The organism is Clostridium sp. OM05-5BH (genome assembly GCF_003481505.1).
Lineage (GTDB): Bacteria > Bacillota > Clostridia > Lachnospirales > Lachnospiraceae > Otoolea > Otoolea fessa.
On sequence record NZ_QULJ01000012.1, the window covers coordinates 1,780 to 59,450 of the forward strand.

Here is a 57,671-nt window from a genome sequence, read left to right on the forward strand (position 1 = left end):
CTGGTAACTTAGTTACCGAGTAGTTCACAGTCTTAGTATCGGGTGTGTGTTCTGTTTGTGAGTGAAAAATGCCTGAATAAAAGACAGAAAAATAAAAAATTATACATATGATGACAGATTTTATCTTGTGAAACACCACATTTTCTAGTATAATAAGGGTATCAATCCATGGACGGATGTGACTGTGAACATGGAACTTTTTGGTGCAGTTACAAACATTTATGAACACCTATTTAGATGGAGAAGGGGGCGTTTTTATGGAGAAAAGTTATACAAAGATCTACACAACTGGAGCGACAGTACCGTTAAAGATTCGTCCAGGACATTTCGCAACAAACCATGCACATATCAATTATTACATTGATGTGACGACCCTGAAAGCGAGAACGAAAGAGGCGGAGGAAGTTGCACAGGCGCTGGTTGGCATGTATCTGTATGACACTGTGATCGACACGATTGTCTGCATGGAGGGCACGGAAGTTATCGGTGCTTTTCTGGCGGAGGAGCTGGCAAAGGGCGGTTTTCTCTCGACGAACGCGCACAAATCTATCTATGTAATCAGCCCGGAGTTCAACAACAACAGCCAGATCATTTTCCGTGACAACCTGATTCCGATGATCCGCGATAAACACGTGATGATCCTGATGGCATCCGTGACGACGGGACGCACCTTAAATAAGGCAGTTGAGAGCATCCAGTATTACGGTGGTATCTTACAGGGCGCATCGGCGATTTTCAGTGCGATGGATTCGCTGGATGGTGTGCCGATCAAGTCAGTCTTTGGCAAGAAGGATTTACCGGATTATACGTATTCAGATTACCGTGACTGCCCGCTCTGCAAGGCAGGAAAGAAGATTGATGCGCTGGTAAATACGTTTGGATATTCGCCGATGGGGTGATGCAGCGATCGGAAGCTGCTTCGTTTGATGAATACAGGATTTGTAAAAGCCGGATCGTTGAAATGAAACGCGATCCGAATGCGGGTGCTGCATGGCAGCAGAGAAACCATTGTTGATAAAGAGATAGATTTAGAGGGTTTGAGAACAGATAGTGGATACCGCAAAACCACAGAATCCGTGCACTGACCTGTCAGAAATAAGAAGATGGGGAGCAGAGGGATGGGAAAAAGGTTTTGCGGTATCTCTTTTTGTGTCAAAGGTGCCAAGGCACATTAATGAAAAAAATAACAGAAACAAGAATAAAGAAGGGAAAGAAAGAGGGATAAAAATGGATACACAGCAGATGTTTCAGGAACTGGATCGCCTTTATGCACAGGGAAAACTGGACGAAGCGGAAGAGAAAATGATGGGCTGGATGAAGGAAGGGCTGGATTCAGGGAACAAAAGCCTCTGCCTGATGATGTGCAATGAGATGGAAGGACTCTACCGGAATACCGGACGGGTTGCACAGGCAGTCGATATGGCGGATATGGCGCTGTCCCTGATTGCGGGGATGGGACTGGATGGTTCGATCCACCATGGAACGACACTTTTAAATGCGGCAACCGCGCGCCGGATGGCAGGAGATGTGGAGAAAGCGCTTTCCCAGTACCGGGAGGCGGAAGCGATTTTTAAGAATCTTGGAAAAACGGATGGCTATGAGATGGCAAGTCTCTACAATAATATCAGCCAGATTTATCAGGAACAGGAGGAACATGAAAAGGCGCTGGAATCGCTGGATAAGGCGCTGGAACTGATTAAAAAGATGGAGAACAGCGAGGCGGAGGTGGCAACGACCCATGTCAACCGGGCGCTATCCTTGATGGCGCTGGGACGGCTGGATGAGGCAGACGAGGAGTTAAAGGAAAGCCTGACCTTTTATGCGTCCCCGGAGGGCGTGCAGTCGGGACACTTTGGTTCGGCGCTGGCAGCAGCCGGGGAGCTGGCATGGCGGCGCGGCAATTATGATCAGGCGATCGGGCTGCTGGAAAAAGCGCTGATGGTAACGCAGTCCCGGTTTGGCGAGAGCGATGCGTGCGCGGTGATCCGCCAGAATCTGGAGATGATCAAAAAAGAAAAGGAAGAAAAAGGCATTACCGGAGCTGCAGACAAGAAGGAAGACAAGGGCGGAAACCCGAGCCACTGTGCGAGCTGTCAGTTCAAGGATGCGAAATTCTGAGATGGAAATTTTCTGGTTACTGTTCACGGGTAGGCACTTTTGGAACCGAAAGTGCCGTAAGAAAACGTGGTGGCAGCAGGAATTTGCCGTATTTAAATGCGAAGCCACGGCAAATTCCGTTACTGGGCATGTATGCGTGAACAGTAACATTTTCTGAAATAGATTCAGAAAGCGGAGAAAGGACAAGAAAAAGCCATAAAATCAGGTAGGAGGATCAGATGCAGGGACTGGAACTGGCAAAACGATATTATGAAGAAGTTGGGCGTCCGATGCTGGAGCGGGAATTTCCAGAGCTTCTGCCGCGGCTGGCGGCGGGGCTGGTGGGCGAAGGTTCGGAATGCCTGGGATTTGACGATGCGATATCGCAGGATCACGATTTCGGGGCGGGTTTCTGTCTGTGGTTTTCGGCGGAAGATTATAACCAGTACGGAAATGCGCTTCAGGATGCTTATGACCGTTTGTCAGGGGAGTTTGCAGGTGTTCCGGCACGCCTCACAAGTGCGCGGGGCGGTGGACGTGTCGGTGTGTTTGAGATAGAGGCATTTTACAGCCGTTTTATCGGGATGGAACAGCCGCCAAAGAGCCTGATGCGCTGGCTGCATCTGCCGGAAGATAAGTTGGCGGCAGTCGTGGGCGGGGCAGTATTTGAGGATGGACTGGGAGAATTTTCTGCGATCCGCGAGGCGCTCCGGAAGTATTATCCGGAGGATGTCCGGATCAAGAAGATCGCGGCGCGGGCAGCGAAAATGGCGCAGTCGGGACAGTATAATTATGGCCGCTGTATGCGGCGGGGCGATACGGTTGCGGCGATGCTGGCGCTCGATGAATTTGTGCGGCAGGCGATTTCGATGGTCTATTTACTAAACCGGACGTATATGCCTTACTATAAGTGGATGTTCCGGGGAATGGAAAAATTTCAGATATTGCCGGAGGTGGCGGAAAAAATCCGGGAGCTTTCGGTGATGGGAGATACGAGCGAGATGTGGAAGCCGCCGTTTCCCCCGGGATGGAATCCTTATGTAAACCAGTTGGATCCGCGTGTGGGTCGGATTGAGGAAATCTGTCAGGCGGTAGTTGGGGAACTGCGAAAACAGGGACTGACTGACAGCCGGGATGCATTTCTGGAAGCGCATACGTGGGAGATCATGAAACGGATTCAGGATCCGGAGCTGAAAAAATGTCATGTGATGGAAGGATAAGACGCGGATAGACACATCAAAATGGGAACGCGCATGGACTGTAAATGAAAGAAAAGATGCAGGAAATTGATTTGGAAGGGATCTGGCAAGCGAAAGGGAGGACAGCGTATGACGAAACAGGAGAAAATAGAGAAACTGATTCAGATGGAGTGGGAAGATTTTCAGAAAGTCAATAACGAGGGCGGACGTGCTTCTTGTCAGGACGATCCGGAGACATTTTTTATCATGCGACGAAGCCATTTTGCACCATGGACAGAGGAACTCATCGACTGCGTGCAGGCGGATATGGATCGCGCCCATGAGCAAGGGCGCAATCTGGTAATGGAGAAATATGCGTGGATGATGGCGAGCACCGCACCGGAGCAGTTTAAGAAACTGTATCATTTTCTGATTGATCCGACGCTGGCGGGCGAACAGTGGAGTGATGCGATCGTGAAACAGCAGCTTGCCTGGATGGAAGAGTACCAGGCGAAATATCCGGTGCTGGCGTCTGGAAACAGGCTTCTCTACAGTTCTGAAGATACGCCGTATGATACTTCCTTCCAGACGTACCTGCTTGGAGAACTGCGGACTTACTCGGACAGCACTCTGCATACGTACTGGCAGTTTATCAATGAACTGAAAAAGGAAGGAAAGAGTCTGGCACTTCTGACGATGGAGGAGGAAGTGAAGGCATATGGATATGAGGGGCTGGATGCGGCGGAGAAGGCGCTCTCTAAATAAAAATTAGAAGGATGTATATTCGAAAATTTATGGCAATGATTTCGAAAAAGTGAATGTATAATAGCTAATATACAAGGTAAGTTGAAAAAAATCGGAGAGAATGAATGATCAAAGTTCCTCTCCGATTTTCTTATATCAGCACATTCTTTGTTTCCAATTTTTACGAAAATCGCCGAACCACCCGCATCACCTGTTCCACCGTATCGCTCAGATTCTTCCGGGCGGATGCCGGTTCCATTGCTTCTTCCAGCGAGCAGATGGAGCGGAGAATTGGGAAAAAGGCGTCGATTCCGGCATCGTTACACTGGATGGCATCTGGGGTGACGCAGCCGGAGAAGGCGAAGACGGGCTTGCCGTATTTTTTAGCCAGTCTGGCGACGGCGATGGGGGCTTTTCCCATAGCAGTCTGTCCGTCGAGACGACCCTCACCGGTGATGACGATATCGCTGTCCTGGATGAACGATTCCAGAGAAGTTTCTTCCAGCACGATCGAGGCGCCCGGTTCCAGGACAGCGTTCATATAGCTTAAAAAGGCAAATCCGAGACCTCCGGCGGCACCCGTGCCGGGAACCATTGGATCGGCGTGTGGAAATTGCCGGGCAGTAAGGACGGCGTATGCCTGCATCCAGCGATCCATATTTACGATATCTTCCCTGGAAGCACCCTTTTGCGGACCATAGACGGCACTGCAGCCATTTGGACCGCAGAGCGGATTGGTGACATCGCAGGCGATCCGGAAGCTGCACGCGGACAGTTCGGGAAGAACGGAGCCGGTACGGATGGAAGAAAGCTCTGACAGTCCGGCGGCACCCGGGGAGACGGGCGTTCCGTCTTCTTTGAGAAATTGATATCCCAGCGCGGAGAGCATGCCGAGTCCGCCATCGTTGGTGGCGCTGCCGCCGATGCCAATCAGGAAACGCCGGCAGCCTTGGCGGATGGCGTCAAGGATCAGTTCTCCGACACCGTAGGTGGTAGTGCGGAGTGGATTGCGTTCCGCAGCAGCCAGGAGCGGAAGTCCGGAGGCAGCAGCCATCTCGATCACCGCAAGCGGTTCGCCCTGTCCCGGTGAGGTGAGAATCCCGTAGTCGGCTTGAAGGGGGCGTCCGAGCGGATCGGAGACGGAGATGGTGCGGATCCTGCCGCCCAGTCCTTCCGTCAGGGCATCCACGGTTCCCTCGCCGCCATCTGCCAGAGGGCTCACGAAGACCTCTGCCTCGGGATAGACGCGGAGAATGCCGCCTTTGGCGGCGTTTCCGGCTTCCATCGAGGCCAGACTTCCTTTCAGGGAATCGATTGCAACCGTAATTTTCATATGAGGTTCCTCCTTTTTGGTGTTTTGGATCCGATTCATTGTTACTTTCAGATGGAAATTGAAACTTTTCTTGACAGCTATGCTTCTTTTTATTATAATACTATTGGACACTGGATACAATATTGGATGCTCCATTTTAAGAAACAAATTTGGCATTTATCTCATGTTTGAGATAGCCAGACGAGCGACAGGAGGTACCGATATGAGTAACTTAACAATCAGACCAATCAACACTGGTTTCGTGACGATGATTCCGAAACAGTATCTTTACCACCATTCTACGGTGGCATATTATCCCGATGCTTCCGATCGGGAGGAAGAATACCCAGTTTTTACGTATCTGGTAGAGGGCGGAGACAAACTGCTGCTTGTGGATACAGGCATGGCATACACAGAGCGCGCCGATAAATACCACCATCATGGATCATATCAGCCGGAGGGCATGGCGATCGCGGATCAGCTTGCAAAGATCGGATATAAACCGGAGGATATTGATATTGTAGTGTTTACCCATCTGCACTGGGATCATTGCTTCTATATGGATAAATTCACGAATGCGAAATTTTATGTAAACAAGAAGGAATACGAATTTGCGATGGATCCAATCCCGCTCTATTACAAATCATACGAGGCGCCGCAGCTTGGCATTACCCGCCCATTTGAGGGAATCAAGATGGAACTGCTAGAAGGCGAGGCAGAGGTCATGCCGGGAGTGCGCGTATTTGAGACGCCGGGACATTCCATCGGGCATCAGTCGGTTGAGATCGACACGGCAGCGGGCAGATATATTTGCTGCGGTGATGCAATTTTCATTATGGATAATACGAAACCGATCGAAGAGATTCATTATGATATTACGCCTCCGAACCGGTTTTCAGATATTGTCTCCGCCTGGAAGAGCATCGAGCTTATCAAAGCCCGGGCAGAGAGTCTGGATAAGATTCTGACCTGTCATGACCGCGAGATGTTAGATCGGGTTTCGAAAACACCGATCCTTGGTCTTTAAGACGAAAGGCAGGTGAAAGAAGAAGTTCGTGAGACTTCGAGAAAATGGCAGTGGTTGGGGTAATTGCAAGCTGTGACACGAAATATCATGAAGTACAGTTTGTACAGAAAAAAATAAAAATGAGCGGAAACAGTCCGCTGATACTCGATGTCAGCACGGGACCGCATATTCCGATGCGCGCAGATGTCAGCCGGGAGGAGATTCTGGCAATGGGTGGTTATACCTGGGAGCAGGTGCACGCGATGGACAAGAGCGGTGCGATCGCAGCGATGACGGAGAGTATTTCCAAGATGCTGTTAAAACTCGTCGGGGAGAAAAAGATTGACGGCGTGATGGGAATGGGCGGACTGCAGAATACGGTTATGTGTTCTGCGGCGCTGCGCCTGCTTCCGATCGGATTTCCGAAGATTATCTGTTCCACGATCGCCAGCGGATACCGGTATTTTGACACGGTTGTGGGCGACAAAGATATCATGGTGGTTCCGTCGATCGTTGATTTTGCCGGTATGAACCCCGTTAATGAGGCTGTGTTGGGAAATACAGTCAGCGCCCTGATTGGCATGGTGACATATGGGGGAAAACGGATCGATACACATGGGGAAAAATATATCGCGACAACGCTTATGGGGATTACGAATGATACCGTGATGCGGGCATCCGACGAGCTGACGGCGCTCGGCAGGAAGATGATCAGCTTCCATTCGACCGGAATCGGCGGCCGGGTGATGGAGTCGATGATCCGCGAGGGCGTTATTTCAGCCGTTATGGATCTCTCACTGCATGAGATGACAGCGGAATATTTGGGTGATTACGGATACAGCAAGGGTGCGGATAACCGCCTGTGTGCAGCAGCGGAGATGGGGATCCCGGCGCTGATCTGCCCGGGTGGCATTGATTTTGCGTGTCTGAGGAAAGAGGAACTTTTAAAAGATGAGGAAGATCGGGGGTACGTATGGCATAATCAGGATTTAACACATACGCGCCTGTATGAGAGCGAAATTCTGGATATTACACACACGATCGTGGAACGACTGAATCGTTCCAAGGGAAAAACGGAGGTCATTCTCCCGATGGGAGGACTGCGGACAATGAGTTATCCGGGTGAATTTTTCTATAAACCGGAGACAATTCAGAAGATGCGTCAGATTTTCGAGGCGGATCTGAAGCCGGAGATTGTGTTTAAAGCGTATGATCTGAATTTCTGTGATCCTGAATTTGCGGATATCTGCGCACAGGAGATGGAAGTGCTGCTGAATGAAGCAGAGGGCAGCAGAAAGGAGAGCGCATGAAATATCAGGAATACAAAGAGCTGAGCGATGCGATGGAACAGGCGGCGCACAAATTTTATCAGCTCCGCTATCAGATGAGCAACGGCGGAAATCTGAGTATGCGTGCGCCAGGGCATGACTGGATGCTTGTGAAGGCGACGGATGTGGCGTTTGACGAGGTGTGCGCGGACACAATTGTTGTGACGGATTTTGACGGAAACTTGATTGAGGGCAATCGGAAACCATCCAAAGAAGCTCTTTTGCACGGTGCGATCTACCGGGAGCTCCCGGAGGTGTGCGCGATCATGCACTGCCATTCCCCATATGCGACTGCATGGGCGGATAAGCATGAGACGCTTGATTTTTCGACGCACCATTCGGAAATGAAGCTGGGCGGAAATGTGCCGGTGTTTGACACCCATTCGTACGCCGTTCCGAAGGAATATTTCCCGATGATTCTGGAAGAGTTCCGGAAAAATAAAGAGATGAATGCATTCCTTCTGCGCGGTCACGGTCAGGTGACGGTGGCAGGGACGATGCGCGAGGCAGCTTATCTGGCGGAACTTGTCGAGGAGACGGCGCAGATTTCGCTGTTGGCGGGTAGATAAGAAAAGCAGAAAAAAGTAATAGGCGGTGAACGCAGAGAGACAGGAACTGCGCTCATCGCCTTTTGTAATTATACGGCTGTCGATGCTTGGTAGGTGTTTTGTCTTTAAGAAAAATTGGCTTGGCGTCCAACACATTCGACAACATCTTTCAGATGACCGTAGATCGCCTGTTTGGTGGCGTCGATATCGCGGTTTTTCAGTCCCTGGATGATCTTTGCATGCTCGGACAGAGTATCGTTGATGCGTCCCTCCAGAGAGTAGTAGATGGATTTGAAGGAATCACATTTATTCCAGAGTCCCTGCAGGATCTCAACGGTGTCGTCGCAGCCGGAGAGCTCACAGAACCGGGTGTGAAACTGGCGGTCCAGCTGCATAAATTCCTTCGAATTATTGGAAAAATCGAGCATTTTTAAACTAATCTCTTCCAATTGGCGGATATCGTCATCACTTGCCCTGATACAGGTTCTGGCGGCGCAGTACTGCTCCATCAGGATACGGATGTCGTAGATTTCCGTCAGACGTTCCTTGGAGAGCTGGAATACGACTGCCCCACAGTGCGGTTTCGTGATCAAAAGTCCCTCTGCTTCCAGACGTTTGATTGCGTCGCGGACCGGGGTGCGGCTGACTCCAAGTGTTTTGGTGAGGCGTTCCTGGGCGATATGTTCGCCTGGCTTAAACTCACCTTGAATAATTGCATTTTTAACCCAGAGATAGACTGAGTCGGAAACGGTTGTATATTGAATAATTGGTTGTGTCTGATCCATAAACCATGGCTCCTTTTAAATTTCTTTATGATTATTATAACCGAAAAGAAAAGGAATAGCAATAAAATTGGATAATGTATCCAATCTGAAACTAAAATATTGTTTAAACTGTACAGAATGATGTTTATATAAGAAAGTTTATTGACAAAACAGACAGGTGGTGTTAGAGTAATAGTATCAAATTGTATCCAATATCCGGTGTCCAACGGAGAGGCGAAACAAAAAAGAAACGCAGAACGTGAAAAAGAGAAAAAGAAAGGAAGAAGGAACATGAGGAGAAGACGATTTGTGGCATTAGGTTTAGCAGCGATAATGGCAATGACGGCAATGACGGGATGCGGTGGAAGTTCATCCGCGAAAACAGACAGTACAACAGGCGGCGATAAAAAACAGGCAGAAGCAACCAGCGGAAAAGAAAAGATTACACTTCGAATTGGATCCGGACATTCGGAATCCAACCCATGGATCACAGCGCTGGAAGATTATTTTGTGAAAAATGTATCGGAGAGAGTCAGTGAAGAGACAAATTATGAGATCGACTGGGTTAAATCCTACGGCGGTTCTGTTATCTCCCTGGGAAATGAGTTGCAGGGCGTGCAGGATGGTCTGGTCGATATCGGATGTACGATTCTTGTATTTGAGGCATCCAGACTTCCGTTACAGGATATGGTTTACAGTATGCCGTTCTCCTGCTCCGATCCGCTGATTGTGGCAGAGACGATCAAACAGATGTATGAGAAATATCCGGAATTCACTTCGATTTATGAAGACAGCTACAACCAGAAGTTCGTCGGAATCGGTGTATCGGATCCGTATGGATTCTTCAGCACGAAAGAAGTTAAGTCTCTGGAAGATGTAAACGGAATGAAGATCGGCGCGGCAGGCATCAACCTCTCCTGGATCGAGGGCTCTGGTGCAGTCGGCGTCCAGACTTCCTTAAATGATACCTATCAGAACTTACAGACGAATGTATGTCAGGCGACGATTCAGCCGACCCATTCCTGTGTCAACTTAAAGGTATATGAGGTAGCGCCGTATTATCTGGACGCAAACTTCAACGTAGTTCCGTTCAATGCAATTACTGTCAATATGGATACCTGGAATGACCTGCCGGAGGATGTACAGAACATCATTTCCGAGGTTGGCGAGGGCTATCTGGACTATGAGTCTGAGTATATCAATACGATTCACGAAGAAGATATCAAAGCACTGGAAGAGCAGGGCTGTACCGTTACAACTCTGAGCCGTGAAGAGCAGGAAAAATGGGCAGCAAGTCTTCCGGATGTTGTCAATGGTCTGGTAAAGAGCCTTGACGACGCTGGGTACAATGGTTCCGAGATCGTGGAAGATTATTATGAGATTCTGGAATCTCAGGGTGTAGAGAGAGTACGCGACTGGAAGATCAGCGAGTAAGAAAATTGAAGGGAGCGGCTTGTCGCAGAGGAGAGTGTGAGCCGTGTGAAGAGTGCATCGGGACATACAGCGAAGGTATGTCCCGATGTGTTCAAAAAGACAGAGAAAGAACAGACAGAAGAGAGAAAAGGTGGGATGATATGTCAGTCCTTAGAAAATTAGATCGGTGTCTGGAACGTTTTTTGAGTATTATGGATGGAATTGCAGCGATCTCAGTATTTGGAATCATGATTCTGATTACAGCGGACGTTCTAAGCCGATTGATATTAAATAAACCGTTCGCGGGAACGGCGGAAATTGTCAGCAGCATTATCATTATCGTATGTTTTCTGGAGATTCCGTATGTAGCAGTTAAGGGAGCCCATGTCCGGACAACTATGCTGTATGATAAGGTCGGTGTAAAGGGAAAACATGTGATCGATATTGTAGCAGCGCTGATTGGTGTTTTGGTGTATGCATTTATTATCCGGGCAAGCTGGGGAAATCTGTTAAATGCAATTTCGATTCATGAAGCGGAGATAGCCGGATCGGTCCGTATCACAACGGTTCCGGGGCGTTTTTCCATTATATTCGGTTCCGCGCTGATGATTCTGGAATTTATCAACCAGATTATAAAGTATACGTATGAATTAGTTACAGGAAAAAGCTTTGCAGAAGGGGGGAAGGCAGAATGAGTACAGGAGCAGTAGCAGCACTTTCACTGATTCTTTTGCTGGCGCTGATTTTCTTTGGTGTTCATCTGAGCACATCCCTGATGTTTACCAGTGTGCTCAGTGTATTCCTTTTCACGGGACGTTTTTCAACAGCGATGAACGTGCTAAGCCAGTCGGCGTGGGGCGCGGTCCGGCAGTATATGTTCGGCGTTATTCCGCTGTTTGTCTTGATGGGACTTCTGGCGAACTTATCCGGCGCCAGCCAGGATTTGTATGATTCAGCCAGCCTTTTATTAAAGAAAGTCCGGGGCGGCGTCGGAATCGCGACGGTTATCGCCAATGCGATTTTCGCAGCTATCACAGGTGTTACGGTTGCGTCAGCGGCTGTTTTTACGAAAATTGCACTTCCGCAGATGCTTCGTCTGAAATATAACCGTAAGATCGCGCTGGGAACGATCTCTGGCTCTGCGATCTTAGGTATGTTGATTCCTCCGAGTCTTCTGATGATTGTCTACGGCTCGCAGGCGGACGTATCGATCGGCAAGTTGTTTGTGGCGGCGGTTATGCCGGGTATTCTGATGACGATCGCATTTATCATCGTCATTTTGACGGTCGCACATATCAAACCGGATTATATTCCGGAGGTAGAGGAGCTGACTGAGTATGAAAAAGAAAATTTCTGGAAAATTGTGCTGCGTCCGTGGCCGATTGTTCTTCTGATTATCATCTCCCTCGGAGGTATCTGGTGTGGATTCTTCACTCCGACGGAAGCAGGCGGAGTCGGTGCGTTCGGCGCTTTCCTGATTGTGATTTTCCGGAAGCGATTCAACCGCAAGGAGTTCTGGGAGACGCTTTTATCGGCAGGTTCAACCTCCGGCAGCGTCCTGATTCTTTTGGTATCGGCATCCACATATTCCAAGACGTTGTCCATGTGCGGTGTCATCAATGTACTCCGGGATCTGGTAGAAGGTTTCAGCATCCCGCCGATCGGAATCGTTTTATTATTTATCCTGATTCTGATGGTACTGGGATGTATCCTGGATTCTACTTCGATTCTGCTTTTAACGACGCCTCTGATGTGCCCGATTATGGCAGATTTAGGCTATGACTTAGTATGGTTCGGTCTGGTTATGATCATTGCGATTGAAACCGGTATGATTACGCCTCCGTTTGGCATGAACGTATTTACCGTTAAATCGTCCCTGTACGGAATGGATGGCATGGAGGGGATCACAGTCAACGAGATTTTCGCCGGTTCGATGTGGTTTTTGGCAGCGATCATTATTGTCGATTTGATTTGTATTTTCATTCCGCAGATTGTATTATTCCTGCCGAATGCGATGTAATAGGAAAGGAGAAGTGTATGGCACAGATTAAGATTCCGAAAGAGAAAGTTGCGATTGTTTTGATTGAACCGCAGAATGACTTCTTGTCCGAGGGCGGAACGATGTACGCCCACATCAAGGAGCAGCTCGCCGAGCGTCATGTCATCGCCAATCTTCAGGATTTACTGGAGAAGGCGCGAGGTCAGGTGGCAAAAATCTTTTACTGCCCGTTCCATCCGTTTGATCCGGGATTTCCAGAGCTGAAAAAGGGTGGTCCGGCGTGTGAGGGTCTGCGTGGAATCGAGATGGATATGGAAGCAGACTGGGGAACCGGCGCATGGCTGCGCGGCACACCGGGACCGGAGATTATCAAAGAATTGACTCCGCAGCCGGGTGATGTGGTGGTTGAAGGAAAGAAAACGCTAGACGCGTTCCATTCGACTGGTTTGGACTATTATCTGCGGGCAAATGAGATCGAGTATGTAGCATTTACTGGTTTCCATACCGACTGGTGTGTAGAGTCATCGGCGCGTTCGGCGTATGATAAGGGCTACCGTGTCATCGTCATCAACGACTGCACCGCGACCGATACGCAGGAAGAGCAGGATTTCTGTGAAAAATGGATTTTCCCGAAGATTGGAAAAGTCATGAACCATGAGGAATTTCTGGAGGCGCTGGAGTAACCAGAATGTGAGCGTGGCAGAGCTTTGAAATAAAAAAAAGAAAACATCCCACGGGATTGCCGGAAGTAGCAGTTTCGTGGGACTTTTTTTGTCTATCGATGAAAATGTTGATTTTGCATGTTTTTATTCAATTTTACATAAATAAGATAGTTACGAAGAACTCTGCTTGCTGTGATGCAAAGTGAAAATAGATTGCGGCAGGATCGAAGTAGCGGGAATATGCGGAAAAATACATGATGGAAACGCCTCTTTGTTGGTAGATCACATTGTCGTCGGATGATCAGAAAGTGTTGTAGTTTCTATTTTCGTTGTTAAAACAACTGAAAAAATGTCCCAAAGCATGTATACTCCTTCTTGTAAGCGGCACAATACATATGAATGGCAGGAGAGACTAGAGGCATGCTTGTCCATATGCAGAGAGCGGATGCTAGAAACATGGACATGTAGTATAAGCCGGAGAAAAAAGGAGAAATGAGCGTATGAGCAGAGAGGTAAATCCAAGAAAAGCGGCAGTCATCGGGTGCGGATTTGTGGGTTCAGCAACGGCATTTACACTGATGCAGAGCCGGTTATTTTCCGATCTGGTTCTGTTAGATGTGAATATGGAAAAGGCGGACGGCGAGGCGAAGGATATCGCGCACGGGATTCCGTTTGCAGGGCAGATGAAGATCTACGCGGGCACGTATGACGACGCGGCGGACGCGGCGATCATCATTATCACAGCGGGGGCGAACCAGAAGCCGGGGGAGACGCGGCTTGACCTGGTGCAGAAGAATACGGCAATTTATCAGAGTATCATCCCGGAGATTGTAAAACGCGATTTTGGCGGGATTCTGCTGATCGTATCGAATCCGGTAGATATTTTGACGTATGTGGCATTGAAACTGAGCGGGCTGCCGGAGAACCGGGTGCTCGGTTCGGGTACGGTGCTTGACACGGCACGGCTTAAATATGCGCTGGGCGAACACCTGGGCGTGGACAGCCGGAGTGTACATTCGTTTATCATCGGTGAGCACGGGGACAGCGAGATCGCGGCATGGAGCAGTACGAATGTATCGGGCATTCCGCTGAACGATTTCTGCGAGATGCGCGGGCATTTTAACCACGATGCGGCGATGGACGCGATCGCGGAGAAGGTCAAAAACAGTGCTTACGAGATTATTTCGAAAAAACAGGCGACGTATTACGGAATTGCGATGTCGGTAAAACGTATCTGCGAGTGTATCGTCCGCAATGAGCGCTCGATTCTGCCGGTGTCTGCGATGATGCACGGGGAGTACGGCATCGAAGATATCACGCTGAGTATGCCGGCGATCGTGGGAATCGGGGGTGTGGAGACGCATGTGCCGATTGCATTGAGTGAGGAAGAGGCGGAGAAGCTGGTGGAATCGGCTAAGAAACTGAAAGAGGTAGCGAAAGGGCTGATAGAATGATGTCAGATGGGCTGCCGTACATTGGCACGGCAGCCCATCTGAACCGATCGGTTTTACTATAAAATTTTTTTCTATAGGAAACGTCACATGAAATATGATAAGATAGTGAAAGCAATTTTCATAGAACGTCCCAATCGTTTTATTGCGCGGGTAAAGATTGATGGATCGGAAGCGGTAGAATTGGTTCATGTAAAGAATACGGGACGTTGTCGTGAATTACTGCTGCGGGGGGCGGAAGTGATTTTGGAAGATTGCATAGAAAAGAATCCAAATCGAAAGACTCGCTATGATTTGATTGCAGTTAAGAAGAATAAAAAATGGGTTAACATTGATTCTCAGGCACCGAATAAAGTGGTAAAAGAATGGCTGATGACACAGGGGTATGATTGTATTAAACCAGAGTATACCTTTGGAAATAGCCGGATGGATTTCTATATGGAAAAAGGAAAGCAAAAATATCTAATGGAAGTCAAAGGCTGCACCCTTGAGATAGACGGAGTTGGATATTTTCCAGATGCCCCGACGGAAAGAGGAGTTAAGCATTTAAGGGAACTTGCAGCTGCGTGCGGACAAGGATATAAATGTTTGATAGCATTTGTGATTCAAATGGAAGGCATCAGTGAAGTCAGGCCGAATACGGAAACGCATCCCGAATTTGGCGCTGCACTTCACGAGGCAAAGGCAGCAGGTGTTGAGGTGCTTTTCCTGAAATGTCATGTTGGGATGGATAGGTTGGAAATCATAGGAGAAGATGAGTCTTGAGGGCAAGGTTCTAAAGAAGAGAGAAATCTATGATACGTGAAATTGAGAATAGAAGAAGTATAAGAAAATATAAGCCAGATGAGATCGAAAGGAAGTTAATTGACGAGATCATATACAGTGCTTCCCTTGCACCATCTGCTAAAAACAGACAGCCTTGGAAATTTATTGTATATCAGGGGAAAGAAAAAGATAAACTGGTTGATGTCATGCGTCATGGTATAAATTCAGAAAAAATGACCCATGAACTTATGCCGGAATGGGCATTTGCCATACCGGATGCTGAGAATACCGTTAGAATCATGCAGGAGGTCCCATGCCTTATAGCAGTGCTTAATACCAACCAGCATACTCCATTTGCAAGCATTGAAAATGAAAAGCGAATTGTTGAAATATGTGATTCACTGTCCATAGGTGCGGCGATTGAAAATATGATTCTGACAGCAACGGGATATGGATTGGGCACCTTATGGATTGCCAATACTTGTTTTGCCTATAATGAGCTGATGGATTTTATCGGAACAGACAGCCAATTGACAGGAATTGTTGCGATTGGATTTGCCAATGAAGCTCCGGCTAAAAGACCAAGGAAACCTTTCGAAGAAATTGTTGAGTACAGATAGGTAAATCGTAATGAGTTAATCGTGTTATAATCAGGTTGGATGGAGAATAATCGTTATGATTAGAAAGTTGCAGAAGGTAGATATAAATAGAGTCGCTGATATATGGTTGAAAACTAATCTGAAAGCACATTTTTTTATTCCTGAACAATACTGGATAAGTAATTATGAATTCGTGAAGGAAATGCTGCCACAGGCGGAAGTTTATGTGTATGAAGATGATAAAATGATTCAAGGCTTTATAGGAGTAAGTGATGAATACATAGAAGGTATTTTTGTTTCTGACGAAATGCAGTCATGTGGCATAGGTAAAATGTTGTTGGATTACATCAAGGATAAAAAAGACAAATTACAGTTAAAGGTATATCAGAAGAATGTCAGGGAAATGTCTTTTTATCAACGAGAAGGATTTACTATTCAGAGTGAAGAGATGGACGAATTCACAAGAGAAAAAGAATATGTGATGAATTGGGAATCGTCTGGAATTTGAATACCCATGGCAGGAGGGGATGAACCGCCTGTTTGTTTACCAGATGGAAGATGATTCCCATCGGATGTAGTATTTTGCAGCAAGAATGCCGATGAGATTCTTCACCAGAAAAAAATATCTGAAGGGAGACTTTTGGTATGAAAAATAGAAAATACAGTCTTGTTTTTATAATGCTTTTGTGTATGATAATGGCAGTTTCAGCATTTCCGATGACAGTCAATGCCGATATGGGACCAAAGGCCTCTGTTCGGATTCAGTTTGAGCATATGGGGGATGAGCTCTGTTATGGAACTTTGCTGTCGAAGGAGAAATCTACTGGTCCGGCAAGTGCCTGGGATGGAAGAACGGAGAGTGCCCAGAAAGAGTACATGGATCCTGGTATCTGGAAGATCTTTGTGAATTACAAGGATCCGGATGGATACTATTTTCTGCAGCGGAGCTGGAAGGTAAGTGAAAGCAAAGAGCTTGCATGGACCTATTATCCGCCGGGTGATTTTAAGATTCTTCTGTATTATCCGGAAACGGAAACCTTTGTATCCAGTGGAATTTATGCTCGTTATGCATTTGATACGTATTATACAGTGGATATGGATGGTGTGGATATCGGTTCGGTGGAATACAATGATGATTTGAGTACCAATGAGCGGATTGAGGCCTACCGTTCGTATAATTACCGGCAGGAGATGCTGGCTCTTGGAGCAAGGATCGTCCTTACTATTTTAATCGAAATGCTGGTGGCGCTGCTGTTTGGTTTCAGACAGAAAAAACAGCTGTTGATTCTGGCTGTTGTCAACATTATTACGCAGATTATCTTAAATGTGCTGCTCAATGTGATTAATTATAATTCCGGCCCTCTTGCATTTACATTTTTCTATGTACTTTTTGAGCTGATTGTATTTGCGCTGGAGGCAGTGTTGTATTGCACAATTCTTAAGAGGCTATCAGAAAAGAAAAAGGAGGATGCATATTATATCCTGTATTCCTTTGTGGCCAATCTGATCTCATTTGGTGCTGGATTATTCCTGGCGGTGAAACTGCCGGGCATGTTTTGATATAGAGATAAGTTAAGGTAACTTCTCAACGTGTTCAAATAGAAATGGCTCAGAAGAAAGTTCATCCAAAGTGATAACATCTTTTTGAGCATAGAGGAATGGATATATATGAAAAAACTTCTAACTTTTATGATTGTGTGGACTTGTTTGCTTACCCTGGCTGGCTGTGGCAAGAAGGACATGGATTATACGATGCAAAATGAGTCAAGTGTTGCAGAAAGTGTCCGGGAGACCGGTGAGGAGTCCGTATTGATTCAAAATGAGGATGCAGGGGAAGGGGAAAATGCGGCTCCTGAAACTAAGTATATCACCATTGACTTATCCGGAGTTGGGGAGATTCATCCGAAGGGAGATGCAGTTTCACCGTTAACGTTAAAAATTGTGTCGGAAGAGGAAAATGGAATCGATTTTGCGAACGAATGGTATGAAAGCAAACAGTTATCCCTTCCTATGGTCGGAAAGGAATGGAATAATTTCTATGATGACGAATATCAGTATATCTGGTCCGGGGATGCGCTGTATATTTATGAAAATATTTCCGGAAATTGTCTGTATGTGCTGGAGTATCCAACGGATAAATGGTATATCAACGGCAATAATGCCTGCCTCCTGGATGATATCTTTTATGGCATCAGTGTGACAAATGGTTACGCACAGCCGGATAGCTGCTTTATGTTTGCCTATGATCTGGAAAATAACAAGCTTCTTTGGCGAAGTGGGGATCAGACCTGCAACACCATGAATTTTATTGTAAAAAGGATGTTATTATCTGCGGGTATGGTTTTACCTCGGAAAAGGATTATCTTTATCAGCTCAACCTTCACACCGGCGAGGTTATTGCAAGCCTGGAGCTGAAAAAACAGCCGGATCTTCTGGTGCCTCAGGACAATATGCTTTATGTTCACACATACAGCTATAATTATACGATAGAAATGCAATAGGAAAGGAACAAGAACTGAATGGATTCATCTGCTTCAAAAAACTTTGAACTTACTGCAGCTGTCCTGCACATTATCGCCATGACGCTTATGCTGATGGATCACCTTTGGGCGACGCTTCTTCCTGCTAGGGAGTGGCTTACCTGTGCCGGAAGAGTGGCATTTCCTATCTTCGCTTTTATGGCGGTGGAGGGGTACTTCCACACCAGAAGCTTTAAAAAGTACATCCTTCGGATGCTGCTGTTTGCAGTGCTTTCAGAAATTCCCTTTGATTTGATGTACGGCGGTACCTGGTTTTATCCGGTTCACCAGAATGTCCTCTGGACATTCCTGTTGGGCCTTTTAGGTGTCTGGCTTATGGAACAGGTACGGAAAAAAGGAAAAACCTGGATGTATCTGCTGGTGTGCGTTTTGGTTGTGCTGGCAGGTCTGGTACTGGGAACTCTTTGCATGGTGGATTACTACGGGGTCGGTGTTCTGACGGTATTTGTGTTCTATTTCCTCCATGGGCGGAAATGGTGGTGCTTCTTGGGACAGCTGGCTGCCCTATACTGGCTGAATGTGGAACTGCTGGGCGGTCTGATGTATCCGGTTCAGCTCTTTGGCATGGAATTTGAACTGTGCCAGCAGGGGCTTGCGCTTCTGGCATTGATCCCCATCTGGCTGTACCGCGGAAGACAGGGCTACCACAGTAAACCATTCCAGTATCTCTGTTATGCATTTTATCCAGTTCATATGCTGCTGCTTGTGGTGGTACTGAATTTCATCAACCGATGATAAAATTTTACAATCCCCGCCATTCATGGTATCATAACAGGTAGTAAAATTGCCTGTGAATACCTTGAATGGCGGTGATTTACGTCAGTCGGTTTACCGGGCTATCCGTCATGGCCTGATGCAGGCACATTCGATGCTTTTGGAGTCATTTTATGCATTTCATCTGACGATATCGGACAAGATGGTAGGACGTGCAATGACGGATCTGGAACGCCGGTTTGCGGTTTTTGAAGGACCGGTTCTGGAGGATGGACAGGCGATACTTACCGGCCGTGCACCGGTTTCATCCCTGGATGGATATCAGACAGAAGTAACGGTTTATACCAGCGGCTTAGGACAGCTTGTCTGTACCCTGGATGGATATGGACCCTGCCATAATGAGGAAGAGGTCATCGAAGCAGCCGGCTACGATCCGGATGCGGATTTGGCAAACCCAAGCGGCTCGGTCTTCTGTTCCCACGGAGCCGGATTTGTGGTAAATTGGGACGAAGTAAAGGATTATATGCACCTGGAAAGCTGTCTTGGCTCTTCCAATGGACGCCGCCGGATGACCGGATTACGATTATATCGGCCATCGGCAACCATGATGAGTCCACCGGAAGTCCGGAGAATGTAATATCCGCAGCTTTGATTATCGCTGATAAGACGGATGTGCGAAGAAGCCGTGTTCGTGAAAAAGAGAGAGCCGCTTTTGATATCCACGACCGTGTGAATTATGCGGTAACAGAGTCCAAACTTAAGATTGAAAAGGATCGTTCAGTTATTGCCCTGAATCTTCAGGTAGATGAAAAGATATGTTCCATGTATGATTATTTTGAGATTTTCCTGGGAAGAATGATGCTTTGCCGGAAGTCGGCGGAGATACTGGGAACGACCTTTAAGTTGACTGTAAATGGACGGAAGGTGCTGTAAAAAGTACCTCCCGTCCTTCTTTTCTGTTATCTTACTGATACGTCTCCGTCTTAATAAAGGAATCCATATATTTGATATATTCCTCTTTGGTAAAGATGGGCTGATAATTCTCTACAATCTCTTTTGCTTTCACAGCCCCGTACCGAAGCAGGCGGTAAGCGGAGAGGGCGAATATTTTTGCAGTGACCACATAGGCAAGCTCATCGTCTACGATATCGAAATCAACGGAGTGGAGACCGCTTACCTTACCGCCGGTGTTGAAGGTAAGGACCGGCTGCAGATGCTGTACATCCCCCACATCGGTGGAGCCGCCGCTGTAGGCGTGGGTATCTTCCTGGACGATCTGGTAATCTTTTTCACTGGTTTGTGCGGCAATCTCAGCGGCTGCCAGGACTGATTCATCGGCTTTTTCACTCAGAGCCGGAAGATATCCGGGCATAGTGGTGATTTCGCAGGAAGCACCGACGGCGATGGCACCGGCTTTGAAGGCACGGTCGGTTTTGGCGGCAGCATCTGCGATAGCATCTTTGTTGGCGGCACGTACCAGAGTTTCGATTACCACCTCATCCGGTACTACATTGACGAGATTACCGCCTTTTGTGATAATGGGATGAATCCGGACATGGTCATCATCCCGGAAGGTTTCACGCTGGTAAGCCAGGGCGGAAAGTCCGAGGGAGGCTGCATTTAATGCATTGACTCCCAGATGCGGGGCACCGGCTGCGTGGGCAGCCAGTCCCTTATAACGAATGACCTTGGAGACGAAACCGTTGTTGGAGTGGGAACCGACACTGATATCTTTATCACCGGTGTGGTGGACGATATCCAGGTCGATGTCATCAAAAGCACCGATGCGGATGAGTTCACATTTTCCGCCACCGTATTTGATTTTGCCCTGTGCGGTCAGGGAGTTTTTAAATTCAATCTCACCATATTCCTCTGCCGGTACGGCGAAGAATACAACCTGTCCGTCCAGCTCTTTTTTTACATCTTCATTGGTCAGAGCTAGGGCTGCACCGATGACACCGGCCAGCTGGGCATGATGTCCGCAGCAGTGAGCTCCCTGAGTCTCCGGATTGGCATATTTATGTTCCGGGATGCGGAGCGCATCCAGTTCCCCGATGAGAGCCAGACTTACATTCGTTTTCTCTTCTTCATTTAAGTAAGCTTTGACACCGGTGACAGCCAGTTCTTCCTTTGTCTCAAGACTCAGATTTTTCATGAAAGAAGCAAATTTTTCTGCAGTTCTGTATTCTTTATAACCCAGCTCTGCATGGGTGTAGATATCTTTGGCGAATGCGATGATCTCGTTGCGGTGTGCGTCGATGATATCGACAATTTTTTGTTCGGTTTTATCTAAAATGAGAGCCATGTGAAATCCTCCTGTTTCCTGCTGATGCCTTCCGATGCTGTTTCCTATTAGTTAAACAGTTCCTCCGGAACAAACCATAAACCATTGTTATTCTTGTCTAAATATTCTTTGAATTCATCGGAGTGGTAAGCAGCAACGATATCTTTTGCCCACTGAGCATCTTTATTTTCCTCTTTTACAACGACCTGCAGAATCAGATGCGGCAGAATATCTTCCTGAAGAAGGGCAGTGGATGGATCGATTCCTGCATTGTATACAATACTTCCGGTGATAACCGCATAATCAAAGTCATCTAAAACAGCTGGAATATTGGTGGAGTTCATTTCGATAAATTCGATGTTGTAAGGGTTTTCCGTGATGTCTGCCTGGGTGACAGTGGAGAGATCCACATCCGGGTTTAAGGTGATCCATCCGGCTTTCTGTAAGAGTACATAAGCGCGGGCTGTGTTGGCGGCATCGTCCGGAACGGCTACTTTGGCACCGTCATGAATGGCGTCCAGAGAGGTTTCAGTGGCAGAAAAGATGGCAGCCGGAACGGTAGGAATCGGGGAAATCGGAACCAGGTTACCTTTCTGGGCTTCGTTGAAATTTTCGGCATAAGCGGTATGCTGCTCTACATTGAAATCGATTTCGCCGTCATTTAAAGCAAGGTCATTCTGGAGAAGGTCAGAGAAATCAACCTCGGTGAGTGTATAGCCCTCTTTTTCCAGAATTGGTTTGATGGCATCCTCAAATAAGACAGTGTACGGACCGGCAGCTTTTCCGTATTTGAGCTCCTTCTTATTAGAATTGGAAGCATCGGCGGAAGCAGCAGATTCGGCGCTGGAAGAAGCAGCTGCAGTATCAGCAGCGGAGCTTCCAGCATCACTCTTTGAGCAGCCTCCCAGAACAGCAGCTGCGAGGATCAGACCGGCGGTCAGGGTGGTTCTTACATAAGCTTTTACATTTTTCATAATTGAGTTCTCCTTTTTCTTTTAAGTGTATTTAAATTAGCAGTTTCTTCAATAGAAATAAGTTATAAGTTACTGATGTGTCCGTCTCTTCTGTGACAGCCGGTTTCCCAGACTCTGGATGATCCAGACAAATGCGATCAGGATGAAAACGGTCGCAAACATTAGCGGGAAGTTAAAGGTCTGATAGCCGTAGGTCAGGGCGATGTTTCCGATGCCGCCGCCTCCGATGTAGCCAGCCATCGCAGTTGCTCCGATGAGGGCGATGGTTCCGGTTGTCAGAGCCAGGATAACCGAAGCAAATGCTTCCGGAAGTACAAAATGAACGATAATCTGGAACGTGGTCGCTCCCATCGACTGGGCTGCCTCGATGATGCCGCCGCCGACTTCCAGAAGCGATGTCTCAAGAAGTCTTGCTAAAAATGGGGCGGTATAGATAACTAACGGCACGATAGCCGCCCTGGTACCGATCCGGGTGCCGACGATGATTTTCGTAAAGGGCATTACACATACCAGAAGGATGATAAACGGTGTGCTTCGGATGATGTTGATGAAACCGTTTAAAATCGTGTAAAGCAATGGATTTTCCTTGAGCCCGCCTTTGCGGGTCAGCCATAAGACAATAGCGATGAAAAATCCGACGATGGAACCGATAATCAGGGAAAAACCGACCATATACAGGGTTTCCCAACCGGCCTTGATGAGTTTGTCCGGCGAAATGCCTAAATACTGCTGAATCATGGTAATACAACCTCCTTATATTCTTCGTTTGATTCGAGAATGTAGCGCTCGGCTTTTTTGATTTCCTCGTCGCTTCCGATGAAGAGGACGAGCATGATGCCGACGACGATGCCCTGAATAACGTTGATGGTGGAGTAGAGAATGTTGGTTTCCACCTCAAACCGCCGGTTGATATCCCAGAGAAGCGGCTCGGTGCTATCTGTATTTTCCAGCTTGATGCGGAGCAGGCGGCTGTTCCGCGTTTCCCGGCGGATGCTCTCGACGAGCGGTTCCGGAATAACGTCGTGGATGAGATTGCCGACAAACCGTTTGGCGATATCGGACTGCGGGTCTGAGAAAACCTGAATGACAGAGCCCGTTTCTACGACTTTACCGAAATCCATGACGGCGACTTTATTACAGATTTTCTGGATGACATTCATCTCATGTGTGATAATCACAATTGTAATATGAAGAGTTTCATTAATCTTCTTTAGCAAATCGAGAATGGAATCGGTCGTTTTCGGGTCGAGGGCGCTGGTCGCCTCATCGCAGAGAAGAATCGACGGATTATTTGCAAGTGCCCTTGCGATACCGACACGCTGTTTCTGTCCGCCGGAGAGCTGTCCCGGATAGTAGGACTTCTTATCGGAAAGTTCGACGAACTCCAGCAGCTCATTCACACGCGCTTCGATGTCTTTTTTGGGGGTGCCGTTTAGTTTCAGGGCAATCGCGACGTTGTCGTAAATTGTCTTGGATTCCAGGAGGTTGAACTGCTGGAAAATCATTCCGATTCCCTTTCGGAGGCTGCGAAGCTCTTTTGCACTCAGGCTTCCAATGTCCTTATCTTCAACGAAAATCTTTCCGGAAGTCGGTCTTTCCAGGGCGTTTACCATTCGGATCAGGGTGGATTTTCCGGCACCGCTGTAACCGATGACGCCGTAGATATCGCCCTTTTCGATTTCGAAGGACACATCCTTCAGTGCTTCAAATGCACCGTCTTTCGTCTGGAATGTTTTACTTAAATGTTCAAATCGAATCATTTCTGGTCTCCTTTAACTTTGTTTATCTGGGGAAGCACATTTTTAAGGGATAATTGCTGAAAAATGACTTCTGTATGTGTCGCGTTTTTTATACGAATGATATATCTGGATGCAATATAAATATTTAATTTTGCATACTGAAATATAAATGGGTACAAAAAAGGAGGTCTGGTTGTCCAGACCTCCTAAATTGGATTGTATCTATCACTTTCCAGTGAAAGCAAGATGAGAAAAACCTCATGAAGATATCATCCAGTTATCTGTCTGCACAACAAAAGTAAGAGTGTCACAGCAACAGCAGCACATACACTCCATACAACAACACATAGCAGACATAACTGAATAAGATGTTCTCATGATGGTTTCCTCCTTTCCTTAAAATTCATAAACGATTATAAAAATATATTTCCTACTTGTTTTGTGGGTTTTAAATGATAGCTCTTATTATAGCGCGGAAATGAGATTTGTCAATCATTTTTTTATTTCATAGGAAATTGTGTCCTATGAAATAAAAAACGCTCCGCGAGAATGTGCCAAGGCACATTCTTTTTCATATCATCCAATACCGCCCAATGCGATGCCTAATATTAATACCAGCACACACACTGGAATATAAATATAGCGGCACACCGGTACAAACCATTTTGAAAATTTCTTTTCGCGGCCTTTGTTGACCTGCGTTTCTGCATAGTCTTTTCCGAATACCCAGAAGAACATGATTCCGGCGAGTCCGGCGCCGAGGGGGCAGATGTAGATGGAGAGGACGTCCATCCAGTCGGAGACGATGCCCTGGATTAACAGGGAGACGGCAGCTCCGATGATACCGATAACCGCGCAGGCAGGGACGCGGCCGAGGTGGAGTTTTTCCTGGACGGTGGCGATCGGTGCTTCGTAGAGGTTGAGCAGGGAGGTCATCCCAGCGAAGAGAACGGCTACGAAGAAAATGATCGCGATCAACGTACCGCCCGGCATTGAGCGGATGAGGTTCGGGAGGTAGATGAAGAGAAGTCCCGGACCACCCTGATCAAGTTTTGCACCGGTGGTTGCCATTGCCGGGATGATGACGAGGGCGGCGAGAATCGCGGCGATCGTATCAAACAGGGCAACCCGCGCGGCAGATGCTGGGATGTTTTCCTCATCGGAGAGGTAGGAACCGTAGATTAAGGTTCCGTTTCCGGCGACGGACAGGGAGAAAAATGCCTGCCCCAGTGCGAAAATCCATGTTTTTGGGTCTGCGAGGATCTCAGGATCGATGCGGAAAATGTAGCGGTAACCCTGCATCGCACCCGGCTGGAATGCTACGTAGATGCCTAAAAAGACAAACAGGATGAAGAATACCGGCATCATCAGCTTGTTGGCGTTCTCGATTCCGCTTCCGACGCCGAACATCAGAATCAGAATGCAGAAGAAGAGGGCGGCAAGCTGCCAGCCATTGTTTCCAAATGCGGACGCCATCGAGCCGAAAGCAGAGGCAAAACCGTCTGTGTCGGCCGGGGCAAGCGTGGCACCGGTAAAGGCTCCGATGGCATATTTTAGGATCCAGCCCATGACGACGGTATAGCCGATCGCCATCGCGAGGGAACCGGCTGCCGGGATGAAACCGAGCGCGTCACCCAGTTTGCGCCTGCCGCGTGTCTCGCAGGCAGCGCCGAACGCGTCGATTGGACCGGAGCGGGTGCCGCGTCCCAGGCACATTTCCCCGATGACACCCGTGGAGCCGATCAGGGCGACGAAGATAAAGTACGGGATCAGGAACGAGCCGCCGCCGTACAGGGAGACGCGGGTGGGAAACATCCAGAGATTTCCCATGCCGACCGCTGAGCCGATACAGGCGAGGATGAAGCCCCACTTACTGTTGAAAGATTCTCTTTTTTCCATGAAATTGTAACTCCTCAAACATTATATAAGATTTGCCGCAAATATCTGGGAGTCCGCCGATTGGAAGCGGTCAGGTAGATGTTTGCATAAGTCCATCTATTATACCAGAAGAGAGGCATTGCTTTCAAGTGGCAGAGCGCGCGAATCGTATGTTTTAGGGGAAAAGGCGATCTAAAGTAATTGCCGGTGGACCGTTACAGGGAAATACCTTGATTTATAGGGTGGAAAGATGGTATTCTATAGAGGACGGCAGCGGCGAGCTTTGGGAGGGTGGCGCCGCGGCAGAGCAGATTCGAAAAGGAGAAGGTAGCACAATGAAAAACGCAAACAGGATTCCGGAGACGTTTCAGACGGATGCGGAATACAGACAGTGGATGGAGCGCTGGCAGCAGGAGGCGCGGGAGGCGACGATCGAGGGATTTAAGCAGAACCGTAAGTTAAACGGCATGACACAGACGGAGCTTGGCAGAAAGGCGGGGATTTCCCAGCCGAATATCACCCGCTTCGAGAGCGGCAGCTACAATCCGTCGCTGGATTTTATGGTAAAGATCGCAGCGGCGATGGGGAAAAGGGTACAGATTACATTGGTAGATGAATAAGAGGCGTGCGCCGAGGCGCACAGGGACCATTTGGGGAATAAACAGGGGAGACAGCGGTGTGTGTGAGGCTGTCTCCCCTGTTTTTAATGAGTGCATTTCAGCGACGATTCAATAAACCGTGAAATCATATTCCACTCATAGCTCTGTTCCAGCCACGCAAATTTGATCGGGTACCGCGCTTCTTCCCCGAGCGTAAAGACATGGAGTGTATCCAGCTGTTCCTTGCTGAGAATAGAAAATGCGAGGTTTTTTGGGCTGATGCAGGCACCTTTTCCCATCGCGCAGAGGGCAAGCAGGGTAGCGATGTTGTCAGAGCAGGCATGAACCGAGGGGACGAAGTTGTCTGTCGCGAGGATATTCCGCCCGATGCGTCCGACTAGATCATGTTCACGGTTTAGGAGAAACGGACATGGAGCCAGAAGGGAGTAGCGGTGATGGCGGCTGACTTCCTGGATAATGGCTTCGGTCTGTTTGCCGTAAATGTTCTGCAGCAGGGCAGTGGAGACGATGAGAACCATCTCTTCCTCATAGAAATCCCGCAGAATGATGCCGGGAATGCGAACTGAAAAATTGGCGATCGCCAGATCAATTGTGCCGTCCAGCAGGTATTTTTGCAGCACATCGTTGGAAGATTCGACGAGTTCCACATCCACGCCGGGATATTCCTTTTGAAAGGCGGCGATCAGCTCCGGCATGATGGCGTGTCCGCGCGTGAATGCGATGCCGATCCGCAGTTTTCCTGTCTGGTTATTTAAAATATCGCCAAATTAGTGAAGCATACAGTCATATTTTGTATTAAATTCCGTTGCATAGCGCAGAAATACCTCCCCCGCATAGGTAAGCTCCAGCGGGATGTGACGGATTAGGAGCGGACATCCAAGCTCCCGCTCGATTCCGGCGATATGGGCGCTTAATGTCTGCTGGGTAATATGCAGCGCATCGGCGGCCCTAGTGAAGCTGCGGTTTTTCGCAACCGCGGCAAAATATTCCATTGATTGAAAATTCATATTCGAATGACTCCTCTTTTCCCAAAACTTTCATCTTAAGTTTCTAAAAAGCATCTGACTATAAAAGTGGTCCTTCCAACTCAAACACCGTCCGCTGCAGCTGCGCGATCAGCAGGCTGGCAGCTGGGGACGCTTTTTTTGCTGACGGAATCCGGACGCCGAGCACGCGCTCCATCGGCGGATTGAGCGGCAGCCGGACAACATTTTTAGAAATATCACGGACGACCAGCTCCGGCAGGATGCAGACCCCCAGGTTGTGGCTGACCATCGCGAGCATGGAGTAGGTGTTCTGCGAGGTAAACGACGGCTTTGGCGGTGTGATGCCGAGCTGCTGGAACTGGCGCAGCAGGTCATTTTCACCTTTTTCTTCTATATAAGAAACCTTGGGGAGATCCTTTAAGTCAAAGCGCTCATATTCAGCATAAGGGGAATCGTTCGCGCAGACAGCCAGGTAGGGTTCTTTTTTCAGGGGAAGCCAGTCCATCTTTCCGTCCGGGTGGGGGCCGACGATGCCGAAATCGATGGAGCTATTTTCCAGCCATCCTTCAATCTCCTGTGAACACCCCTCCAGCACTTCAACGGTCATATCCGGGTAATCGGTAAGAAACTTTTTGAGGGCGGGCGGCAGCCATTGGACGGAAGCGCTTAAGTAAGCGCCGATCCGGATGTGCCCGGTCTGGACACCCCGGATGGAGGCAGCTGTCTGATCAAAATATTCCGCCGCCGCCAGCGTCCGCCGGATCGGGGAAAGCAGTGCCTCGCCGTTCCGCGTCAGGGCAAGTCCCCTCTGGGAACGCGAAAACAGGGAAAACCCGAGTTCTGTTTCAATATTTCGCAGCATATGGCTTGCCGCCGACTGCGTGTAACCGTTTTTCTGGGCGGCACGCGTCAGGTTATTTTCTTCTGCAATGGCTAAAAAAAGCCGCATATCTTTGAGATCCAAAAAATACTCCCTCCATTTTCGTAATAAGCGTTCGGTCTGATTCATAAAATGTACAGAGCTGACAGATACCAAAGGAGGATGAGAAGATTTGTAAGAATTATGTAGAATACGAATCTGATTCATACGGAATATCCGGGCGGATTACATGGGTGCGTGTGCGGCGGACATTCATTCCGATGGCTCTGCCAAGTGTCCCTAGTATATCATATTCGTGAAAGAAATGGGAGAAAAAGATAGAAATATGCCCACGATCTCAAATACAACATAAAAATTTCATTTAAATGAAACACACAAAAGGTTAAAAAATAAACAAATGGTAAACAAAATTCATGAAACTCCGAAAGAAAATGGACAAAATTCCGAACGGGAGTCTAACGGAAAATGGTGCAGTTGTAGACAAAATATCATGATATCTTGTGCATTTATACTAATTGACGCCCGAAAAAGTGCAATTTATTTCATGAAAAAAACAGGGGAATTCATGATTCTACGCTATATCATGAAAATTCTGCATAATAAATTCAAATAATTTTGTTGAACAAATTTCACTTTAGTGATATAATTTTTTCAAAAGCAAGAAGTTTTTTGAGCGAATTGAAAAACTTGCTTAGCCAGCGCGCGGCACTACATCAAATAAAGGGGGAACTTTATATGGAAGCAATTAACAACATCGTCAATATGTTGAACGGACCCATTTGGGGCGTTGGAATGTTAGTTCTGATTGTTGGCAGTGGTTTATACTTTACAATCCGTCTCGGCTTTTTCCAGTTTGTTCATTTTAAAGATATGTGGAGCCGAATCATTGATAAGTCGGAGTCTGAATCCGGTATTTCTTCATTCGCATCCTTCTGTACAACCATGGCGATGCGTGTTGGTACCGGTAACGTAGCCGGTGTAGCCGTAGCTCTTTACATGGGCGGACCTGGCGCACTCTTCTGGATGATCATCGCTGGTATGACAAACTCTGCTGTTTGTTTTACTGAGTGTACATTATCCGTACTTTATAAGAACCGTATCGATGGTCAGTATCGAAGCGGCGGTGCTTACTGTGCTGAGAGAGGTCTTGGCTGGAAAGCTTATGGTACCTTCTATGCAGCATTCTTCGGACTGGGCGTTGTATTATTCATGCCGGCAGCAGCTACCTATACAATCTGCGATGGATTTAAGAACGCTTTAGGTATTCCGATGTGGATTACGGCTCTGGTTATCGCACTGGCTATGGCAGTTGTAGTTATGGGTGGTGTTAAACGAATCAGTTCTGTAGCATCTATGCTGGTTCCGCCGATGGTAGGCATTTACCTGATTGCAACAGTTGTTATCTTAATCGCAAACGCAGGTCAGATTCCGAGCGTTATCGCTCAGGTTGTATCCTGTGCATTTGGTTCCAAAGAAGCTCTTCTGGGCGGCGGCGTTGGTATCGCTATCCAGCAGGGTGTTAAACGAGGCACATTCTCATCTGCATCTGGTATGGGTGAGTCCATGCCGACCGCAGCAGCAGCAGAGACCAGCCACCCGATTAAACAGGGTATGGCAAACGCAGCTGGTGTTTGGCTGGATACCGTTATCGTATGTACCGCTTCTGGTCTGATGATGCTCTTAAGCGGATGCTACAATACACAGTTTGGTTACATCGGTGGTACCGGTGCAATGCACGATCAGATGGCTCAGTTAGCAGCAGATGGAACATATGGCGTTATTTTCGTTCAGAATGCCTGCAGCACCGTTATGGGAAGTATTGCTCCTCTGTTCATTGCTATCATGCTGGCTCTGTTCTCCTTTACATGCTTAATCAGCTACTATTATGAGGGCGAGACTTCGGTTCTTTACCTGTTCCAGGGCGATGATAAAGCAGCTACCCGTAAAGTAGTTATCAGAATTATGCAGATTGTTATGCCTATCCTTATCTTCATCTGGGGCAATATCGATTCCGGTCTGGCTTGGAATCTTTCTGACCTTGCACTTGGTGGATCTACATGGATCAACATGTTAGTTGTACTGCTTCTGTCTCCGAAGGTATTTGCACTGTACAAAGACTACGAAGAGCAGATGAAAGCAAAGAAAGACCCGTACTACAACCCGGATAAGCTTTGCTGGAAGGGCGTAGACGTTGAGATGTGGAAAGACATCAACAAAAAACGTATCGCAGAAGATAAATAATCGGATGTGAATCGTTACATATTATTAGATATAGAGTTTAACTCCTAGAGTCTAATATAAAAGGCAGTCCCTGTCGTGTGGCAGGGGCTGTTTTTTTGTTTCATAGGATGTTCCTATGAAACAAAACGCTCCGCTTCACGTGTACAAGTGCTAAAACTGTCCGCCATTGACGGAAACTGTCCTCCCAGTAAAGGCGGGCTGTTTGTTGGAAACAAAAAAAATGAGAAGAATTTGTGGTTGAACACAATTGAAAGAGGAAGGGCTGAATTGCTATAATAATCACATATCAATGAGCGAATCTGAAAATAAACACAAAAAAGAAGAAAATGCCATGAGATGTACGTCTCTTTGGCGGGATAAACCGAAAGGTTTCAGCAGTAAAGGAGGACCAAATGAAAAAAAGACGTGTTTTGAGTGTTGTATTGGCAGCGTCGATGTTTGCTATGCTTTTAACTGGATGTGGCGGTGGGAATCAAGGTAGTGCAGAAGGAAGCCAGGCGGCAGCAATCGGACAGGGGGTAGCGGAAGCGGAAAGCTGCATCAAGATTGGTGTGTCCGGTACACCGGATCTGGATCCGGCCATTGTAAATACTGGTTCTAGCTTAATTGCAGCGATCAATATTTATGATACACTGATATTCCCGTCAAATGAAGCGGATGAAGGCGTTATCCCGAGAGTGGCAGAAGATTGGACAATCAGTGAGGATGGTCTTACATATACTTTCAACCTGAAGAAAGGAATTAAATTCCATAATGGGGATGAATTAACAGCTTCGGATGTTGTGTATTCGATGGATCGTCTGTTAACGATTGGTGAGGGATATGCTTATATTTTTACAAGCTATGTTGAGCCGGGAACGACAGTAGCCGTCGATGATTATACAGTTGAGTTTCATCTGAAACAGGCATATGGACCATTTATTAACGCTCTGGTTCGTTTGTATATCCTGAATGAAGATGAAGTAAAGGCAAATACACAGTCAACCGGAAATTACGGTGAGAATGGTGACTACGGAAGAACCTATCTCCTGACACATGATGCAGGTTCGGGTGCGTATAAAGCAGTTGAACTGGTACAGCAGGATTATTTCTATGCTGAGCAGAATCCGGATTGGTTTATGGGATGGGAGAATGAGAAAGCTCCGAAAGCTTTCAAACAGATGGCTATCACCGAAGCAACCACAGTTCGAACGATGATCAACAATAAAGAGATGGATATCACAGATACCTGGCAGAGTGTTGAGACATTGTCTGCATTAAGCAAGATAGATGGTATTTCGATTGCTAAATACAGCAATGGTCTGGAATATAATGTATACATGAACACACAGGCAGCTCCGATGGATGATATTAATTTCCGTCGTGCGATGAACTGCGTAATTGATTACGATACGATCCTTAATTCTATTTTCCCAGATTCCGTTAAGGCAACCGGTCCGGTTCCAGCAGGTGTTATGGGTCATGTAGATACAAAGGCTTTTAAATTTGATATTGAGCAGGCTAAGAAATACATCGCAGCATCTAAATATGCAAATGATTATGCAAACTATCCGATCGAAATTGTTGTTAACTCGGATGTATCTGACCTTGAAAAGATTGCACTGATGATGCAGTCAGCAGCAAAAGAAATTGGAGTGACAATTACAATTGCAAAAGCTCCGTGGGTTTCTCTGATTGATCAGATGGGTTCAGTAGAAACTTCTCCGCAGATTACAATTATCAACTCTGCTCCGCCGTTCGATGATGCAGGTATCTATTTACAGAGCCGTTATGGAGATGAGACAAAAGGAACCTGGGAGAATGGTGAGTGGTTAGCTGATTCAACCGTTAACGATATGATTGAAGATGCACTTGGAACTACAGATACGGATGAGCGTCTTGCAAAATACGCAGATATCCAGAACTATATTGTTGATGAAGTCTGTCCGAGCGCTTGGCTCTGTGACCTTTCAGAGAGATGTGCTTACCAGAGCTCTTATGTTACCTGGCCGTTTGTAGAGCAGGGTGGCGTTCCACAGTGTGTAAATGGTTATAGTCAGGTTTACTCTGAATTTGAGTATAATCTGGATCAAAAGTAAGATTTGTGAAAGGCTCTGCTGCAAAATAAAACATATTTATAATCTAAATATATGATTTTGCAGCATCCTTTTTGCAGACAGTAAGAGGTGAAGCGTAGTGATTAAATACATAATAAAACGGCTATTGATGGGAATCCTGGTATTGTTTGGAACATCATTATTGATATTTACCATTGCCAGAGTTGTTCCCGGTGATGTAGCTACCATCGCTCTGGGAGCCAGAGCCACTGAGGCAGCTAAAGAAGCGCTTCGCATGGAGATGAACCTCTATGATCCGTTCCCGGTTCAATATGTAAAATGGCTCACTAGTGCAGTAACAGGAAATTTTGGAAACTCTTTTGTAACTAAGAGACCGGTAGCCATGGACGTGGCACAGTTTCTTCCAGCAACATTGGAATTGATTATCATGGCTGGTGTATTTATGGTAATCGGAACATTTATTCTTGGACTTCTGGCTGGTAAATACAAGAATACATGGGTAGATGGTTTGATTCGAGTTCTGTCTTATATCGGAGTAGCACTTCCGGCATTCGTAATCGGAATTCTGCTTTTGCTTCTGTTTGGATATAAATTACAGGCAATTCCGGTTTTGGGACGGTTAAGCACAACACTGGTAGCTCCGAAAACGGTAACTGGATTTTTTGTGCTGGATGCGTTGCTGGCAGGTGATTTCACAGTGGCCTGGGATGCATTTTTACATTTGCTTCTTCCGGCACTTGCACTTGCCGTACCGCCGATGGTTCAGGATGCCAGAATCCTTCGCTCTTCTCTGGTTGATAACTCAGCCAAAGAATATATGGCAGTTTCTACGGGACATGGACTTCCTCCGAACCTGTTGATCAGGAAGTATCTTCTGAAACCGTCAGCAACCTCGGCAATTACGACCATGGGTATGGACTTTGCGTCTTTGATGGGAAATGCATTCCTGGTAGAGCGTATTTTCAACTGGCCTGGTATTTCCAGATATGGAATTAATGCAATGTTGTTTAAGGATTTAAATGCTATATGTGCGGTTGTTTTGATTATCGGTATTACATTTTTTGTAGTGAATCTGGTGGTAGACCTGATTGTGGCTGCTCTGGATCCTAGAATGCGGAAGGGAGGAAGTAAGTAATGAGTACGCAAGGTGAAACAAAAGCGGCTCGTAAACCGCTTCTATCTCCATCCACAAGAGAGAATCTCCGAATTTATAAATACAAATTCAGTCGCAATAAACTGTCAGTATTTGGACTTGTGCTTGTATTGCTTTCGTTTTTCTTCGCAATTTTTGCAGAAGTAATTGTTCCGCATCCGGAAAGCATCGGTAGTTTTGTTGATTACGCAAATGCCAGCCTTCCGCCTTGTAAGGACTACTTATTTGGAACTGATCAGATGGGACGTGACGTTTTTTCGCGAGTTATCTTCAGTTTCCGCGGTGCACTGATTATGAGTATCGTTGTTCTGGCTATTTCTGTTCCGGTAGGAACGGTACTTGGACTTTTGGCCGGATATTATCATGGAACTAAGATAGATGCAGTTATCATGAGAATCTCGGACGTATTCCTTTCTGTACCGTCTCTGATTCTGGCACTGTGTGTAGCTTCGATTCTGGAACCGAACATGATGAACTCCATGCTCGCAGTAACAATTATGTGGTGGCCGTGGTATACACGACTTGTATACAGCCAGGCATCATCTATTTCGGAAGAATACTTTGTTAAAAATGCAGAATTAATAGGAGCTTCCAAGGCGCACATTCTCTTTAGAGAAATTCTTCCTAATTGTTTGTCTCCTATTTTTACAAAAATGGCGCTGGATGTAGGCTGGGTTATTCTGATGGGAGCGTCCTTGAGTTTCGTTGGTCTGGGTGAACAGCCTCCTACACCGGCATTTGGACAGATGATTTCTGACGGTGCTGCATTAATGCCGGATATCTGGTGGCTGACAATATTCCCAGCTGCTGGTATTGCATTTATGATTTTAGGCTTTAACTTCCTGGGAGACGGTATCCGCGACATGTTTGATAAGGGAGGACACTAAGGATGAGAGAAAACATTTTAAATATTGAAGACCTCTCCATTTGGTATCGTACCTATCGCGGTTATTCTAAAGTGGTTGATCATATCAATCTGCAGGTAGGAAAAGGAGAGAAAATAGGTCTGGTTGGTGAGTCTGGCTGTGGCAAGACAACAACAATGAAAACAGTAATGGGAGTTCTGGGAAAGGATTTAATCCATGTTCCAGATGGCAAGATAGATTTTGCAGGAAAAAATGTTCTGGAAATGAAGCAATCAGAACTTTTACAGTTACGACGAACCGGAATATCCATGATTTCTCAGTCCCCTATGTCAGCGTTGAATCCAGTATTTACAATTGGTCAGCAGCTGACAGATATTATCAAGTATTCCGGTCTTTATAAAAAGAATGATAAAAAAGCCATCACGGAGGCAGCACATCAGGCACTTACCAGTGTTATGTTGTCGGATCCGGATCGTATTATGGCAAGTTATCCACATCAGTTATCAGGAGGCATGAGGCAGCGCGTCTGTATTGCATCAGCGTTGGTTACACCGAAGGAACTCTTGATTGCGGATGAACCGTGTACAGCACTGGATGTTACAATTCAGGATCAGATTCATCATCTTTTACGAGTGCTTGTAGAAGAAAAGAAACGTTCATTGATTATGATTACTCATTCTCTTGGCGTGGCCAGAGAACTGGTAGACCGAATCTATATCATGTATGGTGGAAATATTGTGGAGACATGTCGGACAGAAGACTTGTTTAAATCGCCGTCTCATCCATATACGCAGGGACTTCTTTCCTGTGTACCGAGGCTTTCAGGCGGCGGATTATCAGCAGGAATTTACGGTTATGTACCAGATTATGTAAATCCTCCGGAAGGATGTCGATTTGCACCTAGATGTCCATACGCAACGGAAATATGTAAGAAAAAACGTCCGCCAGTAGTGGAGATTGAACCGGAACATAAAGTTGCCTGTTTCCGCTATGCAGATGGAAAAACGGAAAAGGAGGGGGCGGAGTAATGGGAAAAGAATTATTGATTGCAAAAGATTTAAAGCAGTATTTCCCCATTGGAAAGGATCGCTTTGTCCGTGCCGTTGACGGAGTTAATTTTTCCATCAATGAAGGAGAGGTTATGGGACTGGTAGGCGAGTCCGGTTCCGGAAAGAGTACGATTGCCTATACAGTTATGGGAATGTACCGTCAGACGGATGGAGAGATTATTTTTAACGGGCAGACCATTACGAATAAGACAAAGGGACGAAGCAAAGATTTTCGCCGGGATGCACAGATTGTATTTCAGGATCCGGGTTCATCCCTGAATCCGTATCAAGATGTTCGTCAGATTTTAAGTCTTCCTCTTCGTGTACACAATGTAGTTTCAAAAGACGGGATAGATGACAAAATTCGTGAAATTCTTCAGATGGTAGAATTGCCGCCGGATTTCATGTATAAGACGCCGAACTCCATCGGAGGCGGCGAGCGTCAGCTGGTATCGATTGCCAGAGCTCTTTGCAGCAATCCGAAATTTATTATTTTGGATGAGCCAACTTCTTCTCTGGATGTTTCTATTCAGGCGAAGATTCTGAATATGCTGATGAAGCTGAAGGAAGAGCAGAAGTTGACATATATGTTTATTACACATGATATGGGTGTTATGAGAAACGTATCCACAAAGATTGCTATTATGTACTTGGGCAAGATTTGTGAGATTGCTCCAACAAAAACATTCTATGAAGCACCAATGCACCCATATACACAGATGCTGCTTTCGGCGATTCCGGTTGTTACACCGGAAGAAGAAGCATTGAAACCAAAGAAAGTGAAGAGTGAAGGGGAAATTCCATCTCCTGTTAATATTCCAAGTGGCTGTAGTTTCCACACCAGATGTGCCTTTAAGCAGAAAATCTGTATGGAAGTGGATCCTGAAATGCAGGAAGTAGAACCTGGTCACTTTGTCCGATGCCATTTGTGTGGAAAATGTAAATAGTGATTCAGAGATTCCCGAATGCCGGGAATTAAGAATAAAAAAGACACATTGTCCCAAGAGACAATAGAATGGAGGGTGTTATGTTAGAATATGAAGTTCTCGATGCTTGTTTGAAGCTGCTTCGCGACATGTTCATGTTGAAACCTGGAGAGACAATTGCGATTACAACTGATACAATGTCCAGTGATGAGATTGTAGAAGCAACTGCACAAGCAGCAGTGATTCTCGGAGCTAAGCCACTTATCTTTAAGATCGCTGCACCGGAAGGCGCAAAAGCTGGCGATAAAGATATGCCGATGAAAGCACTGATTGATGGTATTAAAGCTTGTGATGCCTGGGTAGAATTCAACTATAAGCTGATCTTCTATTCCACCGTTTATGACAAGATTACAGAAGATCCGAACAATCGTCCGAGATATATGAATCAGAACGGTGTTCATCCGGAACTGTTGGTTCGCAACATTGGTAAAGTAGACAACATTCTTCTGAACAAGTTTATCCAGGGATTCTCGGATTACTGTGAGGCAGGACATCATATGCGCTTTACAACTCCGGCAGGAACGGATTTGGAGTGTGATAATGAACCGGGTCGTGATTATGTAACGGCGGATGGATTCGTTCGTAAGAATGATATTAAGATGTTCCCAGGTCAGATCAGCTGGTCTCCGAACTTTGAGAGTGTAAATGGCGTGCTTGTGGTTGATGGAACTCTTTCTCCGCCAATCGGAGCATTACAGGGACCGGTTAAGTTCTATATCGAGAAGGGCTATATCAAAAAAATTGAAGGTGGAAGAGATGCTGAAAACTTCCGTGCATGGCTGGAGAGCTTCGATGATCCGAATATGTTCCTGATGGCTCATAGTGGTCTTGGATTTGGACCGATGGCACAGCTTAACGGCGACATCGTAGAAGATGAGCGTGTATGGGGCTGTACAGAATGGGGTATCGGAAATGTTGGTCCGCAGCTGGTATCTGATATGGAAGGTGGAATTGCCGCAGCTTCTCATTCGGACGGTATTGCATTGAACTGCAGCCTCTGGATTGATGGTGTGCAGGTTCTTGATGAAGGTAAAGTAGTAGGTCCGACGGAAGAGTTTGTAGAGCTGGCAAGACAGCTTGGCCACTAATCAATAAGTAATAAATTACGGAGAGGTACACGATGGATGTTCAGAAATTGCAGAATCTGATTTCAGAAAAACGGGAACAGATGGTTGCAGATATGATAGAGATGAGTTCGATACCTGCTGTCAATCCGAAGATGGGAGGCACCGGCGAATATGCAAGAATGCAGTGGATCATGCGATGGTTCGATAAGCGCCAGATCCCCTATGAGGTATACGAGGTTCCGGACGAAAATGTCAAAGAAGGCGTGCGCCTCAACGTAGTTGTGACAATCCCCGGAACTAAGCTTACGGATCGTTCTCTGTGGTTTATCAGCCATGTGGACACCGTAGGTCCGGGAGATTTAAGTGCCTGGGATACGGATCCTTTTACTCCTACAGTAAAGGATGGAAGAATCTATGGACTTGGATGTGAAGATAACAGCCAGTCAGTGATTACTACCATGTATGCATGCGAGGCGTTGTTTGCCGAACATATCCAGATAGATAGGAATTTGTGCTTCTATTATGCGTCGGATGAAGAAACTGGAAGTGATTTTGGCATGAAGGCACTTCTTGATAAAGGACTCATTCAGCCGAAAGATGAGGCAATTGTTCCGGATGGGGGCAGCGCGGATGGCTCTTTTGTTGAAATTGCAGAAAAATCGCAGATTTGGCTTAAATTTACAATAAACGGAAAAACATCTCATGCAGCGATGCCACATCTGGGTATCAATGCATGTTATATAGGAATGAAATTTGGTGTTGAATTGGAGGATGCTCTTAAAACGAGATATGATAAAGAAGACACCATGTTCAATCCACCAATGTCGACCTTTGAGGTGACACAAAAATTTGCCAATGTGGAAAGTCCTAATGTCATGCCGGGAAAAGATGTATTTTGTATGGATTTAAGAATTTTACCGGATTATTCAGTGGATGAAGTGATGGAGTTTATCCAAGGACTTATGAAGCAATATGAGGCAAAATACCCGGGAATTAACATGAATGTGGAGTATCTGACCCGGGTGGTAGCACCGCCGCCTACCTCGCCGGAAAGTAAGGTAGTACGGAGCTTGATGGAGGCAATCTCGGAGACGGGAACAAAGGCCTACTGCGGTGGTATCGGAGGCGGCACCTGCGGCGCCATTCTCCGGGAGAAAAATATTCCTGCTGTAATCTGGTCTACACTGGATGATATGTGTCATACACCAAATGAATATGTGGTAATTGATAACTTGGTTCGTGATACAAAGATTTATCTGGCTGCGTTGGCTAGATACGAAGAGTAGGATAAGAAAACAATAAAATGATAGGAGGTACACATACATGTACGAATTAGAGTTAACGAATGCGTGCTATAAGCTGCTTCATGATATGTTTGATTTGCAGCCCGGAGAATCCCTTGCTATTACGTGTGATACAGAGTCGAATATGGACGTTGTAAACGCAACAGCAAAAGCTGCTTTTGCTCTTGGGGCAAAACCGCTGGTCCTGAAAATGTCAACACCAAGAGACTGTGGAAAAGCCGGCGATATTGATATGCCGATTGAGCCGTTAGTGGCAGCTATCAAGGGATGTGATGCCTGGGTAGAGTATAACAATAAATGGATCTTCTATTCAACTGCATATGATAAGATTGTAGCGGATCCAGAAGATAGACCAAGATACATGAATCTGTGCGGAGTTAATCCGGAGCTGATGGTTCGTAATATTGGTAAAGTTGATAATAATCTTCTGACCAAATTTATCATGGCAATCTCTGATTTCTGTGAGGCTGGAAAACATTTTGTAATCACATCTCCAAATGGTATGCACCTGGAATGCGATAATGAGCCGGGTAGAGCTTATGTGACAGCAGACGGACATGTACGTAAGGGTGAAATTAAGATGTTCCCAGGACAGATTAGCTGGTCTCCGAACTTTGACAGCATCAATGGAACGATCGTTGTAGATGGTACTATCACACCGCCTCTGGGAGCTGTAAAGAATCCGATTACATTTACTATTGAAAAGGGTTATGTTACCAAGATTGAAGGCGAAGGAACTGATGCAAAGGCTTATGCAGAATGGATGAAATCATTCAATGACAAACAGATTTATCTGGTTGCGCATGGAAGCTTTGGTTTTGGACCGAATGCAATGCTCAATGGCGATATCGTAGAAGATGAGCGAGTATGGGGATGTACAGAGTGGGGATTCGGTAATGTTGGTCCTCAGCTTGTTTCGGATATTCCGGGTGGTATCCCGGCAGCAACCCATTCTGATGGTATTTGCTTAAACTGCAGCGTATGGGTAGATGGTGTTCAGATTCTTGACGAAGGTAGAGTTGTTGGCCCTACTCCTGAAATTGTAGAAATGGCACATCAGTTAGGTCATTGATCAGGATAGAAAAATAGGCAAGGGGGTGCTGCAGATTTGCAGCATCCCCCTTTTTTGAGGGTTTGTGTAATGTGTTGATTTTAACCTTTATTTTAGGTGCAGGTTCGGGCAATTTGTAGTATAATTAATCGCTATATAACACGACTCGGAGGTGCTGGCAGAATGATAAGAGCAATTGATATATTGAATCTGCCTTCCATGCGTGAAGGCTATATTGCAGCGGGAGGAAATGGTGCGTATCGTGTGATACGACGATTCGAGATTCTAGAAGAGACCTATCCAGCGGTTGTTCAGTATTTGGATGAGGGGATTTTTTATCTGACGAGTTTCTGGAGCCTGGCGGATAATAAAGAAAACCGGATACATCTGATTGAGGCGATGATCGAGCATCGATGTGCTGGGATCGGGATAATGCCTGGAAGTTACCTAAATGAGGAGATAGATCCTGAGATATTGAAATTGGGAAATGAATGTGGTTTTCCGATTTTATATATTCCTGTAACTGTTCGGTGGGGAGATATGGTTTCGGAATATAGCATCATCGCAAACAACAGCATGGAATCGATCGAACGCAGTTGGATGGATATGGCATTGGGGACCTTTGTTGATTTTCATGTGAATAAAGATCCGGATATGCTGTGCCGGAAAATGAGTGAGATTTTGCAGCTTCCGATTGTGATGAGTGCATTGACGGTTTACAGTTATGGAACAGAAGGAATTACGGTAGCTTTTTTGATTTCCCGGATTCAGAAGATACGACAGAATGAGGGGAATACGATGCAATCGCCGATGATGCTTCGAATTGATAGTTCACGCCTGGCAGTTGTATATTTTGGAGAAAACAGCATGGTGGCCTGCTGTCCGAGCCGGGGGTCAGTGCAGGAGAATATGCTTCAGCTATATCATCAGATGGCGCCTTATATAGTTCGGGAACTGGATAATATTTCTCAGGGCAGTAAAATACGAAAAATTGAACCAGCAATACCATACTACGGGAAAGCAAAAATATACATAGTGTTCATGCGATTTGATAGTTTTGACAAATCGAAATTAAACTTTGACAGAAAGTATATTTTGTATGAAAGTAACTATAATCAGAAATATTGTATTTTGTTAATTCCGGAAGAGGAAGGGATGAAATCGCCGTATGATGTTTATTGCAGGTTGTCAGAAGATAATAAACCGAATTTGTTTGTGTTTTCACAAAGAAAATATAAAAATAAGGAACTGCATCGAGAGATCATGCGAATAAAAAATTTATTGAATTCTCTTCTGTTTTTGAAGGGGCTTTACAGTATGGATGAGCTTTCTTTACTTTACCTGCTTACGAATGCGCCGAGGGAACAGAAAGTTCTTTTGTATTCGGCGGATCAATTAAAAATCAAATATTCAGATGAAGTGATAATTTTTTTGAACACACTTCGCCTTTATCTGGTTCTTCGCAGTATTAAAGAAGTATCACAGCTTTTGGGAATTCATGTTAATTCCGTAAAATATAGAATTGAAAAAGCAGTACAGTATATGGAAATGGGGAGCGATTTATCATTGAATGAAATATCATCGCTAGGAACACTTCTTTATCTGGAACGGATGACGGCAGAAAGACGTTAATGCACTCTGACTATCAGGAGGAGAAAGATGGATATTAGTATTATGGATGTGATAGGACCGGTTATGATAGGACCGTCCAGTTCCCATACAGCAGGGGCTGCAAGATTGGGAGGGGCTGCCCGCGCACTTTGCGGAAAAACGTTTAACAGAGCAGAATTTGGCTTACATGGATCGTTTGCGAAAACATATCGTGGACATGGAACTGATCTGGCATTACTTGCGGGTATTATTGGTATGAGTCCGGAAGACGGGCGGATTCCCGACGCGTTTCAGATTGCTACTGAACAAGGACTCGCCTGGAAATTTTTTGAAAAGCAGATGGAGGGAGTTCATGAAAACGCAGTAGAAATTCGCCTTTTTGATGGAGAGGAGCAGGTTCTTTGTATGGTAGGATCGTCTATTGGAGGTGGTCGTATCATGATTAATGATTTAAATGGCTGCCGGATTGATCTTTCAGCTGAGCTGCCTGCAATTGTGATTAGTCACATGGATCGAAAAGGCATGATTCATCAGATTACCAGCGTTCTTTTGGACGAAGACATGAATGTAGGAACTCTGAAGCTGACGAGAAATACGAAAGGAGAGCATGCACTGAGCATTATAGAGGTGGATGAGTCGGTGGATGATAAAATTCTTGAACGTCTTCGCCGGATTCCGGATGTATTGAGTGTACAGGCAGTACAGATATAACTTTCGGCAGGAAGGCCTAAGGTTACTGGACACGTATGCGTGAACAGTAACGGCCTAAGATATGTGCCAGGAATATGCAGTAGAATATAGAAGAAAGTGGGGAAGGCAGAGGTGTATAATACAATTGAGGATTTGTGCCGTACAGCCGAGGAACGAAATCAACCGATGTGGATGGAGATTCTTGAGGATGAGATGCGTTGTACGGATAAATGTGAGGATGATGTCTGGAAAGAGCTGGAGAATCGATATGACATCATGAAAAATGGAACGACAGCGGCACTTGGTGAATCTGGAAAACGCCTTCGGAAAACAATGATCACCGGTATGGCGGAGCGCCAGTTCAGCTATGCAGAAAACGGAAATAGTCTGTGTGGGGTGGGGATTAATAAAATGATGGCACGTGCCATTTCGTTAAGTGAGACGAATGCGGCGATGGGTAAGATTTGTGCGGCCCCGACTGCAGGCTCGTGCGGAATTCTTCCGGCTGTTCTGGTTACGATGGAAGAAGAGTGGAATCTATCTAAGAGAAAGATCCTGGAAGGACTTCTCATTGCTTCCGGAATTGGAGCGGTGGTAGTGAAAAATGCCACTGTTGCAGGAGCGGAAGGAGGATGTCAGGCAGAATGTGGAGTGGCGGCTGCTATGGCAGCTGCAGCCGTAGTGTATCTGGCAGGCGGAACCTGCAGACAGCAGGCAGCAGCGGTGTCATTGGCATTGATTAATGTGATGGGATTGGTCTGTGATCCGATTGCAGGATTAGTTCAGATACCATGTGCACAGAGAAATGCGTCTCAGGCGGTGAATGCCATTGTCAGTGCAGATTTGGCACTGGCAGATACGGTGTGTCCGGTTCCGGCGGATGAGGCAATTGAGGCTATGTACAGAGTAGGAAAGCAACTTCCAAGAGAACTTCGGGAAACTGCATTAGGAGGAATTGCGGAGTCTGAGACAGGAAAGAGAATTGCCGATGAAATAAGGAATCAATGAGTAGTTTAGTAAAAGACAGGGTATTAAAGCGAATTTTAATGGTTGGAACGGGAGGCACGATTGCCTGTAAAAGCAGTGAGGATGGGCTCAAGCCCCTTCTTACATCGGAAGAACTGCTTAGGTATGTTCCGGATACAAAAGAGTTTTGTAAGGTGGATTCGCTGCAGGTGATTAATATTGACAGTACGAATATGCAGCCGCGTTACTGGCTGATGATTGCAGAGACCATTGAAAAACACTATGAAGATTATGATGGATTTGTGGTCTGCCATGGAACCGATACCATGGCTTATACGGCGGCAGCGCTTTCTTATCTGGCGCAGAATTCGAGAAAACCTATCGTTGTGACCGGCGCACAGAAGCCGATTGATTTGGAAATCACCGATGCCAGAGCAAATCTTTCAGACAGTCTGCGGTTCGCCAGCTGCGATAAGGCATATGGTGTAACGATTGTCTTTGACGGCAAGGTGATTGCCGGAACCAGAGGAAAAAAAGAAAAAACGAAGAGCTACAATGCCTTTTCTAGTATCAATTTCCCTTATATTGCAGCCATCCTAGATGGGCATATTATTTTCTATCTGGATGATAAAGAGCAGATGAAAGAACCGGTGAGGTTTTATCATTCATTGAATTCGAAAGTGGGCCTTTTGAAGCTGATACCGGCCATGGATTCCGGCGTGCTGGATTACATGGCAGAACACTGTGATGCGGTGATTTTGGAGTCCTTCGGTGTCGGAGGCATTCCAACTTACGATTCGGGTGATTTTCATAAATCCATTGAGGATCTGGTGCGGACCGGAAAAACAGTTGTCATGACCACCCAGGTAACCAATGAGGGCAGCAATATGTCAGTCTACGAGGTGGGAAAAAGCATTAAAAAGGAATTTGACCTCTTGGAGGCCTATGATATGACGCTGGAAGCGGTTGTGACAAAATTAATGTGGATTCTGGGACAAACCAGTGATCCGGAAGAAATACGGGAGATGTTTTATAAAACCATTAACCGGGATATGCTTTTTACTTGTGCGGTGCATGATTAAAGGAGATAGAAAAAACACTTCGGACAGTTTTTTTGGGAGACTATCCGGAGTGATTTTTTTGCCATTATATAGATAATGTCTATGATAGAAATGGTAATTTTTTGTAAATTGTCATTGACGATCCAGCCGCCGCGCGATACAATCAACCGCGAAAGGCGGTAATGGTATGGTACAGAAAGTGATTCGGGATCGCCTGGATGCGATCCTTCATTGGAATATATCCCTGGTCGGGGGATTTCTCGGAGCCTATGCGATTTTGCTTCATGCCGGAAACTTTGGCTCTGCTCAGACAGGCAACCTGATGGAGATGGGAGCGGAACTGGTATCGATGGAATGGTTTAACGTCCTTCTGCGTCTGGCTGCGCTGGTGCTGTTTGGACTGGGCGTGGCATCCGCATATCTGCTCACGAACTTTACGAAAATAAACATGCGGAAACTTGCCCTCTGGGTGGATGCGGCTGCACTGGCACTGGCATCGATGCTGCCGCTTGAACCAGCGCTGGTCGGAATTTATCCGATTTTCTTTGCATCCGCATTTCAGTGGGGCGTCTATTCCGGTGCCGACGGATTTAACAGTGCGACAATCTTTATGACGAACAACTTCAAACAGTCGGTGCTTGGCTGGCTGCAGTACGGTCTGACAAAGGATAAGGAATTTAAGAGAAAAGCAATTCTTTATACCTATACGGTCATCAGCTTTTTCCTGGGCGTGGTACTCGGAGCGTGGGCGGTCGGTCAGTTCGGCATCTACAGCGCCTATGTAGGCTTTTTGCCATTGGCGGCTGCGAGAACCTTTATCGCGGTCGGTACGGCTCCGCTTGAAAGCGAGACTCCGGAGGAGACGGCAGTCGAGGCGGCAGAGGAGATGGAAGAAGCAGAGAAGCTGGAGAAGGAGCAGAAGCTGTAAAGTCTGTTTCCTGCAAGTTTTCTACAGGATGAGGGAAAGAAAAGCGGCAGGAAACAGGCTTCGGCGGGAACAGGATGCGGAAAAATGCAGGCGTTTAAGAACAGCAAACGTGAAGCAGTGGACAGATTTAATGCTGGTGATATTGCTGCTGTAGAAATTTTCCCAGTATTCCTACTCCCTGATATAGCGCCGCAGACATAATACATAAAAGAATAATACTCATCACAACCATATCCATCTGGAATACCTGTGAGCCGTAGATGATCAGATATCCGAGTCCCTGTTTGGCAGCGAGAAATTCACCGATGATGACGCCGACCAGACAGAGACCGATGTTGACCTTCATGTTGGCGAGAATCAGCGGGATTGAGCCTGGCAGCAGGACTTTGGTTAAAATATGAATCCGGTTTCCTCCGAGGGACCGGATTAATTTGATCTGGTCGGGATCCATCGAGGAAAATCCGTTGTGGAGTGTCAGGATCGAGCCGAAGACAGCGACCGAGATGGAGGCAACGATGATCGTGCGGATGTTGCTCCCAAGCCAGACGATGAGAATCGGGGCGAGGGCGGATTTCGGCAGACTGTTGAGCATGACGAGATACGGCTCCAGAATCTCTGAAAGATTCCGGCTCGACCAGAGGAGAACCGCGCCGATCAGCCCGCAGAGGATGACCAGTGTAAAGCTGATCAGCGTTTCATAGAGCGTCACGCCGGTGTGGATGAGGATGCTTTTGTCCTGCATCATCCGCAGGAAACAGCGCACGGTGCGTGACGGGGAACTGAAAATAAACGCGTCGATGAGCCCTAGTCGGGCGCTCATTTCCCAGCATATTAAAAAGAAAACGAATAAGAAAATCCGGCAGAAGAGAACCAGACGGCGCCGATGGAGCTGGCGGCGGAGGTAGGCTTTCTGGGCGGTGGATTCTTTCTTACATTTCATACTTTTTGCCCTCCCCTTGCAGTGTCTTCCATAGTTCATTGAAATAAAGAGAAAAAGCCGGATCATTCCGGCGTTCCAGCGGTCGGTTAGCGGACAGCGGGAAGGTAACCGGCAGGATGCGGCAGATGGTTCCGGGGCGTTTAGTCAGAACCAGGATGCGGTCGGCGGCACTCACGGCTTCGGAGAGGTCGTGGGTGATCAGAATCGCTGTTTTGCGGCTCTCCCGGATGATGGTGCTGATATCGTCGCAGACGGTTAAGCGTGTCTGATAATCGAGCGCCGAAAATGGTTCGTCGAGAAGCAGAAGCTCCGGTTCCAGCGCCAGTGTCCGGATCAGGGCGGCGCGCTGGCGCATTCCACCGGATAGTTCGGAGGGGCGGGAATGCTCAAATTGTTCTAGTCCGTAGATTTTTAAGAGCCGGTGGAGGCGGTCTTCCGCGGCATGATCCATTTTTTTCTGGATTTCCAGCCCGAGAGCAGCATTCTGGATGATCGTCCTCCACTCGAAAAGCTGGTCGCTTTGCAGCATATAACCGATGCGGCACTGGCTTTTCGAGAGCGGAACCCCATTTATAAGAATGGAACCCTCTTCCGGCGGCAGGAGCCCGCTGATTAAGGAGAGCAGCGTGGATTTTCCACAGCCGGACGGTCCGACAATGGCGATAAATTCGCCGGTTTCTACCTGAAATGATATATCAGAAAGGGCTTTCGTCTCCCCGGATATCGTGTGGTAGGAGTAGGAAAGCCCGGAAACTTCCAGAATGGGCGGCATAAGCAAATACCTGGGTAACTGTGTATCAGTGGGACAGTTACGCTCCTTGAAACATTCTTACTTTATAATATGCGGAAATGAAAAGCCGGGTTACTGTTCGCGCATACGTGCCTTGCATTGGTTGACCTGTGTGGAAAAGAGATGCTATAATAAAATATAGGTAATTGTGGAGAGAAAAGCGCTTATAGACAGGATACAGGGGGTATTTATGATACGCAGATATACAGTGGCATTGATGCAGATGGATACACAGAATGATAAAGGAAAGAATCTGGAGACGGCATGCGCCTGGATTGACGAGGCGGCGGCAAAAGGGGCGAAGCTTATCTGTTTCCCGGAGGTGATGAATCTGATCGGCAAAAATATCGGTGAAGGCGGCGGACGCGAGGAAATTCCGGGGTACACGACCGAGCGCCTCTGCGCGAAAGCGAAGGAACACGGTGTCTATATTCACGGGGGCAGTATCACGCAGGCACTTCCGGGGGAAAAACGATCGGCAAATACGAGTGTGCTGATTTCGCCGGAGGGGAAGATTCTGGCGACATACAGCAAACTGCATATGTTTGACATCACGCTGGCGGACGGCACGCCGTACCGGGAGTCGGACCGGGTCAAACCGGGCGATTCGATTGTGACGGTGGAGACGGAGCTGGGCATTTTTGGAATGTCGATCTGCTATGATGTGCGTTTTCCGGAGATTTACCGGCTCATGGCGCTTCGTGGGGCGCAGGTTATCTTTGTTCCAGCGAGCTTTACGATGCCGACGGGAAAGGATCACTGGGAGGTTCTTCTGCGGGCGCGGGCGATCGAGAACGGCTGTTACATCGTGGCACCGGGACAGATTGGACAGAAACCGGCATATGCGGCATACGGCAACAGCCTGGTGGCAGATCCGTGGGGAACGGTGATTGCACGGTCAAAGGATGCACCGGGGATCACCTATGCGGAGATTGATTTAGATTATCTGGAGAAGATACGGAAGCAGATTCCGTCGCTGGAAAACCGGCGGAGTGATTTGTATGAAGTGAGTGAGAAGAAGTAAGGCGTGAATATTTTCAGCCGGCAAAATGGCGTGTGGACGGAAATGAAAAACGGGTGTATTCGGGCAAATGGATAAAAAGGACAGAGAAAAATGGAGTCCAGGGGGGAAAACCATGGTAAAGGTGTTTCTGGTAGAGGATGAGGCGATCATCCGGCACGGTATACGGGATAATATTGACTGGGCGAGCCACGGATTTGAATTTGCGGGGGAGGCGGGCGACGGCGAGTACGCGTATCCGCTGATATTGAAGGCACAGCCGGATATTCTGGTAACAGATATCAAGATGCCGTTTATGGACGGGCTGGAGCTGAGCCGTCTGGTGAAAAAGACGCTTCCGCGCACGCGGATCATCGTGCTCAGCGGCTACAATGAATTTGAATATGCAAAAGAGGCGATCAAGATAGGAATCAGCGATTATCTGCTGAAACCGGTATCCTCGGCGGGACTCATCGATGCGTTGAAAAAGGCGGCGGACGAGATCCGGGAAGAACGGGAAAAATCGAGGCTTCTGGAGCGGTATTTTGTCAGCTACGAAAAATATACGGAATTTCTGGATAAAACGGATTACAGCGGTGTTGACCGGAAGCTCATCAACGATTTTTTAAAGCTCGGCTCAGTCGAAGAGTGCAGTCCGTTTGTCGAGGAGTATTTCGCAGCGATCGGTGAACATAATTACAAATCGCTCTTGCTGCGTCAGTATATGACGATGGATATTTTTTACTGTGTGCAGGAGTTTTTGAAGAAATTGAAAGCGGAGCCGCCGGAGGTTTCGGAAAGCGTGGTTGACATAAAACGGGTTCCGAAGGTGATCGAGAGCGTGGAGATGACGAAAGCCTATCTGATTGAGGAGTTTACGGCTGCTCTGCAGGCGCGCGACCGGGCGTCGAACGACCGTTATGGCAGCGTGATCCGGGATGCAAAGGAATATATCCGGGCAAATTTCAGCCAGAGCGACCTGTCGCTGAACCGGATTGCTGCGCACATTGGCGTCAGTCCGAGCTATTTCAGTTCGATTTTCAAGCAGGAGACGGGGCAGTCCTTTGTGGAGTATCTGACGCAGGTGCGGATGGAACGGGCATGTGAACTTTTGAAATGCACCTCCTACCGGACGTCCGAGATCGGGGAGCAGGTGGGATACAACGATTCACACTATTTCAGCGCGGCGTTCAAAAAAGCGATGGGGCAGTCGCCAAAAGAGTATAAGGCGAGCCAGACGCGGCAGGAGTAAGGAAGGTATGTACTCTCGGAGTCTTTCTGCACTTGCTTTTGTGGCTGATTTTCCGCCAGCCGCACCCGAATTTCATCAACGTACGCACCGCGTACGCCTCAGAAATTTGGGCACAACTGACAAAAAATCATCTCACAAAATCAAGCACAGAAAGATTCCGAAAGTACATAGGTGTTCAAAAAGGGAGGAAAGATATGGGAGTGGAGCAGGGGCAGATTGGAAAAACAGAAGGGATGGCAGAGGTAAACAAAAATCAGGATCCGGGCGCGGATTCATTATCCGCTGCCCGTCCATATCGCCCTCTTTCTCTCCGCGCCCGTCTGATCCTTCTCCTCTTCGTGATTGCCATTCCATTAACAGGCATGGCGCTCGGGTTCCAGAAGATGATCGCCTCCTATTCTGCTTCCTATGACGCGATTCTGGCGAATCTAAAGACGGCGAATGAGTACAACATAAAGTTCAAATCGGATATGGAGTATTCGATGTACCGTGTTATGATCGGGCTGATCGACGCGGAACAGTTCGAAAATGGAGATATTGTCGAGGGCGAGACGAAGTATGCGACGGTGGTCAAGAATCCCCACAGCCTGATTGCGTCGGCGAGACAGGCGTTCGGAACGACGATCGAGCGGGAACCGGGGTCGGACTGTGATATCAAGATAAGAGGTATCCTCTCCTGTCTGGATTCCCTGGAGCGGGCAGTGGATAAAATGATTGGAAATGCCGCCGCCGGTGGATATTACGATGAAAATGTCAATATCTGGGAGAATGACATCCAGGGTCTGTGCTCGATGATTCAGGATTACATCACGCAGTATACCTATTATGAGATGATCAACATGGAGCAGCTTCAGAAAGAGCTGAAGGTGCAGATGGCGGATCAGATGCAGAGCTATCTGGCACTTCTTCTGGTGGTGCTGGTGGTCGGTATGTTTCTGGCAGTTACGATCACGAAATCCATCACGGAACCGCTGCAGCAGTTACAGAGGACGGCAGAACAGCTCGGCCGCGGGAACCTGAATGCGAGGGCGAGAACGGGCGGATTGGAAGAGATCAACGTGCTGGCACGGGCGTTTAACCAGATGAGCGACCGCATCCGGCGGCTGCTTGATAAGACGAGGCAGGAGCAGAAGAACCTGCGGGAGCTGGAGTTGCGCCTCCACCAGGAGCAGATCAGTCCCCATTTCCTCTATAATACACTTGATTCGATCGTATGGATGGCAGAGGGCGGCAACAACCGCCAGGTCGTGGAGATGACGACGGATTTAAGCGACTTTTTTCGCACGGTTTTATCGGGCGGGCGCGATTTTATCACGATCGAGGAGGAAGAATCACACATCCGGAGCTATTTAAAGATTCAGAAGATCCGGTACGAGGACATTCTCGACTATTCGATCGAGATCGAGCCGTCTATCCGGCGCCGGATTGTGCTGAAAATGCTGCTGCAGCCGCTGGTGGAAAATGCCCTCTACCACGGCATCAAAAATAAGCGCGGCGGCGGATGCATTGTGATCCGCGGCTATGAGGATCGGAACGGGCTTGTCTTTGAGGTGGAGGACGATGGGATTGGCATGGATGAGGTGGAACTTGCCGCCGTGCGCGCCAAGCTGACCCTGGAGCCGGAAGAGGAACTTGCCCCGATCGGCAGCGGCGGATTTGGGCTACATAATGTGGTGCAGCGGATTCAGATGTATTATGGCGATCAGGCTGAGATCCTGGTTGAATCTGAAAAGAATATCGGCACCTGCTTTAAGGTTTATTTGGGAAATCAAAAAAAATCATAACTTTTTCAAAAAAAATTGTATTTTTTTAAGGGTACACCTGGAAAAACACAGAAAACGACAAACATCTCAAAAAAATAATATACCTTTTTCCAAAGATGCCCCGTATCCATGATGCGGGGTGCTTTGTTATAATAAATACGCAAAAACAAATATATTGGGTCTTATAAGGAGGAAACAGTATGAGAAAAAGATTAGTGTCCGCAGCTTTAGCAGCAGCAATGGCGTTATCCATGACCGCTTGTACAAGCAATCCGGCTGAGAAAGAGACGGAGGCAGCAGCTCCGGCTGATACAGAGGCAGCAGAAGAGGGCGAAGAGAAAGAAGCGGCAGCAGACGGCGATCTGATTACCGTAGGTTATGCACAGGTTGGTGCTGAGTCTGACTGGAGAACAGCCAACACCGAATCTTTCAAATCTACATTTACTGAGGAAAATGGTTACAAACTGATTTTCGACGATGCACAGCAGAAACAGGAAAATCAGATTAAGGCAATCCGTTCTTTCATCCAGCAGGGTGTTGACTACATCGTAGTTGCTCCGGTTGTTGAGACTGGCTGGGAGACCGTTCTGGAAGAAGCAAAAGAGGCTGGTATCCCGGTTATCCTTTCTGACCGTCAGATGCAGCTTTCTGATGACAGCCTGTATGAGGCATGGGTAGGCGGAAACTTCGTAAAAGAAGGCGAGACCTGCGGCGACTGGCTGGCTAAATATTTAGAGGATCAGGGACGCGGCGACGAAGAGATCAACATGGTTACCATTCAGGGTACCATCGGTGCATCCGCACAGGTTGGCCGTACGGAAGGTATGGACAACAAGCTGAAAGAGCACTCCAACTGGAAGATGCTTGACAGACAGTCTGGTGAGTTCACCCAGGCAAAAGGACAGGAAGTTATGGAGTCCTTCTTAAAGAGCTATGATGACATCGACGTTGTTATCTGTGAGAATGATAACGAGGCATTTGGTGCCATCGATGCTATCAAGGCAGCAGGCAAGACCTGTGGTCCGGACGGCGACATCATCGTTGTAAGTTTTGACTCTGTAAAGGCAGCTTTCGAGTCCATGATCGCTGGCGACTTAAACGCAACCTTCGAGTGCAACCCGCTTCATGGTCCGCGTGTAGCTGAAATCATCCAGAAACTGGAAAAAGGCGAAGAGGTTGAGAAGATTCAGTACGTAGACGAAGCATACTTCGATACAAGCATGGATCTGGAAGAAATCTTAAAGACAAGAGCTTACTAATTCGCTTTTGAATGGTATTTTTAAATGTTAATAATCGGACAGGCAATCGCTTTTGACCGTAAGTGAATGAGTGTCAGACCGGAGGTTTCGGCGGACGGCAGGCACTTGGCAATCAGGAGGCGCGGGGCTGGAGGCTTAGGTTTCCGTCCCTGCGCTTTCTTTTTCAAAAAATAAGGAGGCAAAGCTTTTATGGAAAAGGATTCCGTTCTTGAGATGAGGCATATTTATAAGACATTCCCGGGTGTAAAAGCTCTGCAGAATGTGGATTTTACCTTAAAAAAAGGCGAAATTCATGCCCTGATGGGGGAAAATGGCGCAGGAAAATCCACGCTGATCAAAGTCCTGACGGGTGTAGAGGAGTTTGAAACAGGGGAAATCATGATAGACGGCTGCGATCATGCGATCATCAACCGCAGCCCGCAGGAGGCACAGAACCGGGGCATCAGCACCGTGTATCAGGAAGTCAATCTCTGTCCGAACCTGACGGTTGCAGAGAATCTGTTTATCGGACGCGAACCGCGAAAAGGCGGATTGATTGACTGGAAAACAATGAATAAAAAGGCCAGCAAACTGCTGCAGGACCTTGACATACATGCAGATGTAACACAGACGATCGACAATTATTCGATTGCAATTCAGCAGATGGTAGCGATCGCCCGTGCAGTCGATATGTCGGCAAAGGTATTGATTCTTGATGAGCCGACCTCATCTCTCGATGATGGGGAGGTAGAAAAGCTCTTTAATCTGATGCGCCGCCTGAAATCCGAAGGCGTCGGCATCATATTCGTTACCCATTTCCTGGAGCAGGTGTATGCAGTCTGCGATAAGATCACTGTTCTTCGGAATGGTCAGTTGGTAGGACAATTTACGACGGCGGAGCTTCCGAGAGTCCAGCTGGTTGCCAAGATGATGGGAAAGGATTTCGATGATCTGGCATCGATCAAGGATTCCAAGAGTGAGGAGAAACACGGCGAAGCGGACATCGTCATCAAGGCGGTGGGACTCGGAAAGAAAGGATACATAAAGCCGTTTGATCTGGTGATTCATAAGGGTGAAGTCGTCGGATTTACCGGGCTTCTGGGTTCGGGACGTTCTGAGACGGTCCGTGTTCTCTATGGAGCGGAAAAGCCGGATGAGGGCGAACTGAGCGTCAAGGGAAGACCGATCGCGGCGCGCCACCCGCTGATTTCGATGAATGCCGGCATGGCATATCTGCCGGAGGATCGGAAAAACGAGGGTATCATCGCGGATCTATCCGTGCGTGAGAACCTGATCATGGCACTTCAGGCAAAACGCGGTATGTTCCACCTGCTCAGCCGCAAGCAGCAGGAAGAATTTACCGATAAATACATTGATATGCTGCAGATTAAGACCGCCAGCCGTGAGACACCGATCAAATCACTCTCCGGCGGCAACCAGCAGAAGGTAATCATCGGACGCTGGCTTCTGACCAACCCGGATTTCCTGATTCTGGACGAGCCGACCCGTGGTATCGACGTCGGAACCAAGACAGAGATTCAGAAACTGGTCGTAAAACTGGCAGAACAGGGCATGGCAGTCGTGTTCATTTCTTCCGAGATCGAGGAGATGCTCCGTACCTGCGACCGCATGGTTGTTATGCGCGATGGTGCAAAGGTAGGAGAACTTTCCGAGGATGAGATGAACCAGTCCAACATCATGTCAACCATTGCAGGAGGACAGTAGCTATGAAAAATATGACGTTCAAAAAAATTACCTCGCAGAGGCTGTTTCTCCCGATTTTCTGCCTTGCGCTGGTATTGCTGGTAAATATCGTCACGACGCCGAACTTCTTCGCGATCGAGGTGCGGAACGGCGTTCTCTACGGATACTTAATCGATATCATCAACCGTGCGTCAGAGCTGGTGATTCTGGCAGTCGGCATGACGCTTGTCGTATCATCCTCCGCTGGAACGGATATTTCCGTCGGCGCGATCATGGCGGTCAGTGCGGCAGTCTGCTGCAACCTCTTAACCGGCGGCGAGCGCGCAGCAACTGCATATGCCAATCCGCTGATTCTTGGCTTCCTGGCAGCGCTCATCGTCGGCGCGGCGATCGGCTGCTTCAACGGTTTTCTGGTTGCAAAGTTAAACATCCAGCCGATGGTAGCGACTCTTATCATGTTTACTGCCGGGCGCGGTATCGCACAGCTGATCACGGATGGACAGATTACTTACGTGCGCGTGGACAGCTACCGCACTCTGGGCGCTTCCCTTCCGGGATTCCCGGTTCCGACCCCGTTTATCGTGGCGGTTGTCGTTGTGGCACTGACTTCGTTACTTTTGAAGAAAACGGCACTGGGCATGTATATCCAGTCGGTCGGAATCAATAAACGGGCGTCTCAGCTTGTCGGCATCAAGTCGGTCATGATTATTTTCCTCACCTACGCGTACTGTGGACTCTGTTCCGGCCTTTCCGGTCTGATTGCTTCCAGCCGTATCTACTCGGCGGATGCGAATAACATCGGTCTTAATATGGAACTGGATGCGATCCTGGCAGTTGCCATCGGCGGAAACTCCCTTGGCGGCGGTAAATTCTCGCTGGCAGGTTCTGTCATCGGCGCGTATACGATTCAGGCGCTGACGACCACCCTGTATGCGATGCACGTATCCTCGGATCAGGTTCCGGTTTACAAGGCGATCGTGGTTGTCATCATCGTAGCACTCCAGTCACCGGGATTCGCTAGATGGAGAAAATCTCTGGCACAGAAAAAAGAACTGGGCGCGGCAGGAAAGGAGGCGGCATAAATCATGAAAGAAAAGAAGAAATTAAATCAGAACACGTTCCTGCTTCTTGTCACGATCCTGCTGTTCTTCGTGATGTACGCGATCGGCTGCGTGCTCTTTAATGCACAGGGCTTTGCCAAGACACAGAACTTCTTAAACCTCTTTATTTCCAATGCGGGTCTGATTGTCATCGGTATCGGCATGACGATCGTCATGATCACCGGCGGTATCGATATCAGCGTCGGTTCCTTCGTGGCGATGGGCTGTATGATGTTGGCATGGATGATGGAAAAAGGCGGTATCGGTGCGGTTCCGGCGGTTCTCATCGTGCTGGTGACCGGGATTGTCTTTGGTCTGGTACAGGGATTCCTGGTTGCCTACATGGATATCCAGCCATTCATTGTTACCCTGGCGGGTATGTTCTTTGCCCGCGGCATGACTGCGATCATTTCCAAGGACATGATCAGTATTACGAATGAAACTTTCATGGCATGGGCGAAGATGAAACTTTATATTCCGTTCGGCGGCTATCTCAACAAAAAAGGCATGATGATTTATCCATATATCTATCCGACGGTTGTGATTGCGCTGGTTCTTCTGGTTCTGGCATTTATCATGCTGAAATATACGAAATTTGGACGCAGCATTTATGCGATCGGTGGCAACGAGCAGTCAGCGCTGATGATGGGCTTAAATGTGCGCCGGGTAAAACTGAAAGCCTATATCCTGGACGGTTTCCTTTGCGGCGTCGGCAGCGTCCTGTTCTGTCTGAATACGCTGGGCGGCTTCGTTGAGCAGGCAAAGGGCTTCGAGATGGATGCGATCGCTTCCTCTGTTATCGGCGGCACGCTCTTAACCGGCGGCGTCGGTAATGTATTCGGAACCCTGTTTGGCGTCCTTATCAAGGCGACGATCGAGGCATTTATCACTTTCCAGGGAACACTTTCTTCCTGGTGGACCCGTATCACGATCGCGGCGCTTTTATGCTTCTTCATCGTGCTTCAGTCGATCCTTGCGATGGTAAAGAAGAAAAAGTAGAAATTCTCTTCCGGAGACAGACAAACCGGCATGAATGTCTGCTATGACAGCATCAAGATAGAACAGTCAAAATGACGGGAAATATCCATGCAAAGAGAGAGAAGACATCTGAAAAAAGTACAGTACATATTAGAAACAATATAAAGCTGTATTCTCTTGATTCGACATAATTCGAGAGGAAATCAGCAAACCTATACATGATGCATAAATATTGAGCGAAAACAGCCGCTTTAATTTATGCATCATTTGTATTCCTGCTAAAATGATGTCAAAATCAGGCGTTAAATTTATAACAATATACAAAATAAAATACAACTTTATGAAAAAATGCTCTTGTATTTACTTGCACAATTTGTCCTGGATTGTTATAATAAAGTTACTAAAAGTTGTGAAAAGCAACAAAGCAGTGCGGCTGGGGTGCCGCTTGCAAAGAAAATTTTATGGGAGGTAGTTAGAATGAAAAAAATGTTCAAACGTGCCGCTGCATCCATGACAGCAGCAGCGATGGCAGTGAGCATGACCGCGTGCGGCGGCTCTGGAGCAGCAAATGCGACACAGGCAGCAGATGCTTCTGCAGCAGAAGGAAGCGAGGCAGCAGCTTCGACGATCGACAACAAAGACATTAAGATCGGTGTTTCCATCTGGTCCTCCACCGATGTACTTGGTTCCCAGTGTAAGCTGATCATCGACGAGGCAGCAAAGGCTCTGGGCGTTCAGGTTCAGTATGTTGACCAGGGTCATGTGTCGGAGAAAGTTACCGCATCCGTAGAGCAGTTAGCAGCAGCAGGATGCCAGGGTATCATCATCTGCAACTCTTCTGATACAGAGATGACATCCGCTATCAAGACATGTAATGACAATAAAGTATATCTGGCACAGTTCTTCCGTGTTATCAGCCAGGAGAACAGCAAGGATATCTATGATTTAGCAACCGCATCACCGTACTACATCGGCGCTGTTCATGAGAACGAGCCGGAGAACGGTGAAAAATTAGTTCAGATTCTTCTGGACAAGGGCGACAGAAACATCGGTCTGATCGGCTGGGAGCAGGGCGACGCTACCTGGCTTGGCAGATGGGAAGGCTACAAAGCTGGCGTTGAGAAATGGAACGCAGAGCATCCGGATGATCAGGCAAAACTGTCTGAGCCGCAGTACGCAGGTACTTCTTCTGAGGGTGGTTCCAAGGCAGCAGAGGCTCTGATGTCCGCAGATCCGACTCTGGATGCACTGATTCCGGCAGGCGGCGGCGGTGACCCGCTTCAGGGCGCTATCGCAGCAGTTGAGCGCGCAGGCAAGACTCAGGATATCGACATCGTTTCCACAGACTTCCTTCCGGATCTGGGCGAGAGACTTGAAAATGGTTCTATGGCCGGT

General features: G+C 47.3%; 55 protein-coding genes (1 of these 55 running past the window's edge). 43 read left to right on the forward strand and 12 right to left on the reverse strand.

All coding sequences use genetic code 11. The annotated features are described in order from the left end of the window. Window positions 1-257: 257 nt before the first annotated feature. The 4 genes from DXB70_RS12380 (at window position 258) to DXB70_RS12395 (ending at window position 4,040) form a co-directional block, all read left to right on the forward strand. Window positions 258-899 carry a hypothetical protein gene (locus DXB70_RS12380; protein ID WP_022359975.1) on the forward strand — a complete coding sequence of 214 codons (642 nt, stop codon included), beginning with the start codon at window positions 258-260 and terminating at the stop codon, window positions 897-899. Window positions 900-1,227: 328 nt separating this feature from the next. Next, window positions 1,228-2,118: a tetratricopeptide repeat protein gene (locus DXB70_RS12385; RefSeq protein WP_022359976.1), complete on the forward strand. Its 891-nt coding sequence runs from the start codon at window positions 1,228-1,230 to the stop codon at window positions 2,116-2,118. 218 nt (window positions 2,119-2,336) lie between these two features. Then, window positions 2,337-3,317, forward strand: coding sequence for a DUF4037 domain-containing protein (locus tag DXB70_RS12390; RefSeq protein ID WP_118673416.1), 981 nt, complete (start codon window positions 2,337-2,339; stop codon window positions 3,315-3,317). Window positions 3,318-3,425: 108 nt separating this feature from the next. Further along, window positions 3,426-4,040 carry a DUF4125 family protein gene (locus DXB70_RS12395; RefSeq protein WP_118673417.1) on the forward strand — a complete coding sequence of 205 codons (615 nt, stop codon included), beginning with the start codon at window positions 3,426-3,428 and terminating at the stop codon, window positions 4,038-4,040. A 160-nt stretch (window positions 4,041-4,200) separates the two neighbouring features. Here DXB70_RS12395 and DXB70_RS12400 read toward each other — a convergent pair whose 3' ends face one another. Continuing rightward, a complete protein-coding gene (locus tag DXB70_RS12400; RefSeq protein WP_118673418.1) occupies window positions 4,201-5,352 on the reverse strand; it encodes a glycerate kinase in 1,152 nt (383 codons plus the stop codon). Window positions 5,353-5,554: 202 nt separating this feature from the next. On the opposite strand from DXB70_RS12400, the gene DXB70_RS12405 reads away from it, so the two are divergent. Genes DXB70_RS12405 through DXB70_RS12415 form a run of 3 tightly spaced genes read left to right on the forward strand, consistent with a single transcriptional unit; the run spans window position 5,555 to window position 8,234 of the window. Further along, window positions 5,555-6,358, forward strand: a complete 804-nt coding sequence (locus DXB70_RS12405; protein WP_107000629.1) for an N-acyl homoserine lactonase family protein — start codon at window positions 5,555-5,557, stop codon at window positions 6,356-6,358. Between the two features lie 44 nt (window positions 6,359-6,402). Next, a complete protein-coding gene (locus DXB70_RS12410; RefSeq protein WP_107000628.1) occupies window positions 6,403-7,647 on the forward strand; it encodes a Tm-1-like ATP-binding domain-containing protein in 1,245 nt (414 codons plus the stop codon). Then, window positions 7,644-8,234: a class II aldolase/adducin family protein gene (locus tag DXB70_RS12415; RefSeq protein WP_118471348.1), complete on the forward strand. Its 591-nt coding sequence runs from the start codon at window positions 7,644-7,646 to the stop codon at window positions 8,232-8,234. The genes DXB70_RS12410 and DXB70_RS12415 overlap by 4 nt, the downstream gene beginning before the upstream one ends. Window positions 8,235-8,338: 104 nt before the next feature. On the opposite strand, the gene DXB70_RS12420 is transcribed toward DXB70_RS12415, so the two are convergent. Continuing rightward, complete coding sequence (locus tag DXB70_RS12420; protein ID WP_107000626.1) at window positions 8,339-8,998, reverse strand: GntR family transcriptional regulator; 660 nt, start codon at window positions 8,996-8,998, stop codon at window positions 8,339-8,341. A 288-nt stretch (window positions 8,999-9,286) separates the two neighbouring features. Between DXB70_RS12420 and DXB70_RS12425 the strand changes: the two genes are divergently transcribed. The 13 genes from DXB70_RS12425 to DXB70_RS12485 all read left to right on the forward strand — a co-directional run bounded on the left by DXB70_RS12425 (window position 9,287) and on the right by DXB70_RS12485 (window position 20,053). Continuing rightward, on the forward strand, window positions 9,287-10,411 hold the full coding sequence (locus DXB70_RS12425) for a C4-dicarboxylate TRAP transporter substrate-binding protein (protein WP_227589777.1): 1,125 nt from the start codon (window positions 9,287-9,289) through the stop codon (window positions 10,409-10,411). Between the two features lie 140 nt (window positions 10,412-10,551). Next, complete coding sequence (locus DXB70_RS12430; protein WP_107000625.1) at window positions 10,552-11,085, forward strand: TRAP transporter small permease; 534 nt, start codon at window positions 10,552-10,554, stop codon at window positions 11,083-11,085. Further along, complete coding sequence (locus DXB70_RS12435; RefSeq protein WP_022359989.1) at window positions 11,082-12,410, forward strand: TRAP transporter large permease; 1,329 nt, start codon at window positions 11,082-11,084, stop codon at window positions 12,408-12,410. The genes DXB70_RS12430 and DXB70_RS12435 overlap by 4 nt, the downstream gene beginning before the upstream one ends. Window positions 12,411-12,427: 17 nt before the next feature. Beyond that, the gene (locus DXB70_RS12440) at window positions 12,428-13,072 is read left to right on the forward strand and encodes a cysteine hydrolase (RefSeq protein WP_022359990.1); all 645 of its coding nucleotides are present in this window, start codon (window positions 12,428-12,430) and stop codon (window positions 13,070-13,072) included. Window positions 13,073-13,551: 479 nt separating this feature from the next. Next, window positions 13,552-14,505, forward strand: coding sequence for an L-lactate dehydrogenase (locus DXB70_RS12445; RefSeq protein WP_118673419.1), 954 nt, complete (start codon window positions 13,552-13,554; stop codon window positions 14,503-14,505). An 87-nt stretch (window positions 14,506-14,592) separates the two neighbouring features. Continuing rightward, window positions 14,593-15,267, forward strand: coding sequence for a DNA/RNA nuclease SfsA (gene sfsA, locus DXB70_RS12450; RefSeq protein WP_118637913.1), 675 nt, complete (start codon window positions 14,593-14,595; stop codon window positions 15,265-15,267). Window positions 15,268-15,296: 29 nt separating this feature from the next. Continuing rightward, window positions 15,297-15,887, forward strand: a complete 591-nt coding sequence (locus DXB70_RS12455) for a nitroreductase family protein (protein WP_117796247.1) — start codon at window positions 15,297-15,299, stop codon at window positions 15,885-15,887. Window positions 15,888-15,942: 55 nt separating this feature from the next. Beyond that, window positions 15,943-16,374, forward strand: coding sequence for a GNAT family N-acetyltransferase (locus DXB70_RS12460; protein WP_118637915.1), 432 nt, complete (start codon window positions 15,943-15,945; stop codon window positions 16,372-16,374). Window positions 16,375-16,511: 137 nt separating this feature from the next. Next, window positions 16,512-17,426 carry a hypothetical protein gene (locus DXB70_RS12465; protein WP_243099965.1) on the forward strand — a complete coding sequence of 305 codons (915 nt, stop codon included), beginning with the start codon at window positions 16,512-16,514 and terminating at the stop codon, window positions 17,424-17,426. A gap of 108 nt (window positions 17,427-17,534) precedes the next feature. Beyond that, window positions 17,535-18,281, forward strand: a complete 747-nt coding sequence (locus DXB70_RS12470) for a hypothetical protein (protein WP_118673420.1) — start codon at window positions 17,535-17,537, stop codon at window positions 18,279-18,281. A 104-nt stretch (window positions 18,282-18,385) separates the two neighbouring features. Next, on the forward strand, window positions 18,386-19,141 hold the full coding sequence (locus DXB70_RS12475; RefSeq protein ID WP_022359997.1) for a TraX family protein: 756 nt from the start codon (window positions 18,386-18,388) through the stop codon (window positions 19,139-19,141). Window positions 19,142-19,196: 55 nt separating this feature from the next. Further along, a complete protein-coding gene (locus DXB70_RS12480) occupies window positions 19,197-19,757 on the forward strand; it encodes a hypothetical protein (protein WP_347559620.1) in 561 nt (186 codons plus the stop codon). Between the two features lie 11 nt (window positions 19,758-19,768). Further along, the gene (locus DXB70_RS12485) at window positions 19,769-20,053 is read left to right on the forward strand and encodes a hypothetical protein (RefSeq protein WP_347559621.1); all 285 of its coding nucleotides are present in this window, start codon (window positions 19,769-19,771) and stop codon (window positions 20,051-20,053) included. Between the two features lie 31 nt (window positions 20,054-20,084). Here the strand turns inward: DXB70_RS12485 and DXB70_RS12490 are convergent, their stop codons facing one another. The 5 genes from DXB70_RS12490 to DXB70_RS12510 all read right to left on the reverse strand — a co-directional run bounded on the left by DXB70_RS12490 (window position 20,085) and on the right by DXB70_RS12510 (window position 26,016). After that, a complete protein-coding gene (locus DXB70_RS12490) occupies window positions 20,085-21,425 on the reverse strand; it encodes an amidohydrolase (protein ID WP_118673421.1) in 1,341 nt (446 codons plus the stop codon). 47 nt (window positions 21,426-21,472) lie between these two features. Next, a complete protein-coding gene (locus tag DXB70_RS12495) occupies window positions 21,473-22,378 on the reverse strand; it encodes a MetQ/NlpA family ABC transporter substrate-binding protein (protein WP_118673422.1) in 906 nt (301 codons plus the stop codon). A 69-nt stretch (window positions 22,379-22,447) separates the two neighbouring features. Continuing rightward, window positions 22,448-23,116 (reverse strand): methionine ABC transporter permease, encoded by a 669-nt coding sequence (locus DXB70_RS12500; RefSeq protein ID WP_022360002.1) that lies wholly within the window; start codon window positions 23,114-23,116, stop codon window positions 22,448-22,450. Then, complete coding sequence (locus DXB70_RS12505; protein ID WP_107000613.1) at window positions 23,113-24,138, reverse strand: ATP-binding cassette domain-containing protein; 1,026 nt, start codon at window positions 24,136-24,138, stop codon at window positions 23,113-23,115. The genes DXB70_RS12500 and DXB70_RS12505 overlap by 4 nt, the downstream gene beginning before the upstream one ends. A 555-nt stretch (window positions 24,139-24,693) precedes the next feature. Next, window positions 24,694-26,016, reverse strand: coding sequence for a sodium-dependent transporter (locus tag DXB70_RS12510; protein WP_022360004.1), 1,323 nt, complete (start codon window positions 26,014-26,016; stop codon window positions 24,694-24,696). 314 nt (window positions 26,017-26,330) lie between these two features. Here DXB70_RS12510 and DXB70_RS12515 point away from each other — a divergent pair, with 314 nt between their 5' ends. After that, window positions 26,331-26,615 (forward strand): helix-turn-helix transcriptional regulator, encoded by a 285-nt coding sequence (locus DXB70_RS12515; protein WP_022360005.1) that lies wholly within the window; start codon window positions 26,331-26,333, stop codon window positions 26,613-26,615. Between the two features lie 83 nt (window positions 26,616-26,698). Here DXB70_RS12515 and DXB70_RS12520 read toward each other — a convergent pair whose 3' ends face one another. From DXB70_RS12520 to DXB70_RS12525, 3 genes are read right to left on the reverse strand one after another with little or no spacing between them, the layout of a single operon-like run. Next, a complete protein-coding gene (locus tag DXB70_RS12520) occupies window positions 26,699-27,373 on the reverse strand; it encodes a LysR family transcriptional regulator substrate-binding protein (RefSeq protein WP_347559622.1) in 675 nt (224 codons plus the stop codon). A 9-nt stretch (window positions 27,374-27,382) separates the two neighbouring features. Next, the gene (locus DXB70_RS14435) at window positions 27,383-27,622 is read right to left on the reverse strand and encodes a LysR family transcriptional regulator (RefSeq protein ID WP_243099967.1); all 240 of its coding nucleotides are present in this window, start codon (window positions 27,620-27,622) and stop codon (window positions 27,383-27,385) included. A 58-nt stretch (window positions 27,623-27,680) separates the two neighbouring features. Next, entirely contained in the window at window positions 27,681-28,565 is an 885-nt protein-coding gene (locus DXB70_RS12525) for a LysR family transcriptional regulator (RefSeq protein WP_181357188.1), read from the reverse strand. 651 nt (window positions 28,566-29,216) lie between these two features. Here DXB70_RS12525 and DXB70_RS12530 point away from each other — a divergent pair. From DXB70_RS12530 to DXB70_RS12595, 14 genes are all read left to right on the forward strand, one after another. Beyond that, window positions 29,217-30,722: an alanine/glycine:cation symporter family protein gene (locus tag DXB70_RS12530; RefSeq protein WP_118629077.1), complete on the forward strand. Its 1,506-nt coding sequence runs from the start codon at window positions 29,217-29,219 to the stop codon at window positions 30,720-30,722. A gap of 392 nt (window positions 30,723-31,114) precedes the next feature. Then, window positions 31,115-32,800 carry an ABC transporter substrate-binding protein gene (locus DXB70_RS12535; protein ID WP_118629075.1) on the forward strand — a complete coding sequence of 562 codons (1,686 nt, stop codon included), beginning with the start codon at window positions 31,115-31,117 and terminating at the stop codon, window positions 32,798-32,800. Window positions 32,801-32,897: 97 nt separating this feature from the next. Then, window positions 32,898-33,914, forward strand: a complete 1,017-nt coding sequence (locus tag DXB70_RS12540) for an ABC transporter permease (RefSeq protein ID WP_233430204.1) — start codon at window positions 32,898-32,900, stop codon at window positions 33,912-33,914. Then, on the forward strand, window positions 33,914-34,819 hold the full coding sequence (locus tag DXB70_RS12545) for an ABC transporter permease (RefSeq protein WP_107000607.1): 906 nt from the start codon (window positions 33,914-33,916) through the stop codon (window positions 34,817-34,819). The genes DXB70_RS12540 and DXB70_RS12545 overlap by 1 nt, the downstream gene beginning before the upstream one ends. 2 nt (window positions 34,820-34,821) lie before the next feature. After that, a complete protein-coding gene (locus tag DXB70_RS12550) occupies window positions 34,822-35,826 on the forward strand; it encodes an ABC transporter ATP-binding protein (protein ID WP_107000606.1) in 1,005 nt (334 codons plus the stop codon). Beyond that, entirely contained in the window at window positions 35,826-36,794 is a 969-nt protein-coding gene (locus DXB70_RS12555; protein WP_107000605.1) for an ABC transporter ATP-binding protein, read from the forward strand. The genes DXB70_RS12550 and DXB70_RS12555 overlap by 1 nt, the downstream gene beginning before the upstream one ends. A gap of 80 nt (window positions 36,795-36,874) precedes the next feature. After that, window positions 36,875-37,921 carry a leucyl aminopeptidase gene (locus tag DXB70_RS12560; RefSeq protein WP_107000987.1) on the forward strand — a complete coding sequence of 349 codons (1,047 nt, stop codon included), beginning with the start codon at window positions 36,875-36,877 and terminating at the stop codon, window positions 37,919-37,921. Window positions 37,922-37,953: 32 nt separating this feature from the next. Further along, the gene (locus tag DXB70_RS12565; protein WP_107000604.1) at window positions 37,954-39,186 is read left to right on the forward strand and encodes a M20 family metallo-hydrolase; all 1,233 of its coding nucleotides are present in this window, start codon (window positions 37,954-37,956) and stop codon (window positions 39,184-39,186) included. Between the two features lie 37 nt (window positions 39,187-39,223). Continuing rightward, a complete protein-coding gene (locus tag DXB70_RS12570) occupies window positions 39,224-40,276 on the forward strand; it encodes a leucyl aminopeptidase (RefSeq protein WP_107000603.1) in 1,053 nt (350 codons plus the stop codon). Between the two features lie 96 nt (window positions 40,277-40,372). Further along, complete coding sequence (locus DXB70_RS12575) at window positions 40,373-41,887, forward strand: PucR family transcriptional regulator (protein ID WP_147354015.1); 1,515 nt, start codon at window positions 40,373-40,375, stop codon at window positions 41,885-41,887. Between the two features lie 27 nt (window positions 41,888-41,914). Next, window positions 41,915-42,577 (forward strand): L-serine ammonia-lyase, iron-sulfur-dependent subunit beta, encoded by a 663-nt coding sequence (gene sdaAB / locus DXB70_RS12580; RefSeq protein ID WP_118491675.1) that lies wholly within the window; start codon window positions 41,915-41,917, stop codon window positions 42,575-42,577. 111 nt (window positions 42,578-42,688) lie between these two features. Further along, window positions 42,689-43,564 carry an L-serine ammonia-lyase, iron-sulfur-dependent, subunit alpha gene (sdaAA, locus tag DXB70_RS12585; RefSeq protein WP_107000600.1) on the forward strand — a complete coding sequence of 292 codons (876 nt, stop codon included), beginning with the start codon at window positions 42,689-42,691 and terminating at the stop codon, window positions 43,562-43,564. Continuing rightward, window positions 43,561-44,604: an asparaginase gene (locus DXB70_RS12590; protein ID WP_118673423.1), complete on the forward strand. Its 1,044-nt coding sequence runs from the start codon at window positions 43,561-43,563 to the stop codon at window positions 44,602-44,604. The genes sdaAA and DXB70_RS12590 overlap by 4 nt, the downstream gene beginning before the upstream one ends. A 166-nt stretch (window positions 44,605-44,770) precedes the next feature. Beyond that, window positions 44,771-45,511, forward strand: a complete 741-nt coding sequence (locus DXB70_RS12595) for a YoaK family protein (protein WP_118468308.1) — start codon at window positions 44,771-44,773, stop codon at window positions 45,509-45,511. Between the two features lie 127 nt (window positions 45,512-45,638). Here DXB70_RS12595 and DXB70_RS12600 read toward each other — a convergent pair whose 3' ends face one another. Together DXB70_RS12600 and DXB70_RS12605 are read right to left on the reverse strand one after the other, a co-directional pair. Beyond that, window positions 45,639-46,451, reverse strand: a complete 813-nt coding sequence (locus DXB70_RS12600; RefSeq protein ID WP_107000597.1) for an ABC transporter permease — start codon at window positions 46,449-46,451, stop codon at window positions 45,639-45,641. After that, window positions 46,441-47,223 (reverse strand): ABC transporter ATP-binding protein, encoded by a 783-nt coding sequence (locus DXB70_RS12605; RefSeq protein ID WP_107000596.1) that lies wholly within the window; start codon window positions 47,221-47,223, stop codon window positions 46,441-46,443. The genes DXB70_RS12600 and DXB70_RS12605 overlap by 11 nt, the downstream gene beginning before the upstream one ends. A 208-nt stretch (window positions 47,224-47,431) precedes the next feature. Here DXB70_RS12605 and DXB70_RS12610 point away from each other — a divergent pair, with 208 nt between their 5' ends. The 8 genes from DXB70_RS12610 to DXB70_RS12645 form a co-directional block, all read left to right on the forward strand. Beyond that, on the forward strand, window positions 47,432-48,265 hold the full coding sequence (locus DXB70_RS12610) for a carbon-nitrogen hydrolase family protein (RefSeq protein WP_118522978.1): 834 nt from the start codon (window positions 47,432-47,434) through the stop codon (window positions 48,263-48,265). Between the two features lie 112 nt (window positions 48,266-48,377). Next, window positions 48,378-49,493: a helix-turn-helix domain-containing protein gene (locus DXB70_RS12615; RefSeq protein ID WP_118673424.1), complete on the forward strand. Its 1,116-nt coding sequence runs from the start codon at window positions 48,378-48,380 to the stop codon at window positions 49,491-49,493. Between the two features lie 194 nt (window positions 49,494-49,687). Next, entirely contained in the window at window positions 49,688-51,277 is a 1,590-nt protein-coding gene (locus DXB70_RS12620; protein ID WP_118673425.1) for a sensor histidine kinase, read from the forward strand. Window positions 51,278-51,456: 179 nt separating this feature from the next. Continuing rightward, window positions 51,457-52,515: an ABC transporter substrate-binding protein gene (locus DXB70_RS12625; protein WP_117796237.1), complete on the forward strand. Its 1,059-nt coding sequence runs from the start codon at window positions 51,457-51,459 to the stop codon at window positions 52,513-52,515. A gap of 189 nt (window positions 52,516-52,704) precedes the next feature. Further along, window positions 52,705-54,219 (forward strand): sugar ABC transporter ATP-binding protein, encoded by a 1,515-nt coding sequence (locus DXB70_RS12630; protein WP_118673426.1) that lies wholly within the window; start codon window positions 52,705-52,707, stop codon window positions 54,217-54,219. A 2-nt stretch (window positions 54,220-54,221) separates the two neighbouring features. Further along, entirely contained in the window at window positions 54,222-55,280 is a 1,059-nt protein-coding gene (locus DXB70_RS12635; RefSeq protein WP_118472223.1) for an ABC transporter permease, read from the forward strand. A gap of 3 nt (window positions 55,281-55,283) precedes the next feature. Beyond that, window positions 55,284-56,297, forward strand: coding sequence for a sugar ABC transporter permease YjfF (locus tag DXB70_RS12640; protein WP_117796234.1), 1,014 nt, complete (start codon window positions 55,284-55,286; stop codon window positions 56,295-56,297). A gap of 456 nt (window positions 56,298-56,753) precedes the next feature. After that, window positions 56,754-57,671: the 5' portion of a sugar ABC transporter substrate-binding protein gene (locus DXB70_RS12645; protein WP_107000589.1), read on the forward strand. The gene runs 285 nt beyond the window's last position; the window shows 918 of its 1,203 coding nt (coding positions 1-918); its start codon is at window positions 56,754-56,756; its stop codon lies beyond the right edge, outside the window.

What these genes read in the sequence shown, in the direction of transcription:
- DXB70_RS12380 (WP_022359975.1), top strand. Translation starts at nt 258, where the DNA reads ATGGAGAAAAGTTATACAAAGATCTACACAACTGGAGCGACAGTACCG.
- DXB70_RS12385 (WP_022359976.1), top strand. Translation starts at nt 1,228, where the DNA reads ATGGATACACAGCAGATGTTTCAGGAACTGGATCGCCTTTATGCACAG.
- DXB70_RS12390 (WP_118673416.1), top strand. Translation starts at nt 2,337, where the DNA reads ATGCAGGGACTGGAACTGGCAAAACGATATTATGAAGAAGTTGGGCGT.
- DXB70_RS12395 (WP_118673417.1), top strand. Translation starts at nt 3,426, where the DNA reads ATGACGAAACAGGAGAAAATAGAGAAACTGATTCAGATGGAGTGGGAA.
- DXB70_RS12400 (WP_118673418.1), bottom strand. Translation starts at nt 5,352, where the DNA reads ATGAAAATTACGGTTGCAATCGATTCCCTGAAAGGAAGTCTGGCCTCG.
- DXB70_RS12405 (WP_107000629.1), top strand. Translation starts at nt 5,555, where the DNA reads ATGAGTAACTTAACAATCAGACCAATCAACACTGGTTTCGTGACGATG.
- DXB70_RS12410 (WP_107000628.1), top strand. Translation starts at nt 6,403, where the DNA reads ATGGCAGTGGTTGGGGTAATTGCAAGCTGTGACACGAAATATCATGAA.
- DXB70_RS12415 (WP_118471348.1), top strand. Translation starts at nt 7,644, where the DNA reads ATGAAATATCAGGAATACAAAGAGCTGAGCGATGCGATGGAACAGGCG.
- DXB70_RS12420 (WP_107000626.1), bottom strand. Translation starts at nt 8,998, where the DNA reads ATGGATCAGACACAACCAATTATTCAATATACAACCGTTTCCGACTCA.
- DXB70_RS12430 (WP_107000625.1), top strand. Translation starts at nt 10,552, where the DNA reads ATGTCAGTCCTTAGAAAATTAGATCGGTGTCTGGAACGTTTTTTGAGT.
- DXB70_RS12435 (WP_022359989.1), top strand. Translation starts at nt 11,082, where the DNA reads ATGAGTACAGGAGCAGTAGCAGCACTTTCACTGATTCTTTTGCTGGCG.
- DXB70_RS12440 (WP_022359990.1), top strand. Translation starts at nt 12,428, where the DNA reads ATGGCACAGATTAAGATTCCGAAAGAGAAAGTTGCGATTGTTTTGATT.
- DXB70_RS12445 (WP_118673419.1), top strand. Translation starts at nt 13,552, where the DNA reads ATGAGCAGAGAGGTAAATCCAAGAAAAGCGGCAGTCATCGGGTGCGGA.
- sfsA (WP_118637913.1), top strand. Translation starts at nt 14,593, where the DNA reads ATGAAATATGATAAGATAGTGAAAGCAATTTTCATAGAACGTCCCAAT.
- DXB70_RS12455 (WP_117796247.1), top strand. Translation starts at nt 15,297, where the DNA reads ATGATACGTGAAATTGAGAATAGAAGAAGTATAAGAAAATATAAGCCA.
- DXB70_RS12460 (WP_118637915.1), top strand. Translation starts at nt 15,943, where the DNA reads ATGATTAGAAAGTTGCAGAAGGTAGATATAAATAGAGTCGCTGATATA.
- DXB70_RS12465 (WP_243099965.1), top strand. Translation starts at nt 16,512, where the DNA reads ATGAAAAATAGAAAATACAGTCTTGTTTTTATAATGCTTTTGTGTATG.
- DXB70_RS12470 (WP_118673420.1), top strand. Translation starts at nt 17,535, where the DNA reads ATGAAAAAACTTCTAACTTTTATGATTGTGTGGACTTGTTTGCTTACC.
- DXB70_RS12475 (WP_022359997.1), top strand. Translation starts at nt 18,386, where the DNA reads ATGGATTCATCTGCTTCAAAAAACTTTGAACTTACTGCAGCTGTCCTG.
- DXB70_RS12490 (WP_118673421.1), bottom strand. Translation starts at nt 21,425, where the DNA reads ATGGCTCTCATTTTAGATAAAACCGAACAAAAAATTGTCGATATCATC.
- DXB70_RS12495 (WP_118673422.1), bottom strand. Translation starts at nt 22,378, where the DNA reads ATGAAAAATGTAAAAGCTTATGTAAGAACCACCCTGACCGCCGGTCTG.
- DXB70_RS12500 (WP_022360002.1), bottom strand. Translation starts at nt 23,116, where the DNA reads ATGATTCAGCAGTATTTAGGCATTTCGCCGGACAAACTCATCAAGGCC.
- DXB70_RS12505 (WP_107000613.1), bottom strand. Translation starts at nt 24,138, where the DNA reads ATGATTCGATTTGAACATTTAAGTAAAACATTCCAGACGAAAGACGGT.
- DXB70_RS12510 (WP_022360004.1), bottom strand. Translation starts at nt 26,016, where the DNA reads ATGGAAAAAAGAGAATCTTTCAACAGTAAGTGGGGCTTCATCCTCGCC.
- DXB70_RS12515 (WP_022360005.1), top strand. Translation starts at nt 26,331, where the DNA reads ATGAAAAACGCAAACAGGATTCCGGAGACGTTTCAGACGGATGCGGAA.
- DXB70_RS14435 (WP_243099967.1), bottom strand. Translation starts at nt 27,622, where the DNA reads ATGAATTTTCAATCAATGGAATATTTTGCCGCGGTTGCGAAAAACCGC.
- DXB70_RS12530 (WP_118629077.1), top strand. Translation starts at nt 29,217, where the DNA reads ATGGAAGCAATTAACAACATCGTCAATATGTTGAACGGACCCATTTGG.
- DXB70_RS12535 (WP_118629075.1), top strand. Translation starts at nt 31,115, where the DNA reads ATGAAAAAAAGACGTGTTTTGAGTGTTGTATTGGCAGCGTCGATGTTT.
- DXB70_RS12545 (WP_107000607.1), top strand. Translation starts at nt 33,914, where the DNA reads ATGAGTACGCAAGGTGAAACAAAAGCGGCTCGTAAACCGCTTCTATCT.
- DXB70_RS12550 (WP_107000606.1), top strand. Translation starts at nt 34,822, where the DNA reads ATGAGAGAAAACATTTTAAATATTGAAGACCTCTCCATTTGGTATCGT.
- DXB70_RS12555 (WP_107000605.1), top strand. Translation starts at nt 35,826, where the DNA reads ATGGGAAAAGAATTATTGATTGCAAAAGATTTAAAGCAGTATTTCCCC.
- DXB70_RS12560 (WP_107000987.1), top strand. Translation starts at nt 36,875, where the DNA reads ATGTTAGAATATGAAGTTCTCGATGCTTGTTTGAAGCTGCTTCGCGAC.
- DXB70_RS12565 (WP_107000604.1), top strand. Translation starts at nt 37,954, where the DNA reads ATGGATGTTCAGAAATTGCAGAATCTGATTTCAGAAAAACGGGAACAG.
- DXB70_RS12570 (WP_107000603.1), top strand. Translation starts at nt 39,224, where the DNA reads ATGTACGAATTAGAGTTAACGAATGCGTGCTATAAGCTGCTTCATGAT.
- sdaAB (WP_118491675.1), top strand. Translation starts at nt 41,915, where the DNA reads ATGGATATTAGTATTATGGATGTGATAGGACCGGTTATGATAGGACCG.
- DXB70_RS12590 (WP_118673423.1), top strand. Translation starts at nt 43,561, where the DNA reads ATGAGTAGTTTAGTAAAAGACAGGGTATTAAAGCGAATTTTAATGGTT.
- DXB70_RS12595 (WP_118468308.1), top strand. Translation starts at nt 44,771, where the DNA reads ATGGTACAGAAAGTGATTCGGGATCGCCTGGATGCGATCCTTCATTGG.
- DXB70_RS12600 (WP_107000597.1), bottom strand. Translation starts at nt 46,451, where the DNA reads ATGAAATGTAAGAAAGAATCCACCGCCCAGAAAGCCTACCTCCGCCGC.
- DXB70_RS12605 (WP_107000596.1), bottom strand. Translation starts at nt 47,223, where the DNA reads ATGCCGCCCATTCTGGAAGTTTCCGGGCTTTCCTACTCCTACCACACG.
- DXB70_RS12610 (WP_118522978.1), top strand. Translation starts at nt 47,432, where the DNA reads ATGATACGCAGATATACAGTGGCATTGATGCAGATGGATACACAGAAT.
- DXB70_RS12615 (WP_118673424.1), top strand. Translation starts at nt 48,378, where the DNA reads ATGGTAAAGGTGTTTCTGGTAGAGGATGAGGCGATCATCCGGCACGGT.
- DXB70_RS12620 (WP_118673425.1), top strand. Translation starts at nt 49,688, where the DNA reads ATGGGAGTGGAGCAGGGGCAGATTGGAAAAACAGAAGGGATGGCAGAG.
- DXB70_RS12625 (WP_117796237.1), top strand. Translation starts at nt 51,457, where the DNA reads ATGAGAAAAAGATTAGTGTCCGCAGCTTTAGCAGCAGCAATGGCGTTA.
- DXB70_RS12630 (WP_118673426.1), top strand. Translation starts at nt 52,705, where the DNA reads ATGGAAAAGGATTCCGTTCTTGAGATGAGGCATATTTATAAGACATTC.
- DXB70_RS12635 (WP_118472223.1), top strand. Translation starts at nt 54,222, where the DNA reads ATGAAAAATATGACGTTCAAAAAAATTACCTCGCAGAGGCTGTTTCTC.
- DXB70_RS12640 (WP_117796234.1), top strand. Translation starts at nt 55,284, where the DNA reads ATGAAAGAAAAGAAGAAATTAAATCAGAACACGTTCCTGCTTCTTGTC.